The 57,671-nt window shown below is 58.1% G+C and carries 53 protein-coding genes, 1 tRNA gene and 1 rRNA gene (1 of these 55 running past the window's edge); 17 read left to right on the top strand and 38 right to left on the bottom strand.

Annotated elements, in window-relative coordinates; all coding sequences use genetic code 11:
* The 3 genes in view from repC to ACU688_RS00265 are tightly spaced (at most 3 nt apart) and all read right to left on the bottom strand, a layout consistent with a single transcriptional unit that may run on beyond the window.
* Positions 1-495, bottom strand: partial view of a replication protein C, IncQ-type gene (gene repC, locus ACU688_RS00275; RefSeq protein WP_448183255.1) — the 5' portion only. 408 nt of this gene lie to the left of the window's left edge; 495 of the gene's 903 nt are visible here — the first part of the coding sequence; its start codon is at positions 493-495; its stop codon lies off the left edge, out of view.
* A complete protein-coding gene (locus tag ACU688_RS00270; RefSeq protein WP_448183254.1) occupies positions 482-1,348 on the bottom strand; it encodes a helicase RepA family protein in 867 nt (288 codons plus the stop codon). Before ACU688_RS00270 ends, repC begins: the two co-directional genes overlap by 14 nt.
* Positions 1,349-1,351: 3 nt before the next feature.
* On the bottom strand, positions 1,352-1,576 hold the full coding sequence (locus ACU688_RS00265; protein WP_448183253.1) for a helix-turn-helix transcriptional regulator: 225 nt from the start codon (positions 1,574-1,576) through the stop codon (positions 1,352-1,354).
* Between the two features lie 84 nt (positions 1,577-1,660).
* Between ACU688_RS00265 and ACU688_RS00260 the strand changes: the two genes are divergently transcribed.
* The gene (locus ACU688_RS00260; RefSeq protein WP_448183252.1) at positions 1,661-2,635 is read left to right on the top strand and encodes a LuxR family transcriptional regulator; all 975 of its coding nucleotides are present in this window, start codon (positions 1,661-1,663) and stop codon (positions 2,633-2,635) included.
* Positions 2,636-2,701: 66 nt separating this feature from the next.
* Here the strand turns inward: ACU688_RS00260 and ACU688_RS00255 are convergent, their stop codons facing one another.
* The 5 genes from ACU688_RS00255 to ACU688_RS00235 all read right to left on the bottom strand — a co-directional run bounded on the left by ACU688_RS00255 (position 2,702) and on the right by ACU688_RS00235 (position 9,064).
* Positions 2,702-3,910, bottom strand: a complete 1,209-nt coding sequence (locus ACU688_RS00255; RefSeq protein ID WP_448184008.1) for a tyrosine-type recombinase/integrase — start codon at positions 3,908-3,910, stop codon at positions 2,702-2,704.
* Between the two features lie 309 nt (positions 3,911-4,219).
* Positions 4,220-5,797, bottom strand: coding sequence for a glutamine-hydrolyzing GMP synthase (gene guaA / locus ACU688_RS00250; protein WP_124525050.1), 1,578 nt, complete (start codon positions 5,795-5,797; stop codon positions 4,220-4,222).
* Between the two features lie 80 nt (positions 5,798-5,877).
* The gene (gene guaB / locus ACU688_RS00245; protein ID WP_017478674.1) at positions 5,878-7,347 is read right to left on the bottom strand and encodes an IMP dehydrogenase; all 1,470 of its coding nucleotides are present in this window, start codon (positions 7,345-7,347) and stop codon (positions 5,878-5,880) included.
* A gap of 239 nt (positions 7,348-7,586) precedes the next feature.
* Positions 7,587-8,135 (bottom strand): sugar ABC transporter ATPase, encoded by a 549-nt coding sequence (locus tag ACU688_RS00240; RefSeq protein WP_448183251.1) that lies wholly within the window; start codon positions 8,133-8,135, stop codon positions 7,587-7,589.
* Positions 8,136-8,296: 161 nt separating this feature from the next.
* The gene (locus tag ACU688_RS00235) at positions 8,297-9,064 is read right to left on the bottom strand and encodes a sulfite exporter TauE/SafE family protein (protein WP_448183250.1); all 768 of its coding nucleotides are present in this window, start codon (positions 9,062-9,064) and stop codon (positions 8,297-8,299) included.
* 99 nt (positions 9,065-9,163) lie between these two features.
* On the opposite strand from ACU688_RS00235, the gene ACU688_RS00230 reads away from it, so the two are divergent.
* From ACU688_RS00230 to leuA, 4 genes are all read left to right on the top strand, one after another.
* The gene (locus tag ACU688_RS00230) at positions 9,164-10,054 is read left to right on the top strand and encodes a LysR family transcriptional regulator (RefSeq protein WP_448183249.1); all 891 of its coding nucleotides are present in this window, start codon (positions 9,164-9,166) and stop codon (positions 10,052-10,054) included.
* A gap of 10 nt (positions 10,055-10,064) precedes the next feature.
* Positions 10,065-11,444, top strand: a complete 1,380-nt coding sequence (gene xseA / locus ACU688_RS00225; protein WP_448183248.1) for an exodeoxyribonuclease VII large subunit — start codon at positions 10,065-10,067, stop codon at positions 11,442-11,444.
* A 3-nt stretch (positions 11,445-11,447) separates the two neighbouring features.
* The gene (locus tag ACU688_RS00220) at positions 11,448-12,269 is read left to right on the top strand and encodes a peptidoglycan DD-metalloendopeptidase family protein (RefSeq protein WP_448183247.1); all 822 of its coding nucleotides are present in this window, start codon (positions 11,448-11,450) and stop codon (positions 12,267-12,269) included.
* Between the two features lie 322 nt (positions 12,270-12,591).
* Positions 12,592-14,271, top strand: coding sequence for a 2-isopropylmalate synthase (gene leuA, locus ACU688_RS00215; RefSeq protein ID WP_448183246.1), 1,680 nt, complete (start codon positions 12,592-12,594; stop codon positions 14,269-14,271).
* Positions 14,272-14,422: 151 nt separating this feature from the next.
* On the opposite strand, the gene ACU688_RS00210 is transcribed toward leuA, so the two are convergent.
* From ACU688_RS00210 to trmJ, 21 genes are all read right to left on the bottom strand, one after another.
* Positions 14,423-15,214: an amidohydrolase gene (locus ACU688_RS00210; protein ID WP_448183245.1), complete on the bottom strand. Its 792-nt coding sequence runs from the start codon at positions 15,212-15,214 to the stop codon at positions 14,423-14,425.
* Positions 15,202-16,350, bottom strand: a complete 1,149-nt coding sequence (locus ACU688_RS00205; RefSeq protein WP_448183244.1) for a pyridoxal phosphate-dependent aminotransferase — start codon at positions 16,348-16,350, stop codon at positions 15,202-15,204. The genes ACU688_RS00210 and ACU688_RS00205 overlap by 13 nt, the downstream gene beginning before the upstream one ends.
* 137 nt (positions 16,351-16,487) lie before the next feature.
* Entirely contained in the window at positions 16,488-17,957 is a 1,470-nt protein-coding gene (gene der / locus ACU688_RS00200) for a ribosome biogenesis GTPase Der (protein ID WP_448183243.1), read from the bottom strand.
* 134 nt (positions 17,958-18,091) lie between these two features.
* Complete coding sequence (gene bamB, locus ACU688_RS00195) at positions 18,092-19,243, bottom strand: outer membrane protein assembly factor BamB (protein ID WP_257780305.1); 1,152 nt, start codon at positions 19,241-19,243, stop codon at positions 18,092-18,094.
* Positions 19,236-19,877: a YfgM family protein gene (locus ACU688_RS00190; RefSeq protein WP_257780304.1), complete on the bottom strand. Its 642-nt coding sequence runs from the start codon at positions 19,875-19,877 to the stop codon at positions 19,236-19,238. Before ACU688_RS00190 ends, bamB begins: the two co-directional genes overlap by 8 nt.
* 41 nt (positions 19,878-19,918) lie before the next feature.
* On the bottom strand, positions 19,919-21,208 hold the full coding sequence (gene hisS / locus ACU688_RS00185; RefSeq protein ID WP_017736817.1) for a histidine--tRNA ligase: 1,290 nt from the start codon (positions 21,206-21,208) through the stop codon (positions 19,919-19,921).
* 23 nt (positions 21,209-21,231) lie between these two features.
* On the bottom strand, positions 21,232-22,341 hold the full coding sequence (gene ispG, locus ACU688_RS00180; protein ID WP_017736818.1) for a flavodoxin-dependent (E)-4-hydroxy-3-methylbut-2-enyl-diphosphate synthase: 1,110 nt from the start codon (positions 22,339-22,341) through the stop codon (positions 21,232-21,234).
* Between the two features lie 2 nt (positions 22,342-22,343).
* Entirely contained in the window at positions 22,344-23,342 is a 999-nt protein-coding gene (locus ACU688_RS00175; RefSeq protein ID WP_448183242.1) for a RodZ domain-containing protein, read from the bottom strand.
* Positions 23,342-24,100 (bottom strand): type IV pilus biogenesis/stability protein PilW, encoded by a 759-nt coding sequence (gene pilW, locus ACU688_RS00170; protein ID WP_448183241.1) that lies wholly within the window; start codon positions 24,098-24,100, stop codon positions 23,342-23,344. The genes ACU688_RS00175 and pilW overlap by 1 nt, the downstream gene beginning before the upstream one ends.
* A gap of 12 nt (positions 24,101-24,112) precedes the next feature.
* The gene (gene rlmN / locus ACU688_RS00165; protein WP_017736821.1) at positions 24,113-25,261 is read right to left on the bottom strand and encodes a dual-specificity RNA methyltransferase RlmN; all 1,149 of its coding nucleotides are present in this window, start codon (positions 25,259-25,261) and stop codon (positions 24,113-24,115) included.
* 29 nt (positions 25,262-25,290) lie between these two features.
* Positions 25,291-25,716, bottom strand: a complete 426-nt coding sequence (gene ndk, locus ACU688_RS00160) for a nucleoside-diphosphate kinase (RefSeq protein ID WP_003175956.1) — start codon at positions 25,714-25,716, stop codon at positions 25,291-25,293.
* A gap of 88 nt (positions 25,717-25,804) precedes the next feature.
* Entirely contained in the window at positions 25,805-26,005 is a 201-nt protein-coding gene (iscX, locus tag ACU688_RS00155; protein WP_155581720.1) for a Fe-S cluster assembly protein IscX, read from the bottom strand.
* Positions 26,006-26,019: 14 nt separating this feature from the next.
* Positions 26,020-26,361, bottom strand: coding sequence for an ISC system 2Fe-2S type ferredoxin (fdx, locus tag ACU688_RS00150; RefSeq protein ID WP_017736823.1), 342 nt, complete (start codon positions 26,359-26,361; stop codon positions 26,020-26,022).
* Between the two features lie 3 nt (positions 26,362-26,364).
* The gene (gene hscA / locus ACU688_RS00145; protein WP_448183240.1) at positions 26,365-28,227 is read right to left on the bottom strand and encodes a Fe-S protein assembly chaperone HscA; all 1,863 of its coding nucleotides are present in this window, start codon (positions 28,225-28,227) and stop codon (positions 26,365-26,367) included.
* Between the two features lie 53 nt (positions 28,228-28,280).
* Complete coding sequence (hscB, locus tag ACU688_RS00140) at positions 28,281-28,802, bottom strand: co-chaperone HscB (protein WP_038848811.1); 522 nt, start codon at positions 28,800-28,802, stop codon at positions 28,281-28,283.
* A gap of 8 nt (positions 28,803-28,810) precedes the next feature.
* The gene (iscA, locus tag ACU688_RS00135) at positions 28,811-29,134 is read right to left on the bottom strand and encodes an iron-sulfur cluster assembly protein IscA (RefSeq protein ID WP_191950490.1); all 324 of its coding nucleotides are present in this window, start codon (positions 29,132-29,134) and stop codon (positions 28,811-28,813) included.
* Positions 29,135-29,162: 28 nt separating this feature from the next.
* Entirely contained in the window at positions 29,163-29,549 is a 387-nt protein-coding gene (iscU, locus tag ACU688_RS00130) for a Fe-S cluster assembly scaffold IscU (RefSeq protein ID WP_010565229.1), read from the bottom strand.
* Positions 29,550-29,648: 99 nt separating this feature from the next.
* Positions 29,649-30,863 (bottom strand): IscS subfamily cysteine desulfurase, encoded by a 1,215-nt coding sequence (locus tag ACU688_RS00125; RefSeq protein ID WP_017736827.1) that lies wholly within the window; start codon positions 30,861-30,863, stop codon positions 29,649-29,651.
* Positions 30,864-30,913: 50 nt separating this feature from the next.
* A complete protein-coding gene (gene iscR / locus ACU688_RS00120) occupies positions 30,914-31,405 on the bottom strand; it encodes a Fe-S cluster assembly transcriptional regulator IscR (RefSeq protein WP_003194020.1) in 492 nt (163 codons plus the stop codon).
* A gap of 299 nt (positions 31,406-31,704) precedes the next feature.
* Positions 31,705-32,487, bottom strand: coding sequence for a serine O-acetyltransferase (cysE, locus tag ACU688_RS00115; RefSeq protein WP_017736828.1), 783 nt, complete (start codon positions 32,485-32,487; stop codon positions 31,705-31,707).
* Between the two features lie 2 nt (positions 32,488-32,489).
* The gene (trmJ, locus tag ACU688_RS00110) at positions 32,490-33,260 is read right to left on the bottom strand and encodes a tRNA (cytosine(32)/uridine(32)-2'-O)-methyltransferase TrmJ (protein WP_026136796.1); all 771 of its coding nucleotides are present in this window, start codon (positions 33,258-33,260) and stop codon (positions 32,490-32,492) included.
* 145 nt (positions 33,261-33,405) lie between these two features.
* Between trmJ and suhB the strand changes: the two genes are divergently transcribed.
* The gene (gene suhB, locus ACU688_RS00105; RefSeq protein WP_003175971.1) at positions 33,406-34,221 is read left to right on the top strand and encodes a type III secretion system regulator SuhB; all 816 of its coding nucleotides are present in this window, start codon (positions 33,406-33,408) and stop codon (positions 34,219-34,221) included.
* Between the two features lie 208 nt (positions 34,222-34,429).
* Here suhB and ACU688_RS00100 read toward each other — a convergent pair whose 3' ends face one another.
* The 6 genes from ACU688_RS00100 to queA all read right to left on the bottom strand — a co-directional run bounded on the left by ACU688_RS00100 (position 34,430) and on the right by queA (position 40,503).
* The gene (locus tag ACU688_RS00100) at positions 34,430-34,972 is read right to left on the bottom strand and encodes a glycine zipper 2TM domain-containing protein (protein WP_017736830.1); all 543 of its coding nucleotides are present in this window, start codon (positions 34,970-34,972) and stop codon (positions 34,430-34,432) included.
* A 123-nt stretch (positions 34,973-35,095) separates the two neighbouring features.
* Positions 35,096-36,010, bottom strand: coding sequence for a protein translocase subunit SecF (gene secF / locus ACU688_RS00095; RefSeq protein ID WP_120449815.1), 915 nt, complete (start codon positions 36,008-36,010; stop codon positions 35,096-35,098).
* A gap of 9 nt (positions 36,011-36,019) precedes the next feature.
* Positions 36,020-37,888, bottom strand: coding sequence for a protein translocase subunit SecD (gene secD, locus ACU688_RS00090; RefSeq protein WP_448183239.1), 1,869 nt, complete (start codon positions 37,886-37,888; stop codon positions 36,020-36,022).
* A gap of 62 nt (positions 37,889-37,950) precedes the next feature.
* A complete protein-coding gene (yajC, locus tag ACU688_RS00085; protein WP_003175975.1) occupies positions 37,951-38,289 on the bottom strand; it encodes a preprotein translocase subunit YajC in 339 nt (112 codons plus the stop codon).
* Between the two features lie 43 nt (positions 38,290-38,332).
* Entirely contained in the window at positions 38,333-39,448 is a 1,116-nt protein-coding gene (gene tgt / locus ACU688_RS00080; RefSeq protein ID WP_167655194.1) for a tRNA guanosine(34) transglycosylase Tgt, read from the bottom strand.
* A 5-nt stretch (positions 39,449-39,453) separates the two neighbouring features.
* On the bottom strand, positions 39,454-40,503 hold the full coding sequence (gene queA / locus ACU688_RS00075; RefSeq protein WP_207040539.1) for a tRNA preQ1(34) S-adenosylmethionine ribosyltransferase-isomerase QueA: 1,050 nt from the start codon (positions 40,501-40,503) through the stop codon (positions 39,454-39,456).
* A 108-nt stretch (positions 40,504-40,611) separates the two neighbouring features.
* On the opposite strand from queA, the gene ACU688_RS00070 reads away from it, so the two are divergent.
* The 10 genes from ACU688_RS00070 (at position 40,612) to ACU688_RS00025 (ending at position 48,389) form a co-directional block, all read left to right on the top strand.
* Positions 40,612-40,696: transfer RNA gene (locus ACU688_RS00070), tRNA-Leu, on the top strand.
* A 165-nt stretch (positions 40,697-40,861) separates the two neighbouring features.
* Positions 40,862-42,103, top strand: a complete 1,242-nt coding sequence (locus ACU688_RS00065; protein ID WP_448183238.1) for a tyrosine-type recombinase/integrase — start codon at positions 40,862-40,864, stop codon at positions 42,101-42,103.
* A gap of 631 nt (positions 42,104-42,734) precedes the next feature.
* Positions 42,735-42,932 (top strand): helix-turn-helix transcriptional regulator, encoded by a 198-nt coding sequence (locus tag ACU688_RS00060; protein WP_348127341.1) that lies wholly within the window; start codon positions 42,735-42,737, stop codon positions 42,930-42,932.
* The gene (locus tag ACU688_RS00055; RefSeq protein WP_448183237.1) at positions 42,929-43,234 is read left to right on the top strand and encodes a hypothetical protein; all 306 of its coding nucleotides are present in this window, start codon (positions 42,929-42,931) and stop codon (positions 43,232-43,234) included. The genes ACU688_RS00060 and ACU688_RS00055 overlap by 4 nt, the downstream gene beginning before the upstream one ends.
* A gap of 373 nt (positions 43,235-43,607) precedes the next feature.
* A complete protein-coding gene (locus ACU688_RS00050; RefSeq protein ID WP_177412281.1) occupies positions 43,608-43,766 on the top strand; it encodes a hypothetical protein in 159 nt (52 codons plus the stop codon).
* On the top strand, positions 43,763-44,047 hold the full coding sequence (locus ACU688_RS00045) for a hypothetical protein (RefSeq protein WP_448183236.1): 285 nt from the start codon (positions 43,763-43,765) through the stop codon (positions 44,045-44,047). Before ACU688_RS00050 ends, ACU688_RS00045 begins: the two co-directional genes overlap by 4 nt.
* Positions 44,044-44,316 (top strand): DUF3077 domain-containing protein, encoded by a 273-nt coding sequence (locus ACU688_RS00040; RefSeq protein WP_448183235.1) that lies wholly within the window; start codon positions 44,044-44,046, stop codon positions 44,314-44,316. The genes ACU688_RS00045 and ACU688_RS00040 overlap by 4 nt, the downstream gene beginning before the upstream one ends.
* Positions 44,313-47,207: a DUF927 domain-containing protein gene (locus ACU688_RS00035; protein ID WP_448183234.1), complete on the top strand. Its 2,895-nt coding sequence runs from the start codon at positions 44,313-44,315 to the stop codon at positions 47,205-47,207. The genes ACU688_RS00040 and ACU688_RS00035 overlap by 4 nt, the downstream gene beginning before the upstream one ends.
* A 91-nt stretch (positions 47,208-47,298) precedes the next feature.
* Complete coding sequence (locus ACU688_RS00030) at positions 47,299-48,141, top strand: coiled-coil domain-containing protein (RefSeq protein WP_448183233.1); 843 nt, start codon at positions 47,299-47,301, stop codon at positions 48,139-48,141.
* Between the two features lie 65 nt (positions 48,142-48,206).
* Positions 48,207-48,389, top strand: coding sequence for a hypothetical protein (locus tag ACU688_RS00025; RefSeq protein ID WP_448183232.1), 183 nt, complete (start codon positions 48,207-48,209; stop codon positions 48,387-48,389).
* Between the two features lie 133 nt (positions 48,390-48,522).
* On the opposite strand, the gene ACU688_RS00020 is transcribed toward ACU688_RS00025, so the two are convergent.
* The gene (locus tag ACU688_RS00020; RefSeq protein ID WP_448183231.1) at positions 48,523-51,840 is read right to left on the bottom strand and encodes a VPA1262 family protein; all 3,318 of its coding nucleotides are present in this window, start codon (positions 51,838-51,840) and stop codon (positions 48,523-48,525) included.
* Between the two features lie 528 nt (positions 51,841-52,368).
* On the opposite strand from ACU688_RS00020, the gene ACU688_RS00015 reads away from it, so the two are divergent.
* A complete protein-coding gene (locus tag ACU688_RS00015; protein ID WP_448183230.1) occupies positions 52,369-54,765 on the top strand; it encodes a DUF4238 domain-containing protein in 2,397 nt (798 codons plus the stop codon).
* 1,182 nt (positions 54,766-55,947) lie between these two features.
* On the opposite strand, the gene ACU688_RS00010 is transcribed toward ACU688_RS00015, so the two are convergent.
* Positions 55,948-56,841 carry a hypothetical protein gene (locus ACU688_RS00010; protein ID WP_448183229.1) on the bottom strand — a complete coding sequence of 298 codons (894 nt, stop codon included), beginning with the start codon at positions 56,839-56,841 and terminating at the stop codon, positions 55,948-55,950.
* 536 nt (positions 56,842-57,377) lie between these two features.
* Positions 57,378-57,493: ribosomal RNA gene (gene rrf / locus ACU688_RS00005) — 5S ribosomal RNA — on the bottom strand.
* Positions 57,494-57,671 lie beyond the last annotated feature (178 nt).

Raw genomic sequence — 57,671 nt, 5'->3', positions numbered from 1 at the left:
CTGCTCGTCGCTGGCGTACTCGGACAACAGGCGAAAGCCCTGCCGTTTACTTCCGTTTTGAGCAATGATGGAGACTTTCCAGAGCCTCTCGATGCAATCGCGTACTCGTTCGGTATCGTTTTTATTGGCATAGCCCACTTCGCTGGCCAACGCCCCATAACTGCCTTTGACCACCATTGCATTCTGCTGGACTGCTTCCCACTTTGGCTCAAGGGATAGCCGTAGCTGCCGACCGCCTTCTGTCTGTGGGTCGGGGGACAGCACAAGGCCATAAGGCCCGGCCATGGCCACAAGTCCTTGCAAAATACGGAGATCGTCGACCCCCAGCGGTTCCGGTCCACTGAACTCGATACGCTTACCATTGCCGTAGTCATATACCACGTCTAGCTTGCTGCGCTTACGCTCTCGTACTCCTTTTTTGAGGCTACGGAACAGGCCCGGCGCCAGACAATGCACCGGGTCGTGGCGGGCGTGGGTCAAGTCATGCTTGCTCACGGTGCCGCCCCTTTCCACCATCCTGTTTAGCTACCAGCAGGTCTACTGGCAACAACACGCCACTGCCGTGCCTCAAATACCAACGATCAAGCTGCGTAGCAGCGTAGTTCTGTTTCGACACACCGAAGCGCACAAAGTACCCTCTCCGGTCGTCCCCTATGGGGTGCCTGTCATAAGCACGATCACTGAGGCCCTCAGCCTCGTCTTTTGTCATCTTTGCCACGAAACCACACCAACGGGCATTGTCGATAAGAGCGGACGCACCACGCGCTGCTTGCTGCTGATCGGTCTGGCCTTCGCGGGCGCTTCCCTTGCTGACATGGTGCAGATATAGGACTGACGCACCGGTGCTGGCCGCGACGTGCTCAAGAGTGGCGACAAGTCGCGCCATGTCTCCGTTACTGTTTTCGTCCCGGTCGTGAATCCGACTCAGGGTATCCAGCACAATCAGCCGGGCACCGTCGCAGAATTTGATTACGTCAGCACGTTGCTGGTCATCCATCACGTTCATGAGCTTGCCCATGATGGGCTTGATAGTTAGATTCTCCGCGATGGCCTCGCGAGCCTGCTGATTCAGGTGCTGACCTATGGCATGAACGCGGCACACCAACGCGACTTCCGGGTCTTCTCCGGCGAAATAGACCACACGTCCCGTGCGCTTAGGGCCAAGCCCTACAAGGTCTCCACCGGCAACAGAGCACGCAATGGACATTGCGGCCTCCAACGCCCAAAAACTCTTTCCGGTGGCTCCGGGAGCCACAAGCGCTCCGACCGTTCCCGCGAGAAAGCCGGGCCATATAAAGTCCAGTACAGGCGGTTCATCTTCAAAAGCCGCCCGTAAATCAATAGCCATAATTCAGGCCCCTATTCCGGGGCGGCGGGCTTGGGTGCCTGACGACTTGCGCACTTCAATCCATTCTTCGATCTCGGCCAAATCCCAGGCGACATTTCGGCTGGTGAGTGCGATGCGACGCGGGAACTCTCCTCTCTGCTCCATGTTGTAAATAGTGCGCTCAGCTAGCGGGATCATTGCCTGCAGCTTTTTGCGGTTTATGAGAGTCTTGTTCGTAGTTGTTTGCATGTCTTGGCCTCGTTCAATCACTTGCGAATGAGTGCCTGATCGTGCCCCTATGTGCCATTTGCTTCGACGGTATGATTGGCTAAAATGGTTGACATGGAAAATATATCAGCTATCGCTATTTGGAAGGGATGCGCCCCAACCGTCGCAGATGCCATCAGACGATTTCGAGATTGCTGGGAGCCTTACTCCGCAGCATCGAAGCGTTACCCTATCGCTCGACTGGTAGAAGAACTCATCGACCCCGTTGTAGTTACGTACACGGCGACACTCCCATCGCGCTATCTTGGGCACGTACCAGGAGCCGGTACAGGCGTAGCGTTCAGTGAGATCATGCTATTGGTTGGTGCTGATGCAATGGTCCGCGTACAGCGCCGATTGCTGCGTGCTTTTGTTCTAACGGAAGACGAGCAGTCCAAGAGAGACCAACGATTTATCGCCACACTCGAAACACTGATAGAGCTGGTATGGGCATGCAAGCGTAAGCAACCAGCGAAACGAAATGTTCGCGGTTTGAATGGTCAACGCTTAAAAGTTTTTTGTAGATTTTGCGGCACGCTCGCGGAGCTGGCCTCATTCGCCGAATCTGTCGACGACGTTGGCCAACGAGGCGTAGATGAGAAACTGCGCCTCAGCAACCTCTACTGCGCAGCTCATCGCCCTAAGTTGCCGGATGACGAGTGGAATCCCGCCTACAGGAAAGCGAAACGATCTGTAGCGCAATTCGACCTCGAATTAATTAGGCTCAGCCGGCAATGCGCCTCCCGAGGTATTCCGCAAGCGAAATCAGGGGATGAGCTGGTTGACAGCTACATACACAACTACATGCTTGGCCAAACATTAAAGCTAGCAGACGAAGCAGAGTTACGGAACCTAGCGCGGCTCATGGTGGACTCGAGATTGTCGGACCGAAAAAAACAAATACTCATGCTCCAACGGTTTGACTTCAATCAATCAGCGATTGCGCGCAGGCTGGGTATTGAACGCCAGGCAGTATCCAAAGCCATTACCTCAATCCCAGAGGTGTTTCGCCTGAGTCGGCCGCAAAGATCCGATGAGTAGCTCGTTTTAGTGTCAACCAAAATACGCAACCAATAACAGTTCACGCAGCTGAATCGGCTTCTTAAATCAAACCTTCGCTCGTGGTCTTTTTAGCGTCCACTCGTCAATCATATCCGCCCAATCCTGCAACATAGCCCGACGCTGATCACGGTATTCAGCCTTGTTGTAGACGGCCCGAACGCCCTTCTGCTCGTGTGCCAGGCATTTCTCAATCCAATCTGAGTTGTAACCGGCCTCATGCAGGAGCGTGCTCGCTGTGCGCCTCAAATCATGGGGTCCGAACTTACTCAACGGCTGCCCTTCTTTCTGCGCGAGCCGATAGGTCAGCGTCAGCACCTGATTGATCGTCGCGGTGCTCATTGGCAAATCAGAATCGTACCGGGAGGGGAAGACGTAATCTGAACCACCGGCAAACGTCTTCAATGCAATGAAGAAATCCAAAGCCTGCTGAGATAAGAACACCAAATGGGGGTTGCGGCGCTTCATCCGCTCTTTCGGAATGGTCCACAGGGCTTCGCTGAAATTGATCTCGTTCCAGGTAGCGTTGGTCAACTCACTTTTGCGAACCATGGTCAGCAACAACAGCTTAGCGGCCACCCTCACGGAGGAGGCGGTGCCAATGCGGTCCAAGTACTGATACATCAACGCGATTTCGTCAGGCCCTAAAGCGCGGTCACGTGGCTCGAATTTAGCGATGCTTGCAGGACGTACCAGATCAGCCGGGTTCTCTACCTTCTGGCCACGCTCAATCGCCCATCGGAACACCTGCATCACAATCTCGCGGGAGTGCACGGCCGTGGCTGGAGCTCCACGCTCTACGATTGCATCAGTCAGAGTTCGAAGATCCTCATGATTGATTTCCACCAGTTTCTGATTACCGAAGTGCGACTTTAGCTCGCGCTCGTAAACAGATCGGCGCATGTCACGGGTCGAGTCAGCCATCTGATACCCACGCAGCCATTTCTCAGCCCACGCATCAAACGTCTCTGCCCCTTTGGTGCGTGCCTTGGCACGGGCTTTCTCTTTGGCAGGTGACTTACCCGCTGAAACCATCTTTTTAGCCTCTCCCAGGCGCTCTCTGGCTTCAGCAAGTGTGATGCCACCCACACCATAGCGACCGAAAGTGATGGTCTCCTGACGGCCGTTGATAGAGTAGTTGTAGCGAAATGAGATGGAACCGGCAGCAGTGACGGCCACGTACAAACCGTCGCGGTCGTTCACTTTGTAGAGTTTTTCTTTCGGTTTGAGGTTACGCAGCTTGGTATCGGTCAACATGGCAGTTAGGGATTCCATGGAAAATAATACCATGCTCAGAAAAACACTCATTCACCACCTTAAAACCCAATGAAACAGGGGTAATGATGAGATTTGATACCATGCCAAACCCTACTAAGGCGACATGGTATCGAGCACCAAGCATGGCATTTGGCTCAGTCAATGCCCCGTACCATGCCACATAAGCACGGTGCTTGGCGATGCACAAAGCTGCCAGAATTTGCCAGACCCAAAAAGCCAAAAGCCCGCAATTACGCGGGCTCCAGGGCATTTCTTGCTAGATCGTGCCGGACAATGCCGGACGTCCAATCATTCCCACTCAATCGTCGCCGGCGGCTTGCTGGACACGTCATAAGTAACGCGCGAAATGCCTTCGATCTCATTGATGATACGGCCGCTGACAGTTTCCAGCAGTTCGTACGGCAGGTGTGCCCAACGAGCGGTCATGAAGTCGATGGTTTCTACGGCACGCAGGGCCACGACCCACGCGTAACGACGGCCATCGCCTACAACGCCAACGGATTTCACTGGCTGGAACACCACGAATGCCTGGCTGACCTTGTGGTACCAGTCGGCCTTGCGCAGTTCTTCGATGAAGATGTGGTCGGCACGACGCAGCAGGTCGGCGTATTCCTTCTTCACTTCACCCAGGATGCGCACGCCCAGGCCCGGGCCCGGGAATGGGTGGCGGTAGACCATGTCGTACGGCAGGCCCAGTTCCAGGCCCAGACGGCGGACTTCGTCCTTGAACAGTTCGCGCAGCGGTTCTACCAGCTTGAGGTTCATTTCCTCAGGCAGACCACCCACGTTGTGGTGGGACTTGATCACGTGGGCTTTGCCGCTCTTGGCGCCAGCCGACTCGATCACGTCAGGGTAGATGGTGCCCTGGGCGAGGTACTTGATGTTGTCCAGGTTGTTGGACTGGGCATCGAATACGTCGATGAAGGTGCGACCGATGATCTTGCGCTTCTTCTCTGGATCGGACTCGCCGGCCAGGTTGTTGAGGAACTGGTCCTCGGCGTTGGCGCGGATCACCTTGACGCCCATGTTCTCGGCGAACATGGCCATCACTTGCTCGCCTTCGTGCAGGCGCAGCAGGCCGTTGTCGACGAAGACGCAGGTCAGTTGGTCGCCGATGGCTTTGTGCAGCAGGGCAGCCACTACCGAGGAGTCAACGCCGCCGGACAGGCCCAGCAACACGTTATCGGTGCCGACCTGGGCGCGAACCTGGGCGATGGCGTCTTCAGCGATTTTCGACGGAGTCCACAGGGCTTCACACTCGCAGATGTCGAGGATGAAGCGCGACAGGATGCGGCCGCCTTGCTTGGTGTGGGTCACTTCCGGGTGGAACTGCACGCCGTAGTAACGACGCTCGTCGCTGAACATGCCGGCGATCGGGCAGCTCGGGGTGCTGGCCAGGATGTGGAAATCTTCTGGCATCTTGGTGACCTTGTCACCGTGGCTCATCCACACGTCGAGGCCGAACAGGCCGTCGGCGTCAACGTGGTCTTCGATGCCGTCCAGCAGGCGGCTCTTGCCGACCACGTCTACACGGGCATAACCGAATTCACGCAGCTCGGAACCTTCAACCTTGCCGCCCAGTTGCTCGGCCATGGTCTGCATGCCGTAGCAGATACCGAAGACGGGCACGCCCAGGTCGAACACGGCTTGTGGGCAACGCGGGCTGTTGGCTTCGTGCACGGACTCGGGGCCACCGGCGAGGATGACGCCTTTGGGTGCGAATTCGCGGATCGCTTCGTCGTCCATGTCGAACGGATGCAGTTCGCAGTACACGCCGATTTCACGCACGCGGCGGGCGATCAGCTGGGTGTACTGGGAACCGAAGTCGAGGATCAGGATGCGGTGGGCGTGAATGTCGAGGGCCATGAAGTCAGTCTCGTCTAATGAATCAGAAACAACTCGGGGCTGAAGAACAGCCCCGGTTACTTAACATTTTGCTGGAAGCATCAACCTACGCGGTAGTTTGGCGCTTCCTTGGTGATCTGCACGTCGTGGACATGGGATTCAGCCATGCCGGCGCCGGTGATCCGCACGAACTCTGGCTTGGTGCGCATTTCTTCGATGTCGGCGCTGCCGGTGTAACCCATCGAGGAACGCAGGCCGCCCATCAGTTGGTGGATGATCGCGCTCAGGGTGCCTTTGTACGGTACGCGGCCTTCGATGCCTTCCGGGACGAGTTTCTCGGCGCCTGCCGAGGAGTCCTGGAAGTAACGGTCGGAAGAGCCTTGCGCCTGGGACATGGCGCCCAGCGAACCCATGCCACGGTAAGCCTTGTACGAACGGCCCTGGAACAGTTCGATCTCGCCTGGCGCTTCTTCAGTACCGGCAAACATCGAGCCCATCATCACGCAGGAAGCACCGGCAACGATGGCCTTGGACAGGTCACCGGAGAAACGGATGCCGCCGTCGGCAATCAACGGTACGCCGGTGCCTTCAAGGGCAGCAGCCACGTTGGCGATGGCGCTGATTTGCGGCACGCCCACGCCGGCAACGATACGGGTGGTGCAGATCGAGCCAGGGCCGATACCGACCTTGACCGCATCCGCGCCCGCTTCGGCCAGGGCCTTGGCGGCAGCGCCGGTGGCAATGTTGCCGCCGATCACTTGTACTTCAGGGAAGTTCTGCTTGACCCAACGCACGCGGTCGATCACGCCTTTGGAGTGACCGTGGGCGGTGTCGACCACCACCACGTCAACGCCGGCAGCGACCAGCGCGGCAACGCGGTCGCCGGTGTCTTTACCGGTGCCGACCGCAGCGCCAACGCGCAGACGACCTTGGTCGTCCTTGCTGGCCAGTGGGTAAGCCTTGGCTTTTTCGATGTCGTTGACGGTCATCATGCCTTTGAGGGCGAATTTGTCGTCGACGATCAGCACGCGCTCGATGCGGTGCTTGTGCAGCAGTTCGCGCACGTCGTTCTTGTCGGCGCCTTCCTTGACAGTGACCAGACGCTCTTTCGGCGTCATCACTTCACGGACGGTGACTTCAAGACGGTTTTCGAAACGCACATCACGGGAAGTGACGATGCCGACCAGGTCGCCATCATGCAGCACCGGAACACCGGAGATGTTGTGCAGGCGGGTCAGGTCGAACAGGTCACGCACGGTGGCGTCGGCTTCGATAGTGATGGGGTCTTTGACCACACCGGCTTCGTAACGCTTGACCTTGCGCACTTCGGCAGCTTGCTGCTCGATGGTCATGTTCTTGTGGATGATGCCAATGCCGCCTTCCTGAGCCATGGCGATTGCCAAACGGGCTTCGGTGACGGTGTCCATGGCAGCGGAAACCAGAGGAATATTCAGCTCGATGCCACGGGTTAGGCGGGTCTTGAGACTGACTTCGTTAGGAAGCACCTCGGAATAACCGGGCACTAGGAGAATGTCGTCGAATGTCAGAGCTTCTTGGCTGATACGCAGCATCGCGGGGGCTCCCGAGCGGGAAAATGGAAGCGCGCCATTATATACATGCGCCCTGCCGGGCTCAATGTAAAACTCTGACAAACTTGGTAATACTGATAGATGGATTAAAGTTCGCCCTGTGATCGTTCCCGCGCTCTGCGTGGGAACGCATCTTGTGACGCTCCGCGTCACGACGTTTAACAGCAGGACGCGGAGCGTCCGGAGCTGCGCTCCCACGCGGAGCGTGGGAGCGATCAGGGTTACAACTCGACTTTGACCCAACTCATCTTCTGGTCCAGCCAATCGGCGAATTCGTCGATAAAGCTCTGCTTGAACCCCGCCTCCGCCCAGTTGTTGAAGATGAAGCCCAGGTTGGAAAACCCGCATTCCTGTAGGAACAGGAAACCGTTGATGTCGTCTTCATGCCCACACAGCGGGCAGGTGAAATTGTCGGTGTGGCCGGGCATCCAGTCTTCCAGGCTTTCGAACAGCGCCTCGCCGACTTCCTTGCGGCACTCCGGGCAACCGGCTTCTTCGAGAAAACCCTTGGCCGGCGTATAGATGCAGCGCTTGTAGATGATCTCCAGGCCGTTGATCGGCTCGTTGAACGGCAGCGCGTCCGGGTACAACACCACGGCGCGGGCGCCGTCGGCCAGGGCATAGCCCATGCGGTTGCCGGTGCGGCCGCACGTGGTGAGTTCTTCCTTGATGATGTTCTTGCGCACCAGCCAACGCACGATCGCCCGGGCGCGGGGTTCGTGGACGGGCAAGGTGGAGATTTTCGGGACAAGGATGCTTTGGGAATTCATGGGGCCTGATAGTCCTGCGGTGTGCCGTCTGACGCCTTCGCGGGCAAGCCCGCTCCCACAGGTGGCCGCATTCCAACAGAAGAAATGCGGTCGAATGTGGGAGCGGGCTTGCTCGCGAAGAGGCCCTAAAGGCTGGCAGCTTAATCCCTGAAGAAATCAGGTCAAGCGCTCAAGTACCGCCCAATCAATGCAACACCGCTGGCGAGCACCAGCCAAGTCACCAATCGCACAAAGGCTTCGCGGGACATGCGCAGGGTCAATCTACGGCCAAACCACAACCCCAAAGCCATCGCCGGCAACAGGCACAGCGCCAACATCAACAACGGCAAATCCGCATACACCCCGGCCATCAGGAACAGGCTCAGGCGCACCACCGTGCTGCAACTGATCAACGCACTTTGGGTGGCGTGCGCCGCGTCCTTGGGCAAGCGGCTGTTCAGGTAGATCGCATATAAAAAGCCACCACTGCCAAACAGCGCGCCAAACAACCCACCCACAGTGCCCATGGGAATCGCCCAACCCGCCGCCAGCTGCGCCGGCCGTGCTTTTACCAGCAGGCTGTAGAGCGCGTAGGCACTGATAAACAGCCCCATCAGCAGCAACAGCACATCCGAATGCAGGTTAAGCAAAAACACCACGCCAAGGGTGCAACCGATGGCCATGCACGGCAGCAGTCTCAGCAGCTCGGGCTTGTTCACGTCGCGCCGCGATTGCAGCAGGTTGCCAAAGGCCGCGACAAAATCCAGCAGCACCAACAGTGGGATGATCTTCGACAACGGCATAAACAGAATCAGGATCGGCCCCGCCACCAACGCCGTGCCAAAACCGGCGATGCCAAACACGATGTAGGCCACCACCACGCCCACCGCAATCACCAGCCAATCCACACCACCAAACGACCACTGGCTTAACAGCTCAACCGCGCCCATGGGTTATTCCTTGAAAGAGATGACCTTCACTTTAGCCATCGGCGAGGGTTGCGACTAATATCTTCAAAGCCATCCACCTATCTCAAAAAGGCATGACGCGTGATCTCCACCCGCCAACTGCGCTACTTCGTCGAAATCGCCGACAGTGGCAGCTTCAGCGCCGCCGCCGAGCGTTTGTTTGTCGCCCAATCGGCGCTGAGCCGGCAGATCAAGGAACTGGAAACCCAGCTGCAAACCCCACTGTTCGAACGCACCGCGCGCCAGCCCCGGCTGACGGCGGCGGGCGAAGCGTTCTACCCGCGGGCGCGCAACCTGCTGAGCGAGCTGCTCAAAGCCAGTGAGATGACGACTCAGATAGGCAACGGCCAACTCGGCACACTGCGCTTGAGTCATTCGAGCACCGTGCCGATGAGCGGCGCGTTGTTGCAAGGGATCAGCACTTGGCTGGAACGCTGCCCCGGTGTGTCGATGGACATCGTCAAACTCTCTTCGGAAGCGCAGCTGGAGGAAATCGCCGACGGCCGCCTGGACGTAGGATTGTTGCGCCTGCCGGTATTGCGCCAGCGTGAAGGCGTGCGTGTAACGCCTTTATATAGCGAGCAAGTGTTGCTGGCCGTGCCGCCGGATCATGCGCTGGCGCGCAGCAATATGCCGGTGGAGTTGGCGCAACTCAGGGACGAAGCGTTTATCTCGATCCCCCATCCCCAGCGCGGCGGCCTGAGTTATCTGTCAGCCGAGTTGTGCATGCGTGCGGGATTTTTCCCCAAGGCCGCACGGGTGATGTCACGCAAGACCACCCAGTTGCAGTTGATCCAGGCCGGCTTCGGTATTGCCTTGTTACCAAAATCCATGCAGGACATTGCCCCCGCCAACCTGTGCTTTTTGCCGCTGGCCGACCCGGACTGCCTGAGCACCGTGGCCCTGGCCTGCGCGCAAGCACCCAGCGCGCTGGTGGAGCAATTCTGCCAAACCTTGCAGGAATGCCTATAAACTGCCGCCCATGATTAAAGATCCCTTTGCCCGCCTGGGCCTCGACCGCGAAGTCCTCACTGTCAGCCAGCTCAACGGCCGCGCGCGGGTGTTGCTGGAAGACGTGTTCACCAATATCTGGGTCGAAGGCGAGATCTCCAACCTCGCCCGCCCGGCCTCCGGCCATGTGTATTTCACCCTCAAGGACAGTGGCGCCCAAGTGCGTTGCGCGTTGTTTCGCAATAACGCCGCGCGGGTGCGCCAAGCCTTGAAAGACGGCCTGGCGGTGAAGGTGCGCGGCAAGGTCTCGCTGTTCGAGGGCCGTGGCGACTACCAGTTGATCCTCGACACGGTGGAACCGGCCGGTGACGGCGCGCTGCGCCTGGCCTTCGATGCGCTGAAGGAAAAGCTCAGCGCCGAAGGCCTGTTCAGCGCCGAGCGCAAGGTGCCGCTGCCGGCCCATCCTCGGCGCATCGGTATTATCAGCTCGCCGACCGGCGCGGTAATCCGCGACATCATCAGCGTGTTCCGCCGCCGAGCGCCGAACGTTGAACTGACCCTGATCCCGACGGCCGTGCAAGGCCGCGAGGCGATCCCGCAGATCGTGCGGGCGCTGAAACTGGCCGACGCGCGGGGCTTCGACGCCTTGATCCTGGCCCGTGGCGGCGGTTCGCTGGAAGACCTCTGGTGCTTCAACGAAGAGGCCGTGGCGCGTGCCGTGGATGCGTGCGTTACACCCATCGTCAGCGCCATCGGCCATGAAACCGATGTGTCCATCAGCGACTTTGTCGCCGACGTGCGCGCCCCTACCCCGTCCGCCGCAGCTGAATTACTTGCGCCAGACGCCAGCCATCTGGTGCGCCAGGTTGAAAACCTGCACCGTCGCCTGGTGATGCTGATGCGCAATCGCCTGAGCCACGACCGCCTGCGCCTGGAAGGCATGTCCCGGCGCCTGCGCCATCCCGGCGAACGCCTGCGCCAGCAAGCCCAGCGCCTGGACGACCTGGACATGCGCCTGCGCCGCGCCTTCGAGCGCAGCCTCAATACTCGTCGCGAGCGTCTGATCCGCCTGGAAACCCGCCTCGCCGGCCAACACCCCGGCCGCCAACTGGCCCTGCTGCGCCAGCGCCTCGACAGCCTTGCCGAACGCTTGCCCCGCGCCATGCGCGAAGGCCTCAAGGCGCGCCGCCTGCAACTGCAAAGCCAGGTGCAGACGCTGCACGTGGTCAGCCCGCTGGCGACCTTGGGCCGTGGCTACAGCATCCTGCTGGACGAACGCGGCCAGGCGATTCGCAATGCCGCGCAAACCCACACCGGCCAGCGCCTGACCGCACGCCTCGGTGAAGGCCAACTGCAAGTGCGGGTGGAAGACAACCACCTCACCCCCGTCACCCTTTCGTTATTGGATTGATTGATGCCACGTTTATTCAGCCTGTTGATGTTGTTGTGCCTTGCCGTTAACGCCCACGCCGACAGCTACATCATCCGCACCTTGAACAAGCCGGTGCCGGGTGGCGTGGCCGTCGTCGATCTGGGCCCTACGGCAGCCGCGCCGAAGGCCAGCTATCAAGGCAAGCCGGTGCTGGTGGTGAAGGAACAAGACAACTGGCTGGCGATTGTCGGCATCCCGTTGACGGTCAAGCCGGGCAACGAGCGCATCAGCAGTGGCGGGCGCAACCTGCCGTTTATCGTGGGTTACAAGAAGTACCCGGAACAACGCATCACCCTGAAAAACAAAAGCCAGGTAAACCCCGAGCCGGCGCAGCTCAAGCGCATCGAGGCGGAGCTGGCGGTGCAGATCAAGGCTTACCGCAGTTTCAGCCCGAACCTGCCAAGCAACCTGGTGCTGGATAAACCGGTGAATGGGCCACTGTCGAGCAAGTTCGGCGTGCGCCGGTTCTTTAACGGTGAAGAGCGCAACCCCCACTCCGGCCTGGACTTCGCGGTGCCGGCGGGTACGCCGATCAAGACCCCGGCAAATGGCAAGGTGATTCTGGTCGGCAACTACTTCTTCAACGGCAACACCGTGTTCGTCGATCACGGCCAGGGCTTTATCAGCATGTTCTGCCACATGTCGAAGATCGATGTGAAAGTGGGCGATCAACTGACCCGTGGCGCCGTGGTGGGCAAAGTCGGCGCGACCGGCCGTGCGACCGGGCCGCATATGCACTGGAACGTCAGCCTCAACGATGCGCGGGTCGACCCGGCGATCTTTATCGGCGCCTTCCAGCCCTGATTGATTCAATTGCGCGCCAGCCAAATGGCGCGCAATTAAAAATAGACTCGCGACAATTCCCAACCATAAAATCCTGTTTTCTGCGCAAAGAGCAGAACTTATCTCAATTTTCCCCGACTGCTTGCCATCTTTCACCCCGGCGGTTAGGGTTGAGCCTATGAAAACCTCTCACACCCTCATTCAGCTCCGCCAGCACCGCAGCCTGTGCCTTGTCAGCGCACGACTGCCAGGCTGAATCGATCTGCCTCGTCCTACGCTTTATCCCCAATAACAGTTCCACGGCAGGCCGCCTCTTTTCGGCCCCTAAACAAAGGATTTCCCGATGAGCATGCTCAAAGACCCGTCTTCGAAGTACCGCGCGTTCCCGACCATCGATATCCCGGACCGCACCTGGCCTTCGAAAACCATCACCAGCGCGCCGATCTGGTGCAGCTCCGACCTGCGTGATGGCAACCAGTCGCTGATCGAGCCGATGGACGCCGCGAAGAAGCTGCGTTTCTGGAAGACCCTGGTGTCGGTAGGCGTGAAGGAAATCGAAGCGTCGTTCCCGGCCGCGTCGCAAACCGACTTTGACTTCGTACGCACCCTGATCGAAGACGGCCACATCCCCGAGGACACCACCATCCAGGTGCTGACCCAGGGCCGTGAAGACTTGATCGCGCGCACCTTTGAATCCCTGCGCGGTGCCAAAAAGGCCATCGTGCACTTGTACAACGCCACTTCGCCATCGTTCCGCCGCATCGTGTTCAACCAGGACAAGGACGGCATCAAGGCCATCGCGGTCAACGCGGCCAAGCTGTTCGTCAAATATGCCGCCCAGCAGCCAGAGACCCAGTGGACCTTCGAATACTCCCCGGAGACCTTCAGCGCCACTGAGCTGGAGTTCGCCAAGGAAGTCTGTGATGCAGTGATCGAGGTGTGGAACCCGACGCCTACCCACAAGATGATCCTCAACCTGCCAGCCACCGTTGAATGCGCCACGCCGAACATCTATGCCGACCAGATCGAGTGGTTCGGTCGCCATATCAACCGTCGTGACAGCGTGATCATCAGCCTGCACACCCACAACGACCGTGGCACCGGCGTCGCCGCCACCGAGCTGGGCCTGATGGCCGGCGCCGACCGTGTCGAAGGCTGCCTGTTTGGCAACGGCGAGCGTACCGGTAACGTCGACCTGGTCACCGTGGCACTGAACATGTACACCCAGGGCCTCGACCCGCAGCTGGACTTCTCCGACATCGACGGCGTGCGCAAAGTCGTCGAAGAGTGCAACCAGATCCAGGTGCACCCACGTCACCCGTACGTGGGCGACCTGGTGCACACAGCCTTCTCCGGCTCCCACCAGGACGCGATCCGCAAGGGCTTCGCCCAGCAGAAAGACGACGCCCTGTGGGAAGTGCCGTACTTGCCGATCGACCCGGCCGACATCGGCCGCAGCTACGAAGCCGTGATCCGCGTGAACAGCCAGTCGGGCAAGGGCGGCATCGCCTACCTGCTGGAGCAGGAATACGACATCAGCTTGCCACGCCGCATGCAGATCGAGTTCAGCCAGGTGGTACAGGCCGAAACCGACCGCGTGGGCCTGGAGATGACCGCACCGCAGATCTACGCCTTGTTGCAGCGTGAATACCTGCAAGCCAACACGCCGTACGCGTTGGTCAGCCATCGCCTGCAGGAAGAAAACGGCAACAGCAGCGTGGAAGTGGAAGTGTCGGGCAAGGGCCAGGGCGAAACCAACCTGCGCTGGCAGGGCAAGGGCTACGGCACCCTGGAAGCGCTGGTCGCAGCTCTGCCGATCAAGGTGGAGATCATGGACTACAACGAACACGCGATCGGCGCAGGTACCAATGCCAAGGCTGCGGCCTACATTGAGCTGCGTGTGAATGGTGAGCGTCCGGTGCATGGCGTGGGTATTGATGAAAACATCACCACGGCGAGCTTCAAGGCGGTGTTCAGTGCGCTGAACCGGTCGTTGAGCCAGTTGGAAGCGAAAGCGGCGTAATTGGCTGCTGGAATGCGAAAGGCCCCTGGGTGTGAATCCAGGGGCCTTTTTTGTTGGCTGTGAGGGCCTCATCGCGGGCAAGCCCGCTCCCACAGTTGAACGTGTTCACAAATCAAAATGTGGGAGCGGGCTCGCCCGCGATTGCGGTCTATCAGACAAACTGAAAGGTATCGGCATCCAGATTCGCCGGGAATCGCGCACGGTAAGCCGCCAACTCCGCCGCCTCCAGGCACACCTGAAACACCCCATCCGCCTCCCCCGCACTGAGCAGGGTCTCACCCTGGAAATCCAGCACCTGGCTGTCCCCGGTGTAGGCAAAGCCCTTGCCATCCGTGCCCACCCGATTCACCGCCGCCACGTAGCACAGGTTCTCGATGGCCCGCGCCGGCAACAGGCGGTTCCAATGCAAACGCCGTGCGCCGGGCCAGTTGGCGGTGTACAGCAGCAGGTCCGTGTCCTGGGCATCGCGGCTCCACACCGGAAAGCGCAGGTCGTAGCAAATCAGCGGGCGAATGCGCCAGCCCTTCAATTCGAACTGCACCTGGCGCTCGCCGGGTGTGTAGTGATTGTGCTCGCCGGCCATGCGGAACAGGTGGCGCTTGTCGTAGTGCCACACCTCCCCGTCCGGGCGCGCCCACAGCAAGCGGTTACGGTGACTGCCATCGGCGGCCTCGATAATCACGCTGCCGGTAATCACGGCGTTGTACTTTTTCGCCTGGGCTTGCAGCCAGTGATGGGTCGGGCCGTGTTCCGGTTCGGCCAGGGTGGCCGACTCCATGGAGAAGCCGGTAGTGAACATCTCCGGCAAGACGATCAGGTCAGCGCCCTTGGCCTGCTCCAGCAAAGGCTCGAAGTGTTCAAGGTTGGCCTGACGGTCATGCCAGGCCAGGGTGGTCTGGATCAGGGCGATGTTCAGGTCTGGCAGTGCACTTAGATCACGCATAGCTTTTCAGCTGCTTGGCGCAGCGTCTCCTCGCGTTTGGCAAAGCACAGGCGCACCAGGCGCTGGCCTTGCGGTGGGTTCTGGTAGAACACCGAGACCGGGATGGTCGCCACGCCGTGTTCGCGGGTCATCCACAGGGACATGGCGACGTCATCCAGGTCCGGGCGGATCTGTGAGTAATCCACCAGTTGGAAGTAGGTGCCGGCCACTCGGCTAAAGCTGAAACGCGACGGCGCCAGCAGGTCGCAGAAAAGGTCGCGCTTGGCCTGGTAGAACGCCGGCAGTTCCTCGACATGTTCCGGGTGCTCGGCCATGAAGTCAGCCAGGGCGAACTGTAACGGCGTCACGCCGCAGAAGTTGACGTACTGGTGCACCTTGCGCAGTTCGGCCGTAAGAGCCGGTGGCGCGACCACGTAGCCGGTTTTCCAGCCGGTGACGTGATAGGTCTTGCCGAAGGAGCTGACCACGAAGGCGCGCGCGTACAACTCCTCGTGGGCCAGCACGCTGACATGGGACACACCGTCGAACACCAGGTGTTCGTAGACCTCATCGCTGACCAGGTAGATATCACGGTCGCGGATCAATTCGGCCAACTGGTCCAGCTCGGCGCGGCTGATCAGGGCGCCTGTGGGGTTGTGTGGAGTGTTGAGGATGATCATGCGTGTACGCGGCGACAGCGCCGCCTTGATCCGCTCAAAATCCAGCGCAAAGCCTTGCAGGCTCAACTGCACATGCACGCAACGGCCACCGGCCAGCTCGACCGAGGGTTCATAGCTGTCGTAGCAAGGGTCGAACACGATGACTTCATCGCCGCTGCGGATCACCGCCTGGATGGCGCAGAAGATCGCGGCGGTGGCGCCCGGTGTGATGGTCACTTCGCTGTCGGCATTGACGGAGGCGCCGTAACTGCGGGCAATCTTGGCCGCCACTTGCTGGCGCAGGGCCGGCAAGCCGGTCATCGGCGAATATTGGTTGTGCCCGCTGGCAACGTGCTTGCCCACTGCATCGAGCAAGCCTTGGGGGCCGTTGAAGTCGGGGAAACCCTGGGACAGGTTGAGCGCGCCCGTCTCGGCAGCCAGTTGCGACATGGTGGTGAAAATGGTCGTGCCGACGTTCGGCAGCTTGCTGGTGATCATGGGAGCCCCCCTTCGGGTGAGGCTGCAAGTTTTAAGCTGCAAGCTGCAAGCAGGTCAAGCGACAAACCATCAGGCACAAAAAAGGGCTCCGAAGGAGCCCTCTCTTGCAGCTTGTAGCTTACAACCTGAAGCTGCCGTTACTTCTTATCCCGGCGCTTCTTGTCGGCCTTCTTGTGGTGAGTCATCAAACGACGCTTCTTGTTCACCTGACGGTCGGTCAAGGTGTTCTTGTTGCCTTCGTACGGGTTATCACCACCCTTGAACTCGATGCGGATCGGCGTACCGACCAGCTTCAAGACACGACGGTAGGTGTTTTCCAGGTAACGCACGTAGGACTTCGGCACCTTCTCGATCTGGTTACCGTGGATCACGATAATCGGCGGGTTGGCACCACCCAAGTGGGCGTAACGCAGTTTGATCCGGCGGTTGTTGACCATCGGCGGTGCGTGCTCGCCTACCGCGTCTTCCAGGATCTGGGTGAGACGGTTGGTCGGCCAGCGGGTGACCGCAGACTTGAACGAGTTCTGTACGGATGCGTAGAGGTTGCCCACGCCAGTACCGTGCAGTGCCGAGATAAAGTGGATATCGGCGAACTCGACGAAGAACAGGCGACGTTGCAGCTCGATCTTGACGAAATCGCGCTCGCTTGGCGTCATGCCGTCCCACTTGTTGATCGCGATCACCAGAGCCCGACCGGCCTCAAGGGCAAAGCCCAGCAAGTTCAGGTCGTGGTCCACCACGCCTTCGCGGGCGTCCATCACAAAGATCACCACGTTGGCGTCTTTGATCGCTTGCAGGGTTTTCACCACCGAGAACTTTTCGACTTCCTCGTGGATCTTGCCGCGCTTGCGCACACCGGCGGTGTCGATCAGCGTGTACTTCTCGTCGTTACGCTCAAACGGGATGTAGATACTGTCGCGGGTGGTGCCAGGTTGGTCATAAACGATGACTCGGTCTTCACCGAGCATGCGGTTGACCAGCGTGGACTTGCCCACGTTAGGGCGGCCGATGATGGCGATCTTGATACCGTCTTTTTCGCTCGGACCAGGAATGCGCTTGGCTTCCTCGCCTTCGGCAACGATCTCTTCTTCACCCTCTTCTTCCTCGACATCATCCTTAGGGAAATCGCGCAGGGCGATTTCCAGCATCTGGGTGATACCGCGACCGTGGGCACCGGCAACCGGAATCGCATCGCCCAGGCCCATCGGGCTGAATTCGGCACGGGCTGCTTCAGGATCGATGTTGTCGATCTTGTTCGCGACCAGATAGGAACGCTTGTTGCGCTTGCGCAGGTGCTCGCCAATCATTTGGTCAGCAGCGGTGTAGCCCGCACGGGCGTCCACCAGGAACAACACGACATCGGCTTCTTCAATGGCGAGCAGTGATTGCTCGGCCATTTTTTCGTCCATGCCATGTTCGTCACCGGAGATACCACCGGTGTCGACAATAATGTAGGAGCGCCCTTGCCACTTTGCCTCACCGTATTGGCGATCACGGGTCAGACCGGACAAGTCGCCGACGATGGCGTCACGAGTCCTGGTCAGGCGGTTGAACAAGGTGGACTTGCCGACGTTAGGTCGGCCCACCAGGGCGATTACGGGAACCATGCGGCTCTCCACTTCGTTATTTCAGAAAATACAAAAGCCGCTGCAAGGCAGCGGCTGGTGCTCGGGGCAGCATCGTCAGATGCCGCATGCCCCGCCGAAGCGGGGCCGCCTGGGTGTTACCCCAAGCATAGTTCTTACTTGATGGTCAGGGCTTCCAGCTTGCCGCTGTTGCCAAACACATAAAGCATGTTACCCACGACCAGCGGACGAGCACGCAGGCCGTCGCTGTCGATACGCTCACGACCGACAAAGCGACCGTCCACCTGGCTCAGCAGGTGCAGGTAGCCTTCGAAATCGCCAACCGCGACGTAGCTGGAGAAGACTTCCGGTGCCGACAGTTGACGGCGGGCCAGCGAGTCGTTGCTCCACAGTGCAGTGGTGGAACGCTCGTCGACACTTTCAACGGTGCCAGACGCCAGGCTTACGTAGACGCTGCCAAACCCTTGGGCGACACCGGCGTAGCTGGAAGCATCACGCTGCCAGTTCACACGACCGCTCTGCAGGTCCAGCGCCGCAACGCGGCCCTGGTAAGTGGCGACGTAGAGGGTTTCACCCGACAGCAGCAAGCCACCGTCGATGTCCACTACGCGATCCAGTTCGGAACGACCTTGCGGGATAGCCACACGGGTTTCCCAGGCCGGCACGCCGTTCTGGGTATCAAGGGCGACTACTTTACCGGTGGACAAGCCTGCAACGGCCAGATTGTTGGTCACAACCGGACCACTGGTACCGCGCAGGGTCAGCACCGCAGGGGTACTGTCGTACAACCAGCGCTGCTGGCCGGTGCTGGCGTCGAGGCCGATCACACGGTCATCCTGGGTTTGCACCACGACGATATCGCCGTTGGTGGCAGGCGGTGCGAGGACTTCACTGGTCACGCGAGCGCGCCATTTCTCTTCACCGGTGCTGGAATCCAGGGCCACGACTTCGCCTTTCAGCGTGCCGAGCATCACCAGGCCGTAACCCACGCCAACGGCGCCGGATACAGGCAGTTCAAGGTCTTTCTTCCACTTCACGTCGCCGTTCATGCGATCCATGGAGATCACAACACCGGTCACGTCAGCGGCCACAATGTTGTCACCGTCGATTGCCGGTACCAACATGTTGTAGGTGTCACCCTGGCCGTCACCGATGGAGCGGCTCCACTGCTTTTGCAGGACCACTTCTTCCTTGAAGCTGGTCAGCTCCGCAGGCGGCAGTTCTTTTTTACTGTTGCTGCTGCAACCCGCGGCCAGAACGGCCAGAGCCAGCAATGCTGCATGTTTCCAACGGATCACGTCACGCATCCCCTTTGGCCAAGTCGTCCAGCTTGATTTGTAAGCCACCGACCGCCGCTTCATCAGACAGCGCCGCCTTGGCTTTTTGGTACGCAGCATTGGCTTCGTCGGTACGACCCAATTGGACCAACAGGTCGCCCTTGAGCTCTTCGCGAGTGGCTACAAATGCCTTGTCAGCATCGCCTTCGAGCAGTTTGAGTGCTTCGTCGGCCTTGTTCTGTGCCGCCAGTACCTGAGCCAGGCGCTGACGTGCGATTTCACCCAGGGTCGGGTTGGTCGGCTTGTCGGCGATGGCCTTCAGCTCGAAAGCGGCGTCATCCAGCTTGCCGGTATCGACCGCGACTTTCGCGACGAACAGGCTGCCATATTGGGCGTAGGTGCTACCGCCAAATTCGTTTTTCAGCTTGCCGGCCAGGTCTGCAACCTGTGCAGGGTCGGGCTTGCCGTCCGGCGTCAGGGTGGTTTCCAGCAATTGCTGATAGAGGATCGAGGCGCCTTGGGACTGGTTGGCCTGATACTTGTGCCAGGCTTGCCAGCCGAACACCACCACTAAAGCCAGCAGACCGCCAGTAACCAGGGGCTTGCCGTTACGCTGCCACCAGTCCTTGAACTCGGCCAGTTGATCATCATCAGAACTCGACACCCCAATACTCCTTAATCGCTAAATTCGGCTGTTCGACAGCTTCAACCCTGCACGACGCAGGTGGCCAAGTGCGCAGCGAGCGCATCAAAGGCAATGTTCTGTTGCTCGCCCTGGCCACGCAGGGGTTTGAAACCTATCACTTGCTGGGCCAGTTCGTCATCGCCGAGGATCAGTGCATACAGCGCACCGCTCTTGTCAGCCTTCTTGAACTGGCTCTTGAAGCTGCCGGCGCCGGCATTGACTTGCAGGCGCAGGTTCGGCAGTTGGTCGCGGACCTTTTCGCTCAAGGCCAGGGCGGCCAGTTCGGCGGCCTCGCCAAAGGCGCAGAGGTACACATCCACCTGACGGGAGATTTCTTCCGGGACTTTTTCCAGGGTTTCCAGCAGCAGGATCAGTCGCTCGATGCCCATGGCAAAGCCCACGCCAGTAGTCGGCTTGCCGCCCATCTGCTCGACCAGGCCGTCGTAGCGACCACCGGCACACACGGTGCCCTGGGCGCCGAGTTTGTCGGTGACCCACTCGAACACGGTCTTGCTGTAGTAGTCGAGGCCACGCACCAGCTTGGTGTTGATCACGAACGGGATACCGGCGGCATCCAGGCGGGCCTTGAGGCCCTCGAAGTGAATGCGCGACTCGTCGTCCAGGTAGTCGGCCATTTTTGGCGCGTCCACCAGCACGGCTTGGGTATCGGCGTTCTTGGTATCGAGGACGCGCAGCGGGTTGGTTTTCAGACGGCGCTGGCTGTCTTCGTCCAACTTGTCCAGGTGGGCCGACAGGTACTCGACCAGGGCCACTTTGTAGCGGCCGCGGGATTCGCTGGTGCCCAGGCTGTTGAGTTCAAGCTTGACGGCGTCGCGGATGCCCAGCAGGCCCCACAGGCGCCAGGTCAGCACGATCAGCTCGGCGTCGATGTCCGGGCCATCGATATTGAAGACTTCCAGGCCGATCTGGTGGAACTGGCGATAGCGGCCTTTCTGTGGACGCTCGTGGCGGAACATCGGACCGATGTACCACAACTTCTGCGGCTGGCCAGCACCGGTGAGACCATGCTCCAGCACGGCGCGCACGCACGCGGCAGTGCCTTCCGGACGCAGGGTCAGGGAATCGCCGTTGCGGTCTTCAAAGGTGTACATTTCTTTTTCGACGATGTCGGTCACTTCACCGATGGAGCGCTTGAACAGCTCGGTGAACTCGACGATCGGCATGCGGATCTGCTTGTAACCGTAGTTATCCAGCAGGCGCGCGACGGTGCTCTCGAAGTAGCGCCATAGCGGCGTCTGCTCCGGCAGGATGTCGTTCATGCCGCGAATGGCTTGCAGAGACTTGCTCACATCAAATCCTTAAATTCGTTCAATCAGCCGCGCGCGATCAGCGCTGCGTCAGCCGCGACCTTTTCGGCCGCTTTCTGGCGGATCAGTCTTTCGAGCTCATCCACCAGATTGTCATTCGTTAACTTCTGCGCCGGCTTGCCGTCGATGTAGATCAGGTTCGGTGTACCGCCGGTCAAGCCCACATGGGCTTCCTTGGCTTCGCCAGGCCCGTTGACCACACAACCGATCACCGCGACATCCAGTGGCACCAGCAGGTCTTCGAGGCGCAATTCCAAGTCGTTCATGGTTTTCACCACGTCGAAGTTCTGCCGCGAGCAGCTCGGGCAGGCAATGAAATTGATACCACGGGAACGCAAACGCAGGGATTTGAGAATGTCGTAACCGACTTTCACTTCCTCTACCGGGTCAGCTGCCAGCGAGATGCGAATAGTATCGCCAATCCCTTCGGCGAGCAGCATACCGAGACCCACCGCAGATTTCACTGTGCCTGAGCGTAAACCGCCGGCTTCGGTGATACCCAGGTGCAACGGTTGCACGATTTCCTTGGCCAGCAGGCGGTAGGCTTCTACCGCCATGAACACGTCGGAGGCCTTTACGCTGACCTTGAAGTCCTGGAAATTCAGGCGTTCCAGGTGTTCAACGTGGCGCAGCGCGGACTCAACCAGCGCCGCCGGGGTGGGCTCGCCGTATTTCTTTTGCAGGTCTTTTTCCAGGGAACCGGCGTTGACGCCGATGCGGATTGGAATGCCACGGTCGCGGGCGGCGTCGACCACGGCGCGCACACGGTCTTCGCGACCGATGTTGCCCGGGTTGATCCGCAGGCAATCCACGCCCAGCTCGGCTACACGCAACGCGATCTTGTAGTCGAAGTGGATGTCGGCAACCAACGGCACCTTGACCAGCTGCTTGATGCGGCCGAAGGCTTCGGCGGCGTCCATGTCCGGCACGGAGACGCGCACGATGTCGACGCCGGCCGCCTCCAGACGGTTAATCTGGGCAACGGTGGCGGCTACGTCATTGGTGTCGCTGTTGGTCATGCTCTGTACCGCGATGGGGGCATCGCCACCCACCGGCACGGAGCCGACCCAGATCTTGCGCGATACGCGACGTTTGATTGGAGATTCGCCGTGCATGACTATTGTCCCAACTTCAGGCGAGCGGTCTCGCCACTGGTGAACGGCGCCACGTCCACAGGCTGGCCGTTGTAGGCCACTTGCGCGCCACGGGCAAAGCCCAGACGCAGCGTCAAAGGAGGCTTGCCGCCTTGGTCGAGCGTATCTCCCTTACGCTTCAGACCGCTAAACAGCACCTTGCCATTGCCATCGGTGACTTGCGTCCAGCAGTCAGCAATGAAAGTAACTTGCACGCGGCCATCACCGGCGATCAACGCTGGGGTGGTCGGCGGGGAAATGGCTGGAGCGGCCGGGGCGGCTGGAGCAGGCGCTTGTACCGGTGCGGCTGGCGTATGGGCCTGGGCAACGGAGGCAGCCGGGGTGTGAGCCGGAACGGCCGGTGTCACGGGAGCCGGTACGGCGGCAGTTGCGGCAGGCGCCACTTCCGGTGCTGGTTGCTCGGCAGTGACCGGCGTTTCAGGTGCTGCCTGGCCTTGCGCGACGGCCTGGTCTTCCGGCTCGTCCAACGGATGAATCTGCGTGGTGCCGTCGGCACTTTCGACTTCGACGTGCTCCATGGCGTTGCTGGTCAGGTCCTTGGTGCGCTGGGAAGTCTGGTCTTGCCACCAGACAAAACCGCCGCCAATCACGGCGATCAGCAGCAACAGGCTGACAATGCGCAAAATCGTGTGGGAAACCCGTACAGGCTCTTCAATACGGCCCAAGCCGTGGACATTGCTGCCCTGGGAGTCGGTGCCGGTGAACTGGTCGAACTCCTGGACCAGTACGGCCTGGTCAATGCCCAGCAACTTGGCATAGGCGCGGATGTAGCCACGGGCGAAGGTGTGCCCAGGCAACTTGTCGAACGCGCCGGCTTCCAGGTTGCCCAGGGACGTGGTGGTCAAATTGAGCTTGAGGGCCACTTCTGCCAGCGACCAACCATTGCTTTCGCGGGCCTGACGCAAGGTGTCGCCTGGGTTTACGCGATTAGCTGCTACAACTTCCGGGTGCGCCGCTTTCATCATTGCTCCGACAGGTATTGCTGATATTCCGGCGTACCGGGATAGAGTCGTTCGAGTTGCTGGCCAAAACGTGCGGCCGTGTCGTGTTCTTCATGAACCATCGCCAGGCGCACGCCGAGCAATAGACTACGTGCATTTTGCCCGCTGAGCAGGCTAAAACGCTCGTAATAGTCACGTGCCGGCACATAATGCCTGTCATCAAAGGATAACTCAGCCATTTCGAGCAGTGCCCGCGGCTGACGGCCATTCAAATGCAGGGCTTTTTCCAACTGCTGGCGAGCGCTGTCGCGCTGGCCAAGGCGCATCGACGTCACCCCAAGGTTCTCGAAGACACGGGAACGCTCAGGATAAAGGGTATCGGCACTGGCTTGCTGGAAATAAAGGGCGGCCTGGTCAAAACGTTTCTGCTCGAACAGGAAGCTGCCGTAGTTGTTCAGCAGCCGAGGGTCGGCAGGTCGAGAGGCCAGCGCCTTGCGGAAATAGTGGTCGGCCAGGTCAGGCTCGGCCTGGGCCTGGAACACCAGGGCCAGCGCGGCATTGGCGTCGGCATCGTTGCTGTCCAGCTCAAGGGCCTTCTTCAGCGGCACCTTGGCCTGCTCGCCCATGCCTTGTTGCAGGTAACCCAACCCCAGTTGCACATAGGCAACTCGCGCCTCATCACGGCCTTTACCGGTTTGCAAAGGGCTGTCATGGCCCGATGAAACACAACCGGCCGCGAGACCGGTAACAAGCAAAAGCAGCGCAAGGCGCAAGGGCATAGAGATCCTCTCTCAGATTCGATTCACAGCAATCAGCGGCAAATCGTCGGCGGCATTCGCTTCGCGCCCGGCGATGTAACGCTCACTGCGGCGGGTGCGGTCCATCACCTGCCCGACCAATTGGCCACAGGCGGCGTCGATGTCTTCACCACGAGTGGTGCGGACGGTGACGTTGTAGCCCGCCTGGTGCAGTTGATCCTGGAAACGGCGGATGGCGTTGTTGCTCGGCCGCTCGTAGCCAGAATGGGGAAACGGGTTGAACGGGATCAGGTTGATCTTGCACGGGGTGTTCTTGAGCAACTCGATCATCTCGACAGCGTGCTCAACCTTGTCGTTGATGTCCTTGAGCATTGTGTACTCAATGGTCAACACGCGTTTCTCGCCCAAGGTCGCCATGTAACGCTGGCAGGATTCGAGCAGCATCTTAAGCGGATACTTCTTGTTGATCGGCACCAATTGGTTACGCAATGCGTCATTGGGTGCGTGCAGCGACAACGCCAGGGATACGTCGATGTGCTTGGCCAGCTCATCGATCATCGGCACCACGCCGGAGGTCGACAGGGTCACGCGGCGCTTGGAGATGCCGTAGCCCAGGTCGTCCATCATCAGGTGCATGGCCGCGATGACGTTGTCGAAGTTCAGCAGCGGCTCACCCATGCCCATCATCACCACGTTGGTGATGGCACGGTCGACGGTTGCCGGGACGCTGCCAAAGGATTTGTTGGCAATCCACACCTGGCCGATGACTTCGGCGGCGGTGAGGTTGCTATTGAAGCCTTGCTTGCCAGTGGAGCAGAAACTGCAATCCAGGGCACAGCCTGCCTGGGACGAAACGCACAAGGTGCCACGTTTGCCCTGGGGAATGTACACGGTCTCGACGCAGCTGCCGGACGCCACGCGCACCACCCACTTACGGGTGCCGTCGCTGGAGATGTCCTCGCTGACCACTTCTGGACCACGGACCTCAGCAATGGCCTTGAGCTTGTCGCGCAAGGCCTTGCTGACGTTCGTCATGGCATCGAAATCGTCGACGCCAAAGTGGTGAATCCATTTCATTACCTGACCGGCACGGAAACGCTTCTCCCCGATTGAGTCGAAGAATTTCTCCATTTCCGGCTGGGTGAGACCCAGCAGGTTGGTTTTAACAGTCGATGTAGTCATGGATTCACCCTCACTCTTTAAGCCAATGCTTAGCGAGCGGTTACTTCAGTAGCAGCGAAAAAGTACGAGATTTCGCGAGCAGCAGCGGCTTCGGAGTCCGAACCGTGTACAGCGTTGGCGTCGATGGATTCAGCGAAGTCAGCACGGATGGTGCCAGCAGCAGCTTCTTTAGGGTTGGTAGCGCCCATCAGCTCACGGTTCAGAGCGATAGCGTTTTCGCCTTCCAGAACCTGAACAACAACAGGACCGGAGATCATGAAGGCAACCAGGTCGCCGAAGAAACCACGAGCGCTGTGCTCAGCGTAGAAGCCTTCAGCTTCAGCTTTGGACAGTTGCTTGAGTTTCGAAGCTACAACCTTCAGGCCGGCTTTTTCGAAACGAGTGGTGATCTCGCCGATGACGTTTTTAGCAACAGCGTCAGGCTTGATGATGGAGAAAGTACGTTGAACAGCCATGGTGTAACTCCAGAAACGGTAATTTACGAAAAATTAAACCCGCGAATTATACGCGGGTTATTGGGTATTGCCTAACCTGCGGGGACGATCAGTCGATTTCTTCGATCCAGAGCGCCTGGACCGCTTCCAATACCTTCTCGCCACAGCGGCCAGAAGTATTGTCGAAATCAGGCAGCTCCATGATCCAGCGCTGCAGATCAACGAAGTTGACCGTCAGCGGGCTCACGTCCGGCTTGGCTTCAGCGAGCTCTTCAGCAATGCGCTGTACATCATTCCAACCATAACTCATGACAGTTCTACCAATCAGTGCGGCGCTTCGGCCGCATGGTTGAGCGAATATTTCGGAATTTCGACAGTAATGTCTTCGGTCCCGACCTTCGCCTGACAGCTTAGGCGCGAATGCGCCTCCAGGCCCCATGCGCGATCAAGAAAGTCCTCTTCCAACTCGTCAGCCTCTTCCAGGGTGTTGAAGCCCTCGCGAATGATGCAGTGACAGGTGGTGCAGGCGCAGACGCCGCCGCAGGCACTTTCGATCTCGATGTGGTTATCATGGGCGACTTCGAGGATGGACTTGCCGGTCTCAGCCTCCACGACCATACCATCCGGGCAATGCTCGGCGTGTGGCAGAAAAATGACCTGCGGCATTAATTATTCCTCGATTTCATTCAGGTTGCGTCCCGCCAGGGCGGCTTTCACCGTCTGGTCCATGCGGCGGGCAGCGAAGGCATCGGTCACTTGCGACAGACGCTTGGTCTGCTGCTCGATGGCATAACCATCGGTGCCTTTCATCAATTCGGCCAGCTCCTGCATCTGCAGGTCGATGACCATGCGCTCTTCGGCGTCCAGCAGGCGCTCGCCATCGACCTCAAGAGCGCCCTGCACGGCTTCGAGCAAGCGCTGGGCATCCACTTGTTGCTCACGCAATACACGGGCGACCTTGTCGTCGCCGGCGTACTGGAACGAGTCCTTGAGCATCTTGGCGATCTCGCCATCGGTAAGACCGTAGGAAGGCTTGACCTGGATGCTGGCTTCAACGCCCGAACCCAGCTCACGCGCCGCAACGCTAAGCAGGCCATCGGCGTCGACCTGGAAGGTCACGCGAATCTTCGCCGCACCGGCCACCATCGCCGGAATGCCGCGCAATTCAAAACGCGCCAGGGAGCGGCAGTCGCTGATCAGCTCGCGCTCGCCCTGCAGCACATGAATCATCATGGCCGTCTGGCCATCTTTGTAAGTGGTGAAGTCCTGGGCGCGGGCAACGGGGATGGTGGTGTTGCGTGGAATCACCTTCTCCATCAGGCCGCCCATGGTTTCCAGGCCCAGGGACAACGGAATCACGTCGAGCAGCAGCAGCTCGCCACCGTCGCGCTTGTTGCCGGCCAGGGTGTCGGCCTGGATCGCGGCGCCGATGGCGACCACTTGATCCGGGTCGATTTCGGTCAATGGCTCACGACCAAAGGCCTCGGCGACGGCTTCGCGAACACGCGGCACGCGGGTGGAACCACCGACCATGACCACGGCACCGACATCTTCCAGCTCGATACCAGAATCACGCACGGCACGGCGACAGGCTTTCAGGCTGCGGGCGACCATCGGCTCGATCAACGAATCGAAGGCTTCGCGAGTCAGTTGGGCAGACCAGTTGCCGTAGGAAACTTCAACGGATGCAGCATCGGTCAGCGCTTCTTTAGCGGCGCAGGCGGTTTGCAGCAAGTTGCGCTGCGCGCCTGGGTCCAGGTCGGCGGACAAACCAGCACTGCTGATGATCCAGCCAGCGATGGCGTGGTCGAAGTCATCGCCACCCAGGGCGCTGTCGCCGCCGGTGGCCAGCACTTCAAACACACCGCCGGTCAGGCGCAGGATCGAAATATCAAAGGTGCCGCCGCCCAAGTCGTAGATCGCGACCAGGCCTTCGGCATGCTGGTCCAGACCGTAGGCCACCGCAGCAGCGGTCGGTTCGTTGAGCAGGCGCAGCACATTCAGGCCGGCGAGTTTCGCCGCATCCTTGGTGGCTTGGCGCTGGGCATCATCGAAATAGGCCGGAACGGTGATCACCGCGCCCACCAGTTCACCGCCCAACGTGGATTCCGCACGCTGGCGCAGAACCTTGAGGATATCGGCCGACACTTCCACCGGGCTTTTCGGACCCTGGACGGTATCGATGAACGGCATGTGGGATTCGCCGCCGACAAAGCGGTACGGCAGCTGGTCGCCCAATTGCTTGACGTCGGACAACCCACGACCCATCAAGCGCTTGACCGACAGCACGGTATTCAAGGGATCGGCAGACGCCGCCAATTTGGCCGACTCGCCGACTTCGGTGCGGTCCGCGTGATAACGCACGGCAGACGGCAGGATCACCTGGCCATCGGCGTCGGGCAGCGGCTCGGACAGGCCGCTGCGCAAGGCAGCAACCAGGGAATTGGTGGTGCCCAGGTCAATCCCGACCGCCAGGCGACGCTGGTGCGGTTGTGGGCTTTGGCCGGGTTCGGCGATTTGCAGTAGGGCCATGGTAATCAGGTCTTATCTGTCTATCAGGCGTGCATCACGGGCAGCACACGGGGTTAATCGTCGAGGCGCTCTTCTAGCTGGCGCACTTCGTAGGTGAGCTTGTCGAGGAACTGCATGCGCCGCATCAGGCGTTCAGCCTGTTCACGTTGCGCTGCATCATCCCAACAGGCTGCGAAGCTTTCGTTGAGCTCATCCTGGGCCGTTTTCAGACGACGCTTGAAGACTGCGACACCCGCCAGATCGGCTTCGTCCTGCAAGTCTTCGAGTTCTTCGCGCCACTGCATCTGCTGCATCAGGAAGTCGGGGTCATGCACAGTGACTTCCAGCGGCAGCTCTCCACCGTTCATCGCGAGCAGGTAACGCGCGCGCTTGGGCGGATTTTTCAGGGTCTGATAAGCCTCGTTGAGGCTGGCCGACTTCTCCAGAGCAACACGTTGCTCGCGCTCGGAGGCGTCAGCAAAGCGGTCTGGATGCACCCCACGCGCCAACTCTCGGTAGCGCGTGGCAAGCTGCTCAAGGTCCAGCCGAAAGCTCGGCTGCAGCTCGAATAAAGCGAAATGACAAGGAGTACCCACGAATAGCCTCAGATGTTGAAGCTTTCGCCGCAGCCACATTCACCGCGTACGTTGGGGTTGTTGAACTTGAAGCCTTCGTTCAACCCTTCCTTGACGAAATCGAGCTCGGTGCCGTCCAGGTAGGCCAGGCTTTTAGGGTCGATGATCACTTTTTCGCCGTGACTTTCGAACACCTGGTCTTCCGCAACCACCTCGTCGACGAACTCCAGCACATAGGCAAGGCCGGAACAGCCCGTGGTGCGTACACCCAGACGAATCCCCTCACCTTTACCGCGCCCATTCAGGGAGCGGCGAATGTGCTGCGCAGCCGCTTCTGTCATGCTGATAGCCATCGTTGACTCCTTACTCGTCGCCAAATGCTTAGATCAAGCCTTTCTTCTGCTTGTAGTCGCGAACGGCCGCCTTGATGGCGTCTTCAGCGAGTACGGAGCAGTGGATTTTCACTGGCGGCAGGGCCAGTTCTTCGGCCAGCTGGGTGTTGCTGATGGTGACAGCCTCATCCAGGGTCTTGCCTTTCATCCATTCGGTCGCCAGGGAGCTGGAGGCGATGGCCGAACCGCAGCCGTAGGTCTTGAACTTGGCGTCTTCGATAACGCCCGCTTCGTTGACCTTGATTTGCAAGCGCATCACATCGCCGCACGCCGGAGCGCCGACCATGCCGGTGCCGACATCCGGGTCTTCCGCGTCCATCTTGCCGACGTTACGCGGGTTTTCGTAGTGGTCGATGACCTTTTCGCTGTAAGCCATGGTACTGAATCCTCACTCATCAGGGCCGCTCTGGAACCCTGTAGACACGCCTGCGTTTTCCGCCACGTGCCTACAGAGCTGGGGTGGCGGCTTCTATATTTAGTGTGCCGCCCACTCGATCTTGGAAATATCGACACCGTCTTTGTACATGTCCCACAGTGGCGACAGGACGCGCAGCTTGTTCACCGCTTCGCAGACTTTCTGCGCGGCGTAGTCAACTTGCTCTTCGGTGGTGAAACGGCCGAACGTAAAGCGGATCGAGCTGTGCGCCAGTTCGTCGTTGCGGCCCAGGGCGCGCAATACGTACGAAGGCTCAAGGGACGCCGAGGTGCAGGCCGAACCGGACGAAACCGCCAGGTCCTTGAGCGCCATGATCAGCGACTCGCCTTCAACGTAGTTGAAGCTCAAATTCAGGTTGTGCGGTACACGGGCGGTCATGCTGCCGTTGATGTACAGCTCTTCAAGGTTTTCGACCTGTTTGTAGAAACGGTCGCTGAGCGCCTTGATGCGAATGTTTTCGGCAGCCATGTCTTCCTTGGCTACGCGGAAGGCTTCACCCATGCCCACGATCTGGTGGGTCGCCAGGGTGCCCGAACGCATGCCGCGCTCGTGACCGCCGCCGTGCATGGTGGCTTCGATGCGCACGCGCGGCTTGCGGCTCACGTACAGGGCGCCGATGCCTTTAGGGCCGTAGGTCTTGTGGGCAGAGAACGACATCAGGTCGACTTTCAGCTTCGACAGGTCGATGTCGACCTTGCCGGTGGACTGAGCAGCGTCGACGTGCAGCAGGATGCCCTTGGAACGGGTCAGCTCGCCAATGGCCGCGATGTCGTTGATGGTGCCGATTTCGTTGTTCACGTGGATCACGGAAACCAGGATGGTGTCTTCACGCAGCGCGGCTTCGATCATGGCCGGGGTGACGATACCGTCGGTGGTCGGCTCAAGGTAAGTTACCTCGAAACCTTCACGCTCCAGTTGGCGCATGGTGTCGAGGACAGCCTTGTGCTCAATCTTGGTGGTGATCAGGTGTTTGCCTTTGGTCGCGTAGAAATGCGCCGCACCCTTGATTGCCAAGTTGTCGGATTCGGTAGCACCGGAGGTCCAGACGATTTCGCGTGGATCGGCGTTAACCAGATCGGCGACTTGGCGACGAGCGTTCTCGACCGCTTCCTCGGCTTTCCAGCCAAACACGTGGGAACGGGAGGCCGGGTTGCCGAAGTTTCCGTCAACCAGCAGGCATTCGCTCATCTTTTGCGCTACACGCGGATCAACCGGGGTGGTCGCAGAGTAATCAAGGTAAATCGGCAATTTCATGGACTTTCTCCTAAATCAGGCTGGCTGGCGTGCCGTTAGCTCTTCGGCTGTCACTCGACGGCGGACGCTTCAATCTTGTCCAGACGCGGCGCCTTGGTGTTGCAACGGCGCTGGTCCTGACGCTGGGCTACTTCTTGCACCTCACGGCGAGTCACAAGATCAGCCAAGCTGATACCACTCAAAAACTCATGGATCTGCAGGCTCAAGTCACACCACAGGTGGTGTGTCAGGCAGGTGTCGCCGGCGTGGCAATCACCCAACCCCTGGCACTTGGTGGCATCGACGGATTCGTTGACCGCGTCGATCACCTGGGCGACCTGGATGCCCTGCATATCGCGGGAAAGCTGATAGCCACCCCCTGGCCCACGCACGCTGGAAACCAGATTGCTGCGGCGCAACTTGGCGAACAGCTGCTCAAGGTAGGACAGGGAAATGCCTTGGCGCTCGGAGATATCGGCCAGGGACACCGGCCCAGTTTGCGCGTGCAAAGCCAAGTCGAGCATGGCAGTCACCGCGTATCGGCCTTTTGTAGTCAGTCTCATGGACAAGTACCAAGGTGTTTCAGAATGGGAGCGAGTATGCGATTCCCGAGTATTTAAGTCAACTATAAGACCTAGTACTTTAGTCAGGATTACCCGTAAAAAGGGCGCGCGAATCATAGCAGGATGGGGTGGGAACGAACAGCAGCTTCAGGCCTGGACAGGGACTGCGAGACCAATGGAGATCAAATGTGGGAGCTGGCTTGCCTGCGATAGCGGTCTGCCAGCTTACTTGTAGGTAGCTGACCCACCGCTATCGCAGAAAAGCCAGCTCCCACAGGGTTATGTATCAGCCTTTGGAACTAGCCAGCCTTGGTGGCGGCTTCATCCTTGATCTCAGCGAAGTCTTCTTCGCGCAGTTCAGGCAAATCCTTGGCGCAATAGGGACTACCCAGATCCTTCAAGGCGCCGCACATGCCATCCAGCTTGCCATCGACCGCTTGCAGATGATCGAGCAACTGGCCAATGGCGCGCGCCACAGGGTCGGGCATGTCTTCACTGACGCCATAGGCATCGAAGCCGATCTTCTCGGCCATGGCCTTGCGCTTGGCTTCCTGCTCGTCGCCGACTTCCGGCTTGACGATAATCCGCCCAGGAATGCCGACAACCGTCGCACCAGGCGGCACGGCTTTGGTCACCACGGCGTTGGAACCCACCTTGGCGCCCGCACCAACCGTGAACGGACCGAGCACCTTGGCGCCCGCCCCTACCACCACGCCATCGCCCAGTGTCGGGTGGCGCTTGCCTTTGTTCCAACTGGTGCCGCCAAGGGTGACGCCCTGATAGAGCGTCACATCGTCGCCAATTTCGGCGGTCTCGCCGATCACGATGCCCATGCCATGGTCGATAAAGAAGCGGCGCCCCACCTTGGCACCTGGATGGATCTCGATCCCGGTCATCCAGCGACCAAAGTTCGACACCAGCCGCGCCAGCCATTTCCAGCCCATGCCCCACAGGGCGCCGGACAGGCGGTGAATCCAGATGGCGTGCATGCCCGGATAGCAGGTCAGCACTTCAAAGGCGTTGCGCGCCGCCGGGTCACGGTGGAAAACACTCTGGATATCTTCTCGCAGACGCTCGAACATTTTTAATCCTTCCGCTTTAGAAGCTCGCCACGGGCCGCTTTCTGGGTTTCCGTGAGGATGCCACGCAATATATTCATTTCCGCTCGGCTGACCGAGCTACGCCCGTACAAGCGACGCAGGCGCGCCATCAAGTGCCGTGGTTTTTCAGGATCGAGGAATTCGATGGCCACCAGGGTTTGCTCCAGGTGCTCATAGAACCGCTCCAGCTCATCCATGGTGGCCAGTTCGCCACTTTTGGTCGACGCCACTTCGTCCTTTTCCACTTTGCTTGGCTGGCCTTCGGCGGCCAGCCAGGCCATGCGCACTTCGTACGTCAACACCTGCACCGCTGCCCCGAGGTTCAGCGAACTGAACTCAGGGTCTGATGGAATGTGCACGTGGTAATGACATCGCTGCAGCTCGTCGTTGGTGAGGCCGGAGTCTTCACGGCCGAACACCAAGGCGATTTCAGCGCCGCCAGCAGCTTCCTCCACCACTTTGGTGCCGCACTCACGCGGGTCCAGCAGCGGCCAGGGAATGCGACGGTCGCGGGCGCTGGTGCCCAGGACCAGGTTGCAGCCGACCAACGCATCTTCCAAGGTGGCGACAACCTGGGCTTTTTCCAGGATGTCATTGGCGCCGGAAGCGCGAGCATCGGCCTCGTGATGCGGGAACACGCGTGGTTCGACCAGCACCAGGCGCGTCAGCCCCATGTTTTTCATGGCTCGCGCCACCCCACCGATATTGCCGGGATGACTGGTATTGACCAAGACGACACGAATGTTTTGCAGCAAGGGAGGCGCTCTCGGACACGGGAAAGGGGAGCAAATCTTACAGAACCGCCTAAGGTTATGCCATGAAAGCTAACGTCGTCCTTCACCTGAAGAAAGTTTCTGCTAGAATGCCCGGCTTTCTTTAACAACCTTAGGTGACACATCCATGCAGCCCATGCTGAATATCGCGCTGCGCGCCGCCCGCAGCGCCAGTGAATTGATCTTCCGCTCCATCGAGCGCCTGGATACCATCAAGGTCGACGAAAAAGACGCCAAGGATTATGTATCCGAGGTGGATCGCGCCGCCGAGCAGAAAATCATCGACGCGCTGCGCAAGGCCTACCCGACCCACGGCATCCTCGGTGAAGAAACCGGCCTGCACAAAGGTAGCGGCGAAGGCGAAGACTACCTGTGGATCATCGACCCACTGGATGGCACCACCAACTTCCTGCGCGGCATCCCGCACTTTGCCGTGAGCATCGCGTGCAAATACCGCGGTCGCCTGGAACACGCTGTCGTACTCGACCCAGTTCGCCAGGAAGAATTCACCGCCAGCCGTGGCCGTGGCGCCCAGTTGAATGGTCGTCGCCTGCGTGTCAGCGGCCGCACCAGCCTGGACGGCGCACTGCTGGGTACCGGCTTCCCGTTCCGTGACGACCAGATGGACAACCTGGAAAACTACCTGGGCATGTTCCGCGCCCTGGTTGGCCAGACCGCCGGCATCCGTCGCGCTGGCGCAGCAAGCCTGGACCTGGCCTACGTTGCCGCCGGCCGGTTTGATGCGTTCTGGGAATCGGGCCTGTCCGAGTGGGACATGGCTGCAGGCGCCCTGCTGATCCAGGAAGCAGGCGGTTTGGTGAGCGACTTCACCGGCGGTCACGACTTCCTTGAAAAAGGCCACGTGGTTGCTGGTAACACCAAATGCTTCAAGGCAGTCCTGACGGCGATCCAGCCGCACCTGCCGGCTTCGCTGAAGCGCTAAGCGAGCGAGCGAGCACAAAAAAGCACCCTTCGGGGTGCTTTTTTATGCCTGTAGGATTGTGGTAACGCACCACTATCAACAACAAATACCAAATGTGGGAGCGGGCTTGCTCGCGAAAGCGGTGGTTCAGTCAATAAATCTGCTGACTGACACTGCGCCTTCGCGAGCAAGCCCGCTCCCACATTTTGAACTGCACCAGGCTTATGGATTACTGCTGGTTCTGGCCGAGAATCAGACGACCTTCTTTGTCGACCGGAATCTGGCTACCAGGGTCGCGCTCCATACGCACGGAGCCTTCCTTGCCATCCAGGTTGTAACGCACGTCATAACCGACAACCTTGTCGCTGATGTCGTTCACGGTGTTACAACGGGTTTGCGTGGTGGTGTAGGTATCGCGGTTCTGCATGCCCTCCTGAACCTTGTTACCGGCGTAACCGCCACCGACGGCACCGGCTACAGTCGCCAGCTTCTTGCCATTACCGCCACCGACCTGGTTGCCCAGCAGGCCACCGGCCAGCGCACCGACCACAGTGCCGACGATTTGATGCTGATCCTGCACCGGCTTCTGCCGGGTCACGGCGACATCCTTGCAGACTTCCCGTGGCGTCTTGATCTGGGTTTTCACCGGCTGCACTGCCAGCACTTGCGCATACTCAGGGCCGCTTTTTACCAGGCTATAGGTGGCAAAAGCACCCCCGGCAGTCACACCGACAGCACCCAATACCGCACCCACCAGTAACGACTTGTTCACATGAACCTCCTGACCATCACAAACGGACGGAAACGTCCGCGCTATACCCAGCCTTGGAGCAAAAAAAAAGGCACGAGTTCAATACTCGTGCCTTTCTTGTAACAGCGGATCAACAACTGCCCATCAAGGGCGGTCGTCGACCTCCTTGCCGGTAGCGGCAGGAGGGATCAGGTCTTCGCTGTTGAGGTTCAGCCAGATCAGCACCACGTTGGCGATGTAGATCGACGAGTAGGTGCCCGCCAGAACACCGATGAACAGCGCCAGGGAGAAGCCCCACAGGTTGTCGCCACCGAAGATCATCAGCGCAGCAATCGCCAGCAAGGTGGAGATCGACGTCGCCATGGTCCGCAGCAGGGTCTGGGTGGTGGAGATGTTGATGTTCTCGATCAACGACGCCTTGCGCAGTACGCGGAAGTTCTCACGAACCCGGTCGAATACCACGATGGTGTCGTTGAGGGAGTAACCAATGATCGCCAGCACGGCCGCCAGTACGGTCAGGTCGAAGGTGATCTGGAAGTACGCCAGGATACCCACGGTGACGATCACGTCGTGGATCAGCGAGACAATCGCGCCGACGCCGAACTTCCACTGAAAGCGGAACGCCAGGTAGATCATGATGCCGACCAGCGCCATCAGCATGCCGAGGCCGCCCTGGTCGCGCAGTTCTTCACCCACTTGTGGGCCGACGAACTCGACGCGCTTGACCGACGCAGGGTTGTCGCCGCCGACCTTCTGCAAGGCCTCAGCTACCTGGTGACCCAGTTGCGGGTCTTCGCCCGGCATACGCACCAGCAGGTCGGTGGTTGCACCGAAGCTCTGCACGATGGCTTCGTGATAGCCAGCCTTGACCAGCTCATTGCGCACCAGGGTAACGTCGGCAGGCTTCTCGTAGGTCAGCTCGATGAGCGTACCGCCGGTGAAGTCCAGACCGTAGTTCAGGCCCTTATGGAACCAGCTGAACAACGCCAGAACGGTAAGGAGCACAGTGACGCCGAACGCAACGTTGCGAACGCCCATGAAGTTGATTGTACGTAACATGGCAGCCCCTTAAATCCACAACTTCTTGAAGTCACGCCCGCCATAAATCAGGTTGACCATTGCGCGGGTCACCATGATGGCCGTGAACATCGAGGTAAAGATACCGAGGGACATGGTTACCGCAAAACCCTTGACCGGGCCGGTACCCATGGCGAAGAGAATCCCGCCGACCAGCAAGGTGGTCAGGTTGGAGTCGAGAATCGCGGTAAATGCCCGGCCGAAGCCTTCGTTGATTGCACGCTGTACGGTCATGCCGTTGGCGATCTCTTCACGGATCCGCGAGAAGATCAGTACGTTGGCGTCTACGGCCATACCCATGGTGAGCACGATACCGGCGATACCTGGCAAGGTCAGCGTAGCACCCAGCAGCGACATCAGGGCCAGCAGCATCACCATGTTGCCCGCGAGGGCCACGGTGGCGATGATGCCGAAGAAGCGGTAGATGGCGATGATGAACAGGGACACGAACAGCATGCCCCACAAGGCTGCGTCGATACCTTTGGTGATGTTGTCAGCACCCAGGCTCGGGCCGATGGTGCGTTCTTCAGCGAAGTACATCGGAGCCGCCAGGCCACCAGCACGCAGCAGCAGTGCCAGCTCGGACGACTCACCCTGGCCGTTCAGGCCAGTGATGCGGAATTGAGCACCCAGCGGCGACTGGATGGTCGCCAGGCTGATGATCTTCTTCTCTTCCTTGAAGGACTGCACCGGCACGTCTTTCTCGACGCCGTTGACGATCTGCTTGGTGTAGGTGGTCACCGGGCGCTGCTCGATGAAGATCACCGCCATGCTGCGACCGACGTTGCTGCGCGTGGCGCGGCTCATCAGTTCGCCGCCATGGCCATCCAGGCGGATGTTCACTTCAGGGGTACCGTGCTCGCCGAAACCGGCCTTGGCATCGGTGACCTGGTCGCCCGTGATGATCAGGCTGCGCTCGATCAATGCAGGAGGACGGTTGCCTTCGCGGAACTCGAACTCTTCGGAGGTGGCCTTGGAAGCACCCGGCTCAGCAGCGAGACGGAACTCCAGGTTGGCGGTCTTGCCCAGGATACGCTTGGCTTCAGCAGTGTCCTGCACACCCGGCAGTTCGACCACGATGCGGTTGGCACCCTGGCGCTGAACGATCGGCTCGGCCACACCCAACTCGTTGACGCGGTTACGTACCGTGGTCAAGTTCTGCTTGATGGAGTATTCGCGGATTTCCGCCAGCTTGGCCGGGGTCATCGCCAGACGCAGTACAGGTTGACCGTTGAGGTCGGCCGGTACGATGTCGAAATCGGTGAAGTTCTTGCGGATCAGCGCACGAGCCTGTTCACGGGAAGCTTCATCAGAGAAGCCCAGCTGAATGGCACCGTTGAGCTGCGGCAGACTGCGATAACGCAGTTTCTCTTTGCGCAGCAGGCTCTTCACGTCGCCTTCGTAGACTTTCAGACGCGCGTCGAGGGCTTTGTCCATGTCGACTTCCAGCAGGAAGTGCACACCACCGGACAAGTCCAGACCCAGCTTCATCGGGTGCGCGCCAATGCTGCGCAGCCATTTTGGCGTGGTCTGTGCCAGGTTGAGCGCGACTACGTAGTCGTCACCCATGGTCTTGCGCACGACATCCTTGGCCGGCAGTTGGTCTTCTTGCTTGGTCAGGCGCAACAAGCCGCCCTTCGCATCAGCCGCCAACGTTGCCGCCTTGACCTGGATACCCGCGTCGGTGAGCGCTTTGCTCGCGCGTTCCAGATCAGCCTGATTGACCTGCAGCGAAGTGCTGGCGCCAGTGATCTGGATCGCCGGGTCATCAGGATAGAGATTGGGAGCGGAATAAATAAAACCGATCGCCAGCACCGCCAGGATCAGTACGTATTTCCACAGAGGGTATTTGTTCAGCATCACGCCGCCCGCTTATGACGCGGGGCGCCTTGCGCGCCCCGTCGATTGGTAAAGGTTGTTACTCAGATCGCTTTCAGCGTGCCTTTTGGCAGCGTGGCGGCGATGGCGCCCTTCTGGAACTTCATTTCTACGGTGTCGGAGACTTCCAGTACCACGAAAGCGTCGGAAACCTTGGTGATCTTGCCGGCGATGCCGCCAGTGGTCACGACTTCGTCACCTTTCTGCAGGCTGCCCAGCAGGTTTTTCTGCTCTTTGGCGCGCTTGGCCTGTGGACGCCAGATCATCAGGTAGAAGATGACCAGGAAGCCGACCAGGAAAATCCACTCGAAACCACCGCCCATAGGGCCGGCAGCAGCAGGCGCAGCGGCGTCAGCCATGGCGTTAGAGATAAAAAAGCTCATTTAGCACTCCAGTTGCAAATAGTGAATCTTAGGGTCGGAAAACTCAGTCCAAGGGCGGCACAGGAAGCCCGCGCTTGGCATAGAAGGCATCGACGAAGGCGGCCAATGTACCCTGTTGAATAGCCTCGCGCAAACCAGCCATCAGGACTTGGTAGTGACGCAAATTGTGGATGGTATTCAACATGCTACCCAGCATTTCCCCACACTTGTCCAGATGGTGCAGATAAGCACGGGAGAAGTTCTGGCAGGTGTAGCAATCACAGGTGGGATCCAGCGGCGAATCATCATGGCGATGGAACGCGTTACGGATCTTCAGCACGCCTGTGTCGATGAACAGATGCCCGTTGCGGGCATTACGGGTTGGCATCACGCAATCGAACATGTCCACACCGCGGCGCACACCCTCTACGAGATCTTCCGGTTTGCCAACGCCCATAAGGTAACGAGGTTTGTCAGCCGGCATCAGGCCTGGCAGATAATCCAGCACCTTGATCATCTCGTGCTTGGGTTCGCCCACCGACAGACCGCCGATGGCCAGGCCGTCAAAGCCGATTTTGTCGAGACCTTCCAGCGAGCGCTTGCGCAGGTTTTCGTGCATGCCGCCCTGGACGATGCCGAACAGCGCAGCCGTGTTGTCGCCGTGGGCGTTCTTCGAGCGCTGGGCCCAACGCAGGGACAACTCCATGGAAATCCGCGCGACGTCTTCATCGGCCGGGTACGGCGTGCATTCGTCGAAAATCATCACGATGTCGGAACCCAGGTCGCGCTGCACCTGCATCGACTCTTCGGGACCCATGAACACTTTGGAACCGTCCACCGGCGAGGCGAAGGTCACGCCCTCTTCCTTGATCTTGCGCATGGCGCCCAGGCTGAACACCTGGAAACCGCCGGAGTCGGTGAGGATCGGGCCTTGCCACTTCATGAAGTCATGCAGGTCGCCATGCTTCTTGATCACTTCCGTGCCCGGGCGCAGCCACAGGTGGAAGGTGTTGCCGAGGATGATCTCGGCGCCGGTGGCGACGATATCCCGCGGCAGCATGCCCTTGACGGTGCCGTAGGTGCCAACCGGCATGAACGCCGGGGTCTCCACGGTGCCGCGCGGGAAGGTCAAGCGACCGCGACGGGCTTTGCCGTCGGTGGCGAGCAATTCAAACGACATACGACTCATAGTTGTTCCTCTGGGCCGCGTGGCGCCGGGTTACGGGTGATGAACATCGCATCACCGTAGCTGAAAAAACGGTACTCGTTAGCGATGGCAGCTTGGTAAGCGGCCATGGTTTCCGGGTAACCGGCAAATGCCGAGACCAGCATCAACAGCGTGGATTCGGGCAAATGGAAGTTGGTGACCAGGCAATCGACCACATGGAACGGACGGCCCGGGAAGATAAAGATATCGGTGTCGCCACTGAACGGCTTGAGCACGCCATCACGCGCCGCGCTTTCCAGGGAGCGTACGCTGGTGGTGCCTACAGCGACCACTCGTCCGCCACGGGCCTTGCAGGCCTCTACGGCATCGACGACTTCCTGGGTGACTTCCAGCCACTCGCTGTGCATGTGGTGGTCTTCGATGTTATCCACACGCACCGGCTGAAACGTACCGGCCCCCACGTGCAGGGTCACATAGGCGGTCTCGACGCCCTTGGCGGCGATCGCATCCAGCAGCGGCTGGTCGAAATGCAGGCCGGCAGTCGGTGCAGCGACTGCACCGAGACGCTGGGAGTAAACCGTCTGATAGCGTTCGCGGTCCGAGTCTTCGTCGGGGCGGTCGATGTAGGGCGGCAGCGGCATATGGCCGACACGCTCCAACAGCGGCAAGACCTCTTCAGCGAACTTGAGCTCGAACAACGCGTCATGGCGAGCGACCATCTCGGCTTCACCACCACCATCGATCAAGATGGAGGAACCCGGTTTCGGCGATTTGCTGGAGCGCACATGGGCCAGCACGCGATGGCTGTCCAGCACGCGCTCCACCAGGATTTCCAGCTTGCCGCCGGAAGCTTTCTGGCCAAACAGCCGCGCCGGAATCACCCGGGTATTGTTGAACACCATCAGATCGCCAGGGCGCAAATGCTCAAGCAAATCAGTGAATTGACGGTGTGCGAGGGCACCGCTGGGCCCGTCCAGGGTCAGCAGTCGACTGGCGCGACGCTCGGCCAAAGGGTGGCGAGCGATCAGCGAATCAGGGAGCTCAAAAGTAAAGTCAGCAACGCGCATGATGGAGTTCGTCTAGCAGGGCCGGGAAGTCTAGCGGAAATAGTGAAAATTGACCATGAAAGGTGATTGACCAACGGTAATCTCATCTCTATACTTCGCCGCCATTGAGCCCTGATGGCGGAATTGGTAGACGCGGCGGATTCAAAATCCGTTTTCGAAAGGAGTGGGAGTTCGAGTCTCCCTCGGGGCACCATATAGCAGTATCTGAAAGTCTCTACCAGACTCTCAGACCCAGAGAAACCGGCCACTTGAGCCGGTTTTTTTGTGTCTGGCTATCTACCTCTGTATCCCCTTGTCCGTTGTATCCCTGTATCCCTGCTTGTATCCTGAGAAAAATGCCGAACTTTGGGATACAAGGATGAAGCGCGCAGATATCAAGCGCCGCCCTCTCGCAGACACGACGCTTGCGGGGCTGGAGCCAGAATCAAAGGAATACAGGGAGCTGGATGGAAACGGCCTCTACTTCAGGGTCAAACCTGATGGTGGGAAATCCTGGCAGCTCCGCTACAAACGTCCGGCGGGCAATTGGGCCTGGATGGGGCTCGGGGGTTACCCGGAAGTAAGCGGTGCGTTGGCAAGGGACAAAGCTGCCGATCTACGCAAAGTAGTGAGTAGCGGTGCCGATCCCCTTGAACAAAAGCGATCCGCGAAAGCTGCTATCGATGCGGCCAAAACCCGCACCTTTCGAGCTGCCGCTGATGCTTGGCTCAAAGCGAAAGAGGAAAAGGGTCTCGCATCCTCCACCCTCAACAAAATCCGCACCTACCTCGACAAGGACATACTCCCGGCACTGGGAGACAAGCCTCTAGACGAAATCACACGCACCGATTGCGCAATGCTTCAGGCATCCATCGAAGCCCGGGACGCACACAACGTGGCTGAAAAGTGTCGCACCTGGATAAATCAAATCTTCGGGCGTGCCATCGGATTAGGCCTGACTGAAAACGATCCGGGTAGCCGCCTTCGCGATATTGCGGCCCAAGCCCCTAAGACTCAGCAGCATCCACATTTGCTGGAGCCTGAACTGGGTGAATTTCTCCAGGCACTCAAAAATACACCGGCCAGATTGACTGCTCGTACTGCGGCTTGGCTATGCGTATGGACAGCATCGCGACCGGGCATGGTCCGCTTGGCTGAATGGAAGGAGTTTGACCTGGATAAAGCCATTTGGACCACGCCTGCCGCCAAGATGAAGATGCGTCGTGATTTTGTCTGCCCCCTTCCCCACCAAGCAGTTGCAGCGCTGAAAGAGCTGCATTGCTTAACCGGACGGAGTCGCTGGCTCTGCCCCGGAGTCGGAGCCAAAAATCCAACCATTAGCGAAAACACGATCAATAAAGTCTTCGCCACCATTGGCTATAAAGGCCGTCTAGTTGGACACGGTACTCGGCACACCGCGAGTACTCTGCTTCGAGAACATGGTTGGGCGAAAGAACATGTTGAAGCGCAGCTTGCTCACAAAGAGGAAGGTATTTCGGGGGTATACAACAAGGCTCAATACCTTGAGCAACGCGTAAAGATGATGCAATGGTATGCAGATCACCTTGATGCGCTAGCTGCAGGAAATCTGGTGCAAAGGCAGTTTGGAAAAGCAGTCTGACAATCAGGTCGCTCCCCTCCTAAAAACCAGTGTAACGGGTGTTACAGGTGTAACGACTCAACTTAACTTACTGATATTATTGGTTTTTTAAACCGCAACACTTAGTAATGGGTGAACGTACACGAGGTGTAACTCGGCTATGACGTGTAACAGCCGTAGGCACCTCAGCTTCACACCCGCCTTGCTCGATGAGCGCCCTCACGCCTGCTGGCCAGACCTCGCTTGCAAATACTTAACTGACATACTTCGCTGGTTGAGCACCAAAAACTAGGGCGCGGGATCGCGGGTGAGTGAGAGAGTGTCAAAATGCACTCCGAATGAATAATTCACTTGCCTAACTACCATCTCGATCACAGTGAAAAATTCCGCGGAAGCAATTACTGTACTGCTGCGTTCACCCTGTGTTGTACCTGTATTGACTACACATTCACCGATCTAGAAACAAAGTAGTTTCCTTCGTCTAGATAAGTGTATAGATAGATACCCCTGTATCCATAACCAGGGGTTTTCTATGACACACCAGACTTTCAAATCAGCAAATTCTTTCGAAACTCACTCGCCCCAAGCGACCGATTTAAACGCCAGGCGAGCCAGTCACCCTGCTGCTGACCCTTCAGCAATTTTGATTCGCATGCCGGAATTAATCGCCATCGTTGGACTAGCACGTCCAACGATTTACAAACTGATGCGGCAAGCGGATAGCGAATTCCCACTCCCAGTAAAACTAAGCGGCAGTAAAGCTCGCGGAGCGCCTGTCGCTTGGGTTCTTGATGAAGTCCAAAGTTGGGTTCGGGCTCGCATTTCAGCAAGAAACAAGGTGGCAGCATGAGAAGACCACCTCCTTCGCTCTCAAAACTCAGGTCATTTCAGACATTGCACGAAGTTGGATTTTCCAAAACACGTATCCAACGTTTCGAGCGATTGCGCAGAAAACACGAGCAATGCGGACGGACTCTAGGCGTATTGAGCTGGCCGGATGGAGTTTGGTGCCTGCTGATCATGCATGCGGACAAGTTGGGTGTTGTCGTCCTGGATACAGCCCAGGCAACAGATGCTTATCACGATGCTCGCCAGATGATTCGCGATGGCTATTCCCCCGTACTCACCTTGCGCCACGAGCGCGATGCTTGAAATGAAAACGCCCCCGGGAGCGATCCGGAGGCGTTGAGGTAAATCTATATGCCCGCACAATTTATGCCGCACCGAAAGAATGCGCAAGGTTTCCGTACGGTTGCACTTTTGAAAACAGGACGTTACTCTCTGGATGTCGCTGCAAACTCAGCGACCGGGTTTGGCGACCCGAGTTACTTGGCGCACAGGCGCCCAAACCGACAGCAGGCGCTTTTTTTGTGCCCGCCGTTTCGTGTTATGGCAGCTGTGCGTGGGAGACCTTCGGGTCTGCCGGGTTCCAAGTTCCCGGTTCGCCAACCTGCGCACAGTTGCCACCTTAAATCGTTTGGCGACGATCAGTGGCAGCTCCATCTTCAAACTTGGAGTGTCACCTATGCCCGCTCTCAATCCGTCCAAATTTCGCGCCGCAGCCCATCGGGCAATGGCTCTCGCCGCGTTACACGCCAACTCCAGCCTCGCTACACGTCTTGCCCGCTACAACGACCACATGGCCAAAGCCCGCGCACTCGAAACCGCAGGCGGCGCCCAATGAACAACGCCCTGAGCTTTTCACTCCCCGAAGATTTGCTGTGCGTTAATCCAACCGTAGAAGCCGGTGTGCCCATCGATGCCATCACCTGCGCCATTGATCGCGCCGACTCGGTGCTGATACTGCTCGAAGATCACTTCGAAAACGAATCCTCACGCCTCGCCAATCATGTGATCGCAGCCGTCCTTTGGGACGTACGCGGCACTCTCGGCCTGATCAAAACCCTCGCCTTGCACGGTGACACCACCTCGATCCCTGCGGCGCAGAAAGGCGGTGCGCTATGACCACTTCCACCACGCTGGGTCGCGCCACATTTACTCGCGTGAATGCCACCGATTTGAAATTGTTCCGGGTCAATGCCGGTGTACCGGTCGAAGACGCACTGGAGATGGTTTCCCTGCTGCAGCATCACGCCAATCAGCTCAACTTCGACGCAGCCATGAGTGACAGCGGCGAGCGCTTCAGTTGGCCTGCGCTGTACCTGGGCGAGATGGCCAAAGCCCTGATCGACGACATCAACGACGCGCTGTTTTTGCCGAGGGCTGACGTATGAGCCAACGCCCGAGCAACTCCGCGAAACGTCCCAGCTTCGCCGACGTGAAAGCCGCTGCACTGAAAGACATTGATCGTGTCCTGACGCATTGGCTGCCCCACGGTAAGCGCGTGGACGGCGGCAAGGAATACACCGCTCCCAATCCGACCCGCCGTGACAAACGAGCCGGATCGCTCAAGATCAGTTTGAGCAAGGGCACGTGGTCCGACTTCGCCACTGGCGATAAGGGCGGCGACCTGATCGATCTGGTGCGCTATCTGGATGGCGGCACCGACATCGAAGCCTGTAACAAACTGGCAGATCTGCTCAACATTTCGCCCGGCGCCGCTCAGGCGAAGCCAGCGCCCGCCAAGACAAAAGCACCTGAGTGGATAGCCATTCAGCCGATCCCGGCCGAGGCCATGAACAAGTGCCCGGCCAAGCACCGGCAACACGGTGCGCCGTCGAAAGTCTGGATTTACCGCGACGCTCACGGCCAACCAGTCATGGCGCTCTATCGCTTTGACTTGGGTCCGGATGAAGACGGCAAACCGCGCAAGGTGTTTGCTCCGCTGACTTGGTGTCGTAGGGCCGATAGTCAAACGCAGCAATGGCGCTGGCAAGGTCTGCCGGAGCCGCGTCCACTGCTGCGCCTGGATGAACTGGCGCAACGCGCAGAGGCTCCGGTCATTGTGTGCGAAGGCGAAAAGGCCGCCGACGCCGTGACGGATCTGTTGCCCAATTACGTGGCCACGTGCTGGCCGAACGGCTCAAACTCCTGGCACAAAGCTGACCTGACATCACTCAAAGGTCGGTCCGTGGTGTTGTGGCCAGACAATGACGCCAGTGGCAAAAGCTGCATGAATGCCGTCGCCGATCAACTGCACCAGATCGGCGCCACGTCGGTGCGACTGATCGCCCTGGACGTCTTCAAACGCAAGCCCACGCTCAAGAATGACCAACCGACCTTCGCCAAGGGTGGTCAATGGGATGACGGCGACGACGCGGCCGATGCGCAGGCCAAAGGCTGGACGGCGGCGCACTTCGCCGAGCTGGAACGCAGCGGTGAGTTGTTTGGCATCGAGCCGGCAAAAGCACCAACCGAGCCACCCGAAGCCAAGACCAGGCCGACAACCAAGCGCGCCGCAAAACCAAAAAACGACTTGTTGCCCGGCGGCTTTCGCCTGACGCCCGAAGGCGTGTTTTATTCCGGTGACGATGGCGAGGCGCGCCCGGTGTGTTCGCCGCTGGAGATCCTGGCGCGCACCCGAGATGCGCAGGGGCATAACTGGGGTTTGCTGGTCGAGTTCGACGATCCCGACGGGGCAAAAAAGCGCTGGAACATCCCGGCGCGGACCATGACCGGCGACTTCGGCAAGGACGTGCTGGGTCCACTGGTGGACATGGGTTTGCGTCTGGCCGGCAGTCGCTCCGGCCGCAATGCCCGCAACGATCTGCAGAGTTACCTCGGCGGCTTCGACAGCGCCCAGCGCGCACGACTGGTCACCCGTTTGGGCTGGCATGACAGCGCCTTCTTGCTGCCCGAACAACAGGTCGGCTTGCACACCGAACACCTGCACTTCTATGAGGCCGGCGCGCAGCTTCCCCCCATCAGCGAAGCCGGCACCCTGGAGCAGTGGCAAGAGCAAATCGGTGCCTTGTGCATTGGTAATCACCGCTTGGCGTTTGTGGCCAGCGTGGCGTTTGCCGGACCGCTGCTGCACATGCTCGGCCATGAGTCCGGCGGCTTTCACCTTTACGGCGACAGCTCGGGCGGCAAGACCACCCACCTACAAGTGGCCGCCTCAATCTACGGCGGGCCACGTCTGGTGCGCTCTTGGCGCTCGACGGATAACGCGCTGGAGTCCATCGCTGCCGCGCATTCGGACGGACTCCTGGTGCTGGATGAAATCGGTATGTGCGACCCGCGCATCATTGGCGAAACGGTGTACATGCTCGGCAACGGCACCGGCAAAGCTCGCGCCAATGATCGAGGGCAAGCAGGCCGACAGGTGCAGGAGTGGCGCTTGCTGTTTCTTTCGACCGGCGAGAAGACCTTGGCCCAGCACATGGCCGAAGCCAACAAGGAGCTGAAAGCCGGCATGGAAGTGCGGATGCTCGCCGTGCCAGCAGACGCCAGCAAAGGCCTGGGCATGTTCGATGTACTGAACGGCTTTGATGATGCGGCGGCCCTCTCCGATGCGCTGAAGGCACGGGTAGCCAAGTACTACGGCACACCCATCACCGCCTTCCTGTCGGCGCTCTGTGAGCCCGGCAAACTGCATGGGTGGTCAACGATTCTTCGCCACACCGTGGAAGGCTTCATTGCCAAGGCGCTACCCGCCTCGGCCAGCGGTCAAGCGCATCGTGCGGCGGCCCGCTTTGGTCTGGCTGCCGCAGCCGGCGAGCTGGCCACCGCCATGGGGATCACCGGCTGGCCTGATGGCACCGCCACCACCGCCGCCCGTGTGTGCCTGAGTGCCTGGCTGAATGAGCGCGGCGGCGCCGGAAATCTTGAAGGGGACGCGATCCTGGCACGGCTGCGGCAAGTCATCGAGCGCTTCGGTGAAAGCCGCTTTACGCGCTGGGAGTCCGCGGCCGCGAAGATCGATGAGCACGGCCCGCGCACCATCGACCGCCTGGGTTTTCGCAAGTCGTTGGAGCACGGATTGGGCGACGCCCTGCACACCACCAACACCTACTACGTGTTGCCCGAAGCATGGCGCTCCGAAGTGTTCAAGGGCATGAACCTCAATGCCGTGAACAAGGAGTTGATACGGCGCGGCGTGCTGGAACCGGGCACCGATGGCAAAGCATCCAGTTCGATTCGTTTACCGGGTCTCGGCACCCAGCGTTGTTATGTGGTGAAGACCGTGCCGGGTGCGGATGAAAGCGAGGCTCAGGCCGCCTGACGGCGAGCCTACTGACCGAGGTAGCGCCGGCTCATCCGGCCTCGCCAGCCGCTTAACCAACCCACAATCGAATTGCAAAGAGATAAGACAGATGAACGAGATCCAAGAACTGAAAGACCGTCGCGATCAATTGCTGAGCGAGGCAGAGCCACTGCGCGCCGAACTTCTGCCACTTGAGGTCGCGCTGGAAAGTGAAGACCCCATCGAACCGGACCGGAAACGCGAGCTGCGAGGCAAGTACAACGAGCTAAAAAGGGATTTTGATTCGCGCACGTTCAACGCTGAGCTTTTAGATCGGAAGATCCGTCGCCGTGAGGACCTTGCCAATTGCGACGTCTTGATGGCGGACTTCATTGCCGGCATGGCGAACTGGACGGCGGATGAGATCGAACTCAATGAAAAACGGCAAAGCCTCAGTACTCGCTTGCAGGAAGTGCGTCAGCAGGCACAGGAGGAAATAGCCAACGCGCGCCAAGCGGAGACCTTGGCAGCCACCGCTTACGCGCAGGCAGTGGCATGGGGCGACGTAGAAGGCGAAAAAGCTGCCAGCAGCGACGCTCAGAAAGCGGCGAAAAATCTCGCTAACGCGACCGAACAAAATCGTCGTCAGCAACTGATCATTACCGCCCTGGAGCAGGAGTTGGTCACTGTGGACCGACACATCTCTGAGGCTCAGGAGGAACATCAGAAGATACAGCAAAAAGCCTTACATCTCGCCCACGACGCCCTTGAGGAAAGGTGGAATGAAGCGGCACGAGCGTTGCTGGATGTCGGAGGTAAGCTTTACGCCGTAGATCGGCTGATAGGCCGCGACCCGGTGTCCTTCATGAAGCTGAACATCCCCGAGCAAGGTGAAAACTTCGGTAGTTGGAAATGGGGTGAGCTAGCAGATCGTAGCCGTGAGCATCGCGTGCAGGACCTGCTCTCGCTTTAACTGTCGATATACCCTGAAACAGCCTGCCCTCGCGGGCTGTTTAAATCTCTCCTAGGATCGATGCCATGAACGCAGCGGTACAAAACACCTCGACCACTTCAGAGGCACTCAGTGCGAGAAAAGCCCACCTCACCGCCCTACTCAAAATCGTGGATATCCGAGTCGGAAAAAGCACAGCAACGCAGAAGCTCACCATCACCGCGATCAAGGCAGAAATAGGGCTAATCGAGCATAAGTTGAAAAAGTGAGGAGGATAAACGGAAGCTAGCGAAAGCTTCCGTTGCATTCAAATTCAACAAGCAGCCTCTAGACAAAAACGGATACTCATCTGACCATCCAAGGTATCGATTCTCAGAGTATTGCCGAGCTAATCAGCGACTGCTACTTATCACTTGACTCCAAGAGTTCCTCCACCTGGTCAAGAAATGAGGCGAGTTCGCCTTGACTGCCAGCACCCTCTGACCGCCACTCTCCCATCGGCCTGATCATCGCTAGTTGCTGAACATTACGCGACAAGTCTTCGAGCTCGGAACAGGTGATAGCACTCTCCCGCAGATAGAATTGACTCCATCGAGTAAAGGTCAGGATCCACATTGAGATCACCAAGGCATCATTCCATTGTGTCCAGCTGGAAGTACTTGCAAGGGGCTTTTGCAGGATTCGCTGTTGTCGCTTAACGATCGCCTTCAACACCCTCAGACTGGCACTCTGCTGTTCGGGGCTGCTATGGGCGAAGAGGAAAGCGGTGATGTTTGTCATCTGCCCTTCACGCTCTCGGTCAAATAACCGATGAGCTGTCTCCGTCCCCAGAGAAGCAGCCAACTCCTGAACCCAGATTTCGCATGCATCGTCAGTATTTACACGGTCAGTTTGCAACAACGGAAAGATCACATCTTGGGAAAGCCATGGCTCAGCCCAAGCCAGCCTTCGCATATGTCCGCGCATTGAGTCGACTAAATGCCGCACCTCGCCCGCAGGAACCGGTGTCGGCAGTGTCCCATGCAGGGCCGTTACTAAGCCGTTATAGACCTCAGCTTTCGTTGGATTCCCTGCTGCGCGGTGAATCATCCAACCAAGGGCCTGTATTTGCTGGATATAAGGAAAAGCGGCGACCGACTGCAGCACGGCGGTAATCCCATCCGGCTTTTCCAATTGACGCTCTGTCGCATTCAGTCCTATCCATTGCAGCAAGCCGTTACTACTGCGCAGGAGGCGCTCTCGTTGCGTCTCGCTGATGTTGAACTGCATTGATAGCGAAATCTCGCTGACGACCTGGCTCAACAAGGATAACCGCACCGCTTCAGAGTTTTGAGGTTCCACTGGTACGGTGGGCATCTGGGCCTCGACTGTCGATACCAGTGCATCCGGGGCATACCACCATAGAAACTTAACGGCGAAATATTCCGCCCAAGTCAGAGCGGCGTATTTTGTTGCCTGGAACAAGTGATGCGGACGATAGGAGCTTTGTAGCAGGGCCTCGAGCGACATCCGAAAAAACTGAGCATCCATCATGGATAACTCCTTGCCCCGTTCGTGATGCGCGCGATTGAATGAAATTTCAAGGAATCGCAACAGCAATTCAAGAAAGCCACGTTCAGATTCGAGCTCACGAGAGTAATGTTCCTTAGTACTTGAATGTGCAAGCACGTCGCCGAGCACCTCCCAATCCGCCATGAACTTCGTAAAGTCGCCAATCTGATGATCGAGGTAATTGCGAAAGCCTGCAGATTCTGGAAGGGTGAGCGAGCTACCCGTGAGCATGCCCAATGTGGTCATCTGCTCTTTTAATGGATCTCCGCTTAAGCCTTGAAGTGACGACTCTCCGGTCCAACTACTAAGCACATCGCCAGCTTGAGCCTTTTCAAGGAAACGAAGTGGTTCATAGCGTTGCGGCGCCACTGTCGCAGGCACCGCAGAGTCGAAGAGAAGCCGCATGGGTGGGTTACCAGCCTCGCCTTCGGGCTTTAAAACCATCGCCTCTTGCACCAGTCCAAACTTGTAGTGCTCAACTTTGAGCAGTACATCCGCAGGAATCGGCGTGATCAGCAAAGGGTAATTCTCAGCGGCTTTCTGAAACGAATTGGATAAGTGGAAGCCTGCAATCGGCAATCTGTCCGCCCCCATGATCAAGATATAGCGATCATGCAGTCGACCTTCTTTCAGACCGTAAATACGCAGTTTGATACGCTGAAGTAGCTGGCGGTTGTGCTCACAGCTTGCCAGCAGGTTGTTAATTCGGTCCGGAGTGGATTTATCATACTCATCAGGACTCTCTTCGCTTTTCTTAGATGATTTGAGTAGTGATGTAAAGACGATGTATTCGACATTCGGTGCAGCGCACAGCAGCATCAAACCTAGACCGGCATCCTCAAAATACGGATCGAAAATAACCAATTGGTGTTGTTGGTACTTTGCCAGCAGCACCCTGAACCACTCCACTAGCTGTAGTCGCCCGTCACCATCGCCCTGGCCCCAACGCTGGAAGAAACATCCTTCTGATTTCGACGGATGAAGTCGCGCGAATAGGGATGTCAGATCGCGGTTGATCGGAACCCAAGGGTCACTCTCACGCCCGCCTATGCGGCTAGTAAATCCTGGATTACCGCGACTGATCGTCAGAGCTGCCTTTACCCGTGGCAACACTAACGGCCGGGTAGTTTTTTCCAGCCAGTCGAATTTAACGGGATTAGCACCTTGGCCAACCAAATGACTCTGTAAACTAACCTCTCGGATATACCCAATCCGCCATCGGCAACAAAGCATGCCCCCGCTTGAATAGTCACTATGGAAGCCGAAAATCTCGAGCTCAGTGGTGTCAGTACTTGCTCTCAATTGATCGCTCAGCTCGAACCTGCATTCAAATTCGCCTTCTTCATTGCGTTCTGCCGTAGTGACATACGAGTAGATAACGTGGCCATCATTCTCAATTTTCAGGTGGAACTGAAAGCCGCAATAGTGCGGTACCTGCATAGGATTAAATCGAGCGACAAAAGCGAGCGATGAATCGACCCAATCAACGCTCAGCAACCGCCGTTCAAAGTCGTCCAGTGTGGGGAAGACCAACAGTTCAACATCTCCAAAACGCGAGGTGTCAGCTCCACCGAAGTCAAGCCCCGTATCCGCGTTAATACTGTTGACTACCGATGCAACTAAGTCGGCATCGTAGTCCTGACCTAGACGGAGCAGCGCCCTCTTGTCGGCCTGTGTGATCGACGCACTGAAAGCTCCAGCGCCACCATGCGGGCTGGAGCACAAACCAATGACGTGTGCATCGCGGTTAAGCAGGTAGGCAACGGGACGATAGATCAGCTCATCGGCGGTAAGCGCGGTCGCTCCGAACCGCTCGTTCAACTGTCTCGAAACACCAAACTGTAGTTCTTCGCTGACTTCCGAGATGGTACGGCCACTTATCAATTGACGTAGGAGTTCGGCGCAGCAGTCGCTTTTGACGTATAGATTGAGACGGATAACTTGTGCCTGTACTTCACCGAAGGCATGGTAATTGTCGTCGTCGGTGGAGGACCATCGCTCAGTGGCATGGCTGTAGGGGAGCAGCCGGCCGTAGACAATACGATTTTCAATCGATTGCGCCGACTTAATCTGGAGGATCCATAGCTGCAACGCACAATTGCGAGCGTCCTTTGAGAACAACCGCGTCAACCGGCCGTCGTTGAGCAAATCATCTAATGTAAGAGCCATAGATCCTTCAAAGGTAACTGTCCCATTTATGACTAGACGGTAATCTAAGCCAACCTCGTAGAGCTACCCAAGATTAGCCATCACCGACTCGTTTGGCTCCAAATTCGCTTATGCATAGTGGCGCACCTCGATTGGGAGGCATGCCAGAATAGCGGCGTGATGGTACGAGATTGGGTCAATGCCCGTAGTACTGCGCTTCGGGACCAAAGCTGCTTGCTGCCATGTCCTTTATCGCCTCAACGCAGCTGCTCGCCATCAAGATGGTCGAAACACCACGAGTATTCAGCTAGTCCTACCAAGCCCCAGTCCCTTTCAAGCACTCAGGTAAGCGTACCGACGTTGACATGTAGCGATAGAGCGTTTGAGCCTCGGCCAAATAGTGGACGGGGATGCGCTGGTTAGCTACCTTAAAAACGTCATCGCTCGAACATTGAAGGCCTAGATCGGTTCCGAAGCCGTGGTCATTACCGCCCTCATGAAGCTAGGCCTTGTATCTAATCTCAGCCTTTCTCTATCGGAAGTGTTTCCTTGACGAACCAGAAGACCCACGAAAACCATTACGTGCCAATCTGGTACCAGAAACGTTTCCTTCCCGCGCCTGGAGCGCAACTCTTCTATCTTGATCTCTCACCGAAGATCCATCGGAATGGCCCAGGAAAATCGGTATCCAAACGCGTCCCTAGAAGCAGCTTCAAAACAACCGACCTCTACACTACCTGGCCTGGGGGACAGCCCAACGATGAAATCGAGCGTTTGCTGTTTGGAGAGATCGACAACTCTGGGGCCGTTGCGATTCGTCAACTAGCCAGTGGCCGGCCAGAGGAGGTACATGACGCATTTACGCCTTTTTTCGAATACCTCGGCGCACAGAAGTTACGCACGCCGAAAGGTCTAGATTGGATCAATGCGCATTACTCGCAGCTTGATCAGTCTGGGCTCATGCGTGAGATGCAGCACTTATTAACACTGAACTTGACCATCTGGAGTGAAGGGGTTCGTGAGATCGTCTCCGCGAAAGAGTCGGACATTAAATTCATCATTACCGACAATCCTGTCACTCTCTACAATTCGGCCTGCCCTCCAAATGCGCCGGCATGCCGCTATCCAAGTGAGCCGTCCGTGCAATGGAACGGGACTCAGACGATCTTCCCTTTGGATGCTGAGCACTGCCTTGTCCTTAGCCACCTCGACTACGCGAATCAGGCAAATGGTCTCGACCTGTTAGCCGAGCGACAGAATGCCCGCCACTTTGGAAAAAGCCTGGTGCGGACGGATGCATGGATCCGATCGAGGTCGCTGTCCAGGGAGCAAGTGTTAGCAATTAACTACCTTCTAAAATCACGCGCCTGCAAACATGTGGCGGCGCCTGTGGAGGATTGGCTCTATCCGGAGAGGGAATACGACGGCGATTGGAGCAAAATCGGCGAAGTGCTTCGCCCACCAGTTGACGAGCTTTGGCATTTTGGCGGAGAAATGTACGTTGGTTACGAGGATGGCTCTACCCACTATCAGGACGCGTACGGGCGTACTTCGGGCAGCCATGAGTACCTGAAGAAACCGCCTCCCTCAGATGTCATAGAAGATGAAGCCAAATGCGGTTGCGGGAGCGGGTATTCGTTTTCAGCGTGTTGCAAAGATATTCCTGAAGCGCATCGGCCCACCTGGTCGGTGGCAAGTATTCGGGAGCGCAACCTGATGTTTATCGGCAAGGTTAAAAACATCCTTGGATTGGACAACGGTAAAAGCTGGAGCGACGCGCGCGCAGAACTGAACGACGAGCGCGTCACGCAAATTTTTCGGTGCATTCAGGCATTGTGGCCAGCTGATACAAACTTCAGGGAGCTTTGGCCACGGCCGGACCCTCGGATTTTCCGGGCGGCTTACTTGGGCTGTATCGACCCTCGCACTGTAGCCATGAGCGTGCTTGCTTGGACCAGCTATTTTGATGAGGTTGTTCTTCTCAACCCGTTCGTGAATCCGACCTTTCTTCGCCCCGAATTCAGCCCGGTTGAAAATCCAGCTCAGCACAGGGCGCAGACCCTGAAAAATATATTTCTGTTACTCCAACTGGAGCCATTCATTCAAGCAGGGATAGTTCACTTACTCCCTGACCCAGGCGAGTTAGAATTCGCTTTTGGTAAGGCGATACGGGACATGGAGATGTCGCGTCGTGGCGATGCGGGAGACAATTACGACGACACCGGAATGTTTAAACGCCTTGCAAGTGACGACACTGAGCGACTGCTTGCACGGCTACCACTCAAATCCATCAGCAATATCATCCGTGAATCGTCGCCCGATCTCGACGCTGCCGATGTAGATAAAATGGCACGGGAAATTAAAGAGAGCAGAGCCGATGACCCGTTGGCGCTACTCCAGCCCGTCAAGCCGGGGAAAGAAAACAGCCAGCTGTTGTCAATTCCCTGTGCACCGTTAGAGCTTTCGTTGTTCATGGCCCAAGTGACCGGTGCTGCAGTGTTTACGGATTTTCCGTTTTTTTGGCGACAGTTGAATGCTGCAACGCAAGCTCAATCTACTGCCACATACTGGTTGCCATTCACGCATTTGACCGACCAGCTGTCCTTTCAGCTGGCTGATGATCTGTTTGAAATCCATCGTCTGCGGACATCAAAAAATTTGTCCGATTTCCGAATCGTGTTTAGAAAAGTGTCGAATTTGCTTATCGCTCCGCGGGGAGATATAGCAGGCCAGATTGAGCAGCTTGCAATTGATACTGAAAGAGCTTCTCTAACTGCTCGGGGGTGTTGGGAAAAGGATTGTCCCGCCGTTTTTACGCGGCGACTCAAAATTGCTATCCCTGAGGATGGTTTTGCCTACGCTGCGGTGCAGCGTCATGTACTGACCTACGGGCACGAGAGAGCTCTAAAGGCTGTTCCGCTCGCTCTATTTATTGATACGCCATGAGAGATCATTCGACGCCATCGAAAACTCCAGCTGAAGCTCGGTGCTATATCACTGAAGGTAAAGAAACCAGCACAAACCTAAGGAAAGAGATTGCGCTGCGCATGTCGCCCCATTCATCTGTTTGCTTTCAAGAATTGTCGAGCTTTGGTTTGACGTGTCGCCAAATTCGCTTTCAGGGCTGTCTGCCCGCATGATTGCCCGAGATGCGGTGTCGCTGTTAAAGCTTGATATCCCAGTGCAAGGTGAACTCTTCGGAAGCTGGGATCGCGGCGACCTGGCAGATCGAGCGGGCCAGTACAGCGCACGAAACATCCTCTCGATGTAGCAAGTAACCTGAAACAGCCCGCGCTAGCGGGCTGTTTGCTATCCACAACTGTTACACCGATGGCCCTTGTTACACCCGGTGTACGCAACCGCTGCGCACGGTGTAACACTGAAATAACTCTTTATTTTCAATAAGTTAATAGACACTGTTACACGAGCTACACCTGTTACACCGGTTTTGATCCGACTCCAGATACCACACCCCCGCTCCCCATCCTCCGTGATGCCATCAGCGACAGAAACCCATCCCCCGCGGTCAAGACGCACTGCCTTGGTGCACCCCCTAAAACTTGCCGGGGACCCTGAGGATTTTCCCTCGGTACGGGGTCGGAAACCCGCGGGACTTTGTTAGCGAACAAGTGCCCAGCTTAGTGAACAGGTGAACCGGGTGAACACACAGTTCACCAGTGCAATTGCACAAGGTGTTGAGAGGTCGCCAGGGACCCTGAGCATTTCTGAAGGACACGGGGCAGAGAACCCGCGCGTTCGTGTTAGCGGCTGATTTTTTGAGGTTGGTTGACAGGTTGACGAAGTTGACACGGTTGACGAAGTTGACACGGTTGACGAACCCCATGCGTGCGCTATCAGCAACACAAAGGGGCATCTTTACCAACTCGGTAACGATGCCCCTTTTTCATCAGGATCCTTTCAATTTCAACGTTGAAATTTCAGTAAGGTGGGACGCCTGTCGCTAACAAGATCCCGCGGGTTTCCGACCCCGTGTAGATCGAAAATCGTCAGGGTCCCCAGCGACTTTTTTTGATTTTCAGTCCCATGAGACTCCCTGCCCAATCGCGGATGCGGTGAAGTCCAGCCCTACGCTTCTGCAACTACGGAAGAAATACAGACCATTGTTTACTACCCGAGCTTTTTCTTGCAGGCCCGGAAAAAATTCTCGTACACAGGTACAAAGATCCTAGCCTCCTCGTTCAGTACACGTGCGTCCTCTAAGACATGTGCATTTCGAGGACCTGATGCGCGATCACGATCAGAGTACACAGAAGCAAGATCCCCTCCGTAAACCGGTACCGTTTTTCCTACCAAATGGTTGGACAACCTACGCGCAGCCGCATGAAGAACACAGAGCTCTGCCTGGAGATCGGAATCAAGAAACTCCTTTTCGGGCTGATCCCACTCCTCATAAAATCGGTACAACGGCTTGATGTCGCCTCTTGAAAAGGCATCACCAAAGTCATGTTCTCGAAGAAGACGCACGGCAGGCTCAAAGGGAAAAGCTGACTGAAAGTCTTGAAATAACTTTTGATCGTGGGTAGGCAGATTGCTTCCTGAACTGATCGGGCGGAGTTGAGGATAATGCTGAAATAGGCGTGCCTCGTTAAGCGTGAGATCGAGCCATATGTCATTCCAGAACAAAACCATCACCTCAAATTCGCCACGCGATTTGCGCGCAGCCGACATTTCACGGACTGCCCGCTGCACCGCCTGATCAGTGTCAGCAGTTGTTGCTATGTAGAGAGCAGTCAGGCGAGGCTGGAAGGACTCTGCCTTCTGTACCTCCTGCGCGATCATGTTTGAAGTGATTCCGGACCAGGTGTTCTTGCATTGAATCCCGACCAGCATGCCTTTTTGATCACTGCCGTAAATGTCTACGCCGTCTTGCCGCTGCCCTTGACGTCCATGGCGGGTGAAATCCGGATTACTCCAGCGGTTCTTGGCGGCAGAGCAAACAATTTCCTCGAACTCATCCCACGAACGGGGGAGAGCAACACGAGAATCGGCAAAAGTCGGCATCCAATAATTTCCTTCCAGTAGCAAGAGCTCCAAAAGGTGAGTATAAAGCCTCCAGATCCTGTAGGAGCTTTCCCCAGAAGCGAACTCTGTGTCGAGCATTCATAGGCAACAGCCCGCACGATGTATCCCTACGTGTATCCCTAACCGTATAATCTGGCTGCAAGCCACAGAATATATGGAAGTCTCGAGTCTCCCTCGGGCACCATCTTAAAAAAAGACCTTGAAATTCAAGGTCTTTTTTTTCGCCTATAGAAAAGTGCGCGAACTGCCAAATCCATATTGTGCGTACAGATCCAAGCTTGAACCCCCTCTCCAAAGCCGTCCCACGCGGCCATCTGACGCAATGCGCCAGCTACCATTCATCGCAAGCTTACAAGCCTCCTGTGCGCTCTGAGGCGCACTCAGCGATCGAGAGCATCAGTACTGCAACTCACAGAGAGCGGCGCATAAAATCCGTGCGGATGAAGCTCAAAGTACTTTTCTCGCGCCCAAAACAAAACCCCATCTGCTTTCGCAAATGGGGTTTCGGAATTTAATCTTGACGATGACCTACTCTCACATGGGGAAACCCCACACTACCATCGGCGATGCATCGTTTCACTGCTGAGTTCGGGATGGGATCAGGTGGTTCCAATGCTCTATGGTCGTCAAGAAATTCGGGTACTGAGTCGTGACCAGATGGTCTCGCTTCAGCAAATTGGGCATGTGACAGCTTTCGGTGTTTTGTGAGTATCGAACTTTCGGTTCTATCGTCTTCACACACCGCAATCTGGCCTTTCGACGCAAATTGCTTGGGTGTTATATGGTCAAGCCTCACGGGCAATTAGTAT

Source organism: Pseudomonas acericola (SeqCode) (genome assembly GCF_053456465.1).
The sequence above is the reverse complement of the archived record's forward strand: the minus strand, read 5'-3'. Positions and strand labels throughout refer to the sequence as shown.

Coding starts and splice junctions, on each gene's coding strand:
- pilW (WP_448183241.1), bottom strand. CDS start 24,100: ATGCCCTTGCGCCTTGCGCTGCTTTTGCTTGTTACCGGTCTCGCGGCC.
- iscU (WP_010565229.1), bottom strand. CDS start 29,549: ATGGCTTACAGCGAAAAGGTCATCGACCACTACGAAAACCCGCGTAAC.
- ACU688_RS00235 (WP_448183250.1), bottom strand. CDS start 9,064: ATGGGCGCGGTTGAGCTGTTAAGCCAGTGGTCGTTTGGTGGTGTGGAT.
- fdx (WP_017736823.1), bottom strand. CDS start 26,361: ATGCCGCAGGTCATTTTTCTGCCACACGCCGAGCATTGCCCGGATGGT.
- ndk (WP_003175956.1), bottom strand. CDS start 25,716: ATGGCTGTTCAACGTACTTTCTCCATCATCAAGCCTGACGCTGTTGCT.
- ACU688_RS00030 (WP_448183233.1), top strand. CDS start 47,299: ATGAACGAGATCCAAGAACTGAAAGACCGTCGCGATCAATTGCTGAGC.
- cysE (WP_017736828.1), bottom strand. CDS start 32,487: ATGTTCGAGCGTCTGCGAGAAGATATCCAGAGTGTTTTCCACCGTGAC.
- iscR (WP_003194020.1), bottom strand. CDS start 31,405: ATGAGACTGACTACAAAAGGCCGATACGCGGTGACTGCCATGCTCGAC.
- yajC (WP_003175975.1), bottom strand. CDS start 38,289: ATGAGCTTTTTTATCTCTAACGCCATGGCTGACGCCGCTGCGCCTGCT.
- ACU688_RS00210 (WP_448183245.1), bottom strand. CDS start 15,214: ATGCGTGATCTAAGTGCACTGCCAGACCTGAACATCGCCCTGATCCAG.
- iscA (WP_191950490.1), bottom strand. CDS start 29,134: ATGGCTATCAGCATGACAGAAGCGGCTGCGCAGCACATTCGCCGCTCC.
- ACU688_RS00055 (WP_448183237.1), top strand. CDS start 42,929: ATGAGAAGACCACCTCCTTCGCTCTCAAAACTCAGGTCATTTCAGACA.
- rlmN (WP_017736821.1), bottom strand. CDS start 25,261: ATGACTACATCGACTGTTAAAACCAACCTGCTGGGTCTCACCCAGCCG.
- ACU688_RS00270 (WP_448183254.1), bottom strand. CDS start 1,348: ATGGCTATTGATTTACGGGCGGCTTTTGAAGATGAACCGCCTGTACTG.
- ACU688_RS00025 (WP_448183232.1), top strand. CDS start 48,207: ATGAACGCAGCGGTACAAAACACCTCGACCACTTCAGAGGCACTCAGT.
- leuA (WP_448183246.1), top strand. CDS start 12,592: ATGAGCATGCTCAAAGACCCGTCTTCGAAGTACCGCGCGTTCCCGACC.
- ACU688_RS00260 (WP_448183252.1), top strand. CDS start 1,661: ATGGTTGACATGGAAAATATATCAGCTATCGCTATTTGGAAGGGATGC.
- secF (WP_120449815.1), bottom strand. CDS start 36,010: ATGTTACGTACAATCAACTTCATGGGCGTTCGCAACGTTGCGTTCGGC.
- guaB (WP_017478674.1), bottom strand. CDS start 7,347: ATGCTGCGTATCAGCCAAGAAGCTCTGACATTCGACGACATTCTCCTA.
- der (WP_448183243.1), bottom strand. CDS start 17,957: ATGGTTCCCGTAATCGCCCTGGTGGGCCGACCTAACGTCGGCAAGTCC.
- ACU688_RS00045 (WP_448183236.1), top strand. CDS start 43,763: ATGAACAACGCCCTGAGCTTTTCACTCCCCGAAGATTTGCTGTGCGTT.
- ACU688_RS00255 (WP_448184008.1), bottom strand. CDS start 3,910: ATGTTGACCGATACCAAGCTGCGTAACCTCAAACCGAAAGAAAAACTC.
- hscA (WP_448183240.1), bottom strand. CDS start 28,227: ATGGCCCTACTGCAAATCGCCGAACCCGGCCAAAGCCCACAACCGCAC.
- suhB (WP_003175971.1), top strand. CDS start 33,406: ATGCAGCCCATGCTGAATATCGCGCTGCGCGCCGCCCGCAGCGCCAGT.
- ACU688_RS00125 (WP_017736827.1), bottom strand. CDS start 30,863: ATGAAATTGCCGATTTACCTTGATTACTCTGCGACCACCCCGGTTGAT.
- queA (WP_207040539.1), bottom strand. CDS start 40,503: ATGCGCGTTGCTGACTTTACTTTTGAGCTCCCTGATTCGCTGATCGCT.
- ACU688_RS00020 (WP_448183231.1), bottom strand. CDS start 51,840: ATGGCTCTTACATTAGATGATTTGCTCAACGACGGCCGGTTGACGCGG.
- ACU688_RS00220 (WP_448183247.1), top strand. CDS start 11,448: ATGCCACGTTTATTCAGCCTGTTGATGTTGTTGTGCCTTGCCGTTAAC.
- ACU688_RS00240 (WP_448183251.1), bottom strand. CDS start 8,135: ATGAATTCCCAAAGCATCCTTGTCCCGAAAATCTCCACCTTGCCCGTC.
- iscX (WP_155581720.1), bottom strand. CDS start 26,005: ATGAGTTATGGTTGGAATGATGTACAGCGCATTGCTGAAGAGCTCGCT.
- ACU688_RS00035 (WP_448183234.1), top strand. CDS start 44,313: ATGAGCCAACGCCCGAGCAACTCCGCGAAACGTCCCAGCTTCGCCGAC.
- ACU688_RS00265 (WP_448183253.1), bottom strand. CDS start 1,576: ATGCAAACAACTACGAACAAGACTCTCATAAACCGCAAAAAGCTGCAG.
- ACU688_RS00060 (WP_348127341.1), top strand. CDS start 42,735: ATGCCGGAATTAATCGCCATCGTTGGACTAGCACGTCCAACGATTTAC.
- ispG (WP_017736818.1), bottom strand. CDS start 22,341: ATGCACGGCGAATCTCCAATCAAACGTCGCGTATCGCGCAAGATCTGG.
- secD (WP_448183239.1), bottom strand. CDS start 37,888: ATGCTGAACAAATACCCTCTGTGGAAATACGTACTGATCCTGGCGGTG.
- ACU688_RS00205 (WP_448183244.1), bottom strand. CDS start 16,350: ATGATCACCAGCAAGCTGCCGAACGTCGGCACGACCATTTTCACCACC.
- tgt (WP_167655194.1), bottom strand. CDS start 39,448: ATGTCGTTTGAATTGCTCGCCACCGACGGCAAAGCCCGTCGCGGTCGC.
- guaA (WP_124525050.1), bottom strand. CDS start 5,797: ATGGCCCTCGACATTCACGCCCACCGCATCCTGATCCTCGACTTCGGT.
- ACU688_RS00010 (WP_448183229.1), bottom strand. CDS start 56,841: ATGCCGACTTTTGCCGATTCTCGTGTTGCTCTCCCCCGTTCGTGGGAT.
- xseA (WP_448183248.1), top strand. CDS start 10,065: ATGATTAAAGATCCCTTTGCCCGCCTGGGCCTCGACCGCGAAGTCCTC.
- ACU688_RS00175 (WP_448183242.1), bottom strand. CDS start 23,342: ATGAAAGCGGCGCACCCGGAAGTTGTAGCAGCTAATCGCGTAAACCCA.
- bamB (WP_257780305.1), bottom strand. CDS start 19,243: ATGCGTGACGTGATCCGTTGGAAACATGCAGCATTGCTGGCTCTGGCC.
- ACU688_RS00050 (WP_177412281.1), top strand. CDS start 43,608: ATGCCCGCTCTCAATCCGTCCAAATTTCGCGCCGCAGCCCATCGGGCA.
- ACU688_RS00040 (WP_448183235.1), top strand. CDS start 44,044: ATGACCACTTCCACCACGCTGGGTCGCGCCACATTTACTCGCGTGAAT.
- ACU688_RS00065 (WP_448183238.1), top strand. CDS start 40,862: ATGAAGCGCGCAGATATCAAGCGCCGCCCTCTCGCAGACACGACGCTT.